At 46.5% G+C, this 49,857-nt stretch carries 36 protein-coding genes and 1 pseudogene; 10 read left to right on the forward strand and 27 right to left on the reverse strand.

All coding sequences use genetic code 11. The annotated features are described in order from the left end of the window. Nucleotides 1-118 precede the first annotated feature (118 nt). From ugd to galF, 21 genes are all read right to left on the reverse strand, one after another. Nucleotides 119-1,285, reverse strand: a complete 1,167-nt coding sequence (gene ugd / locus ABLV17_RS12165; RefSeq protein ID WP_087860458.1) for a UDP-glucose 6-dehydrogenase — start codon at nucleotides 1,283-1,285, stop codon at nucleotides 119-121. A 199-nt stretch (nucleotides 1,286-1,484) separates the two neighbouring features. Further along, nucleotides 1,485-2,891 (reverse strand): NADP-dependent phosphogluconate dehydrogenase, encoded by a 1,407-nt coding sequence (gene gndA, locus ABLV17_RS12170; protein ID WP_087860457.1) that lies wholly within the window; start codon nucleotides 2,889-2,891, stop codon nucleotides 1,485-1,487. Between the two features lie 154 nt (nucleotides 2,892-3,045). After that, nucleotides 3,046-4,050, reverse strand: a complete 1,005-nt coding sequence (locus tag ABLV17_RS12175) for a hypothetical protein (RefSeq protein ID WP_348854303.1) — start codon at nucleotides 4,048-4,050, stop codon at nucleotides 3,046-3,048. Nucleotides 4,051-4,064: 14 nt separating this feature from the next. Continuing rightward, nucleotides 4,065-4,571: an acyltransferase gene (locus ABLV17_RS12180; RefSeq protein ID WP_087860455.1), complete on the reverse strand. Its 507-nt coding sequence runs from the start codon at nucleotides 4,569-4,571 to the stop codon at nucleotides 4,065-4,067. Continuing rightward, entirely contained in the window at nucleotides 4,561-5,811 is a 1,251-nt protein-coding gene (locus ABLV17_RS12185; RefSeq protein ID WP_213316825.1) for an oligosaccharide flippase family protein, read from the reverse strand. The genes ABLV17_RS12180 and ABLV17_RS12185 overlap by 11 nt, the downstream gene beginning before the upstream one ends. Next, complete coding sequence (locus ABLV17_RS12190; protein WP_213316824.1) at nucleotides 5,811-8,051, reverse strand: N-acetylneuraminate synthase family protein; 2,241 nt, start codon at nucleotides 8,049-8,051, stop codon at nucleotides 5,811-5,813. The genes ABLV17_RS12185 and ABLV17_RS12190 overlap by 1 nt, the downstream gene beginning before the upstream one ends. Nucleotides 8,052-8,061: 10 nt before the next feature. Continuing rightward, on the reverse strand, nucleotides 8,062-8,745 hold the full coding sequence (locus tag ABLV17_RS12195) for an acylneuraminate cytidylyltransferase family protein (RefSeq protein WP_213316823.1): 684 nt from the start codon (nucleotides 8,743-8,745) through the stop codon (nucleotides 8,062-8,064). A gap of 42 nt (nucleotides 8,746-8,787) precedes the next feature. Continuing rightward, nucleotides 8,788-9,942 carry a glycosyltransferase family 4 protein gene (locus tag ABLV17_RS12200; RefSeq protein ID WP_087860452.1) on the reverse strand — a complete coding sequence of 385 codons (1,155 nt, stop codon included), beginning with the start codon at nucleotides 9,940-9,942 and terminating at the stop codon, nucleotides 8,788-8,790. Nucleotides 9,943-10,013: 71 nt separating this feature from the next. Continuing rightward, nucleotides 10,014-11,390 carry a phosphomannomutase CpsG gene (gene cpsG / locus ABLV17_RS12205; RefSeq protein WP_213316822.1) on the reverse strand — a complete coding sequence of 459 codons (1,377 nt, stop codon included), beginning with the start codon at nucleotides 11,388-11,390 and terminating at the stop codon, nucleotides 10,014-10,016. A gap of 16 nt (nucleotides 11,391-11,406) precedes the next feature. Continuing rightward, nucleotides 11,407-12,828, reverse strand: coding sequence for a mannose-1-phosphate guanylyltransferase/mannose-6-phosphate isomerase (locus tag ABLV17_RS12210; protein ID WP_213794944.1), 1,422 nt, complete (start codon nucleotides 12,826-12,828; stop codon nucleotides 11,407-11,409). Between the two features lie 29 nt (nucleotides 12,829-12,857). Further along, entirely contained in the window at nucleotides 12,858-13,919 is a 1,062-nt protein-coding gene (locus ABLV17_RS12215) for a glycosyltransferase family 1 protein (protein ID WP_213794945.1), read from the reverse strand. Between the two features lie 39 nt (nucleotides 13,920-13,958). Further along, a complete protein-coding gene (locus tag ABLV17_RS12220) occupies nucleotides 13,959-15,074 on the reverse strand; it encodes a cellulase family glycosylhydrolase (RefSeq protein ID WP_213794946.1) in 1,116 nt (371 codons plus the stop codon). A 22-nt stretch (nucleotides 15,075-15,096) separates the two neighbouring features. Further along, nucleotides 15,097-16,266 carry a glycosyltransferase family 4 protein gene (locus tag ABLV17_RS12225; protein WP_213794947.1) on the reverse strand — a complete coding sequence of 390 codons (1,170 nt, stop codon included), beginning with the start codon at nucleotides 16,264-16,266 and terminating at the stop codon, nucleotides 15,097-15,099. 42 nt (nucleotides 16,267-16,308) lie between these two features. After that, nucleotides 16,309-17,571: a hypothetical protein gene (locus ABLV17_RS12230; protein WP_087860446.1), complete on the reverse strand. Its 1,263-nt coding sequence runs from the start codon at nucleotides 17,569-17,571 to the stop codon at nucleotides 16,309-16,311. A 45-nt stretch (nucleotides 17,572-17,616) separates the two neighbouring features. Next, complete coding sequence (wbaP, locus tag ABLV17_RS12235; protein WP_213794948.1) at nucleotides 17,617-19,044, reverse strand: undecaprenyl-phosphate galactose phosphotransferase WbaP; 1,428 nt, start codon at nucleotides 19,042-19,044, stop codon at nucleotides 17,617-17,619. A gap of 67 nt (nucleotides 19,045-19,111) precedes the next feature. Continuing rightward, on the reverse strand, nucleotides 19,112-21,274 hold the full coding sequence (locus ABLV17_RS12240) for a polysaccharide biosynthesis tyrosine autokinase (protein WP_042895960.1): 2,163 nt from the start codon (nucleotides 21,272-21,274) through the stop codon (nucleotides 19,112-19,114). Nucleotides 21,275-21,290: 16 nt separating this feature from the next. After that, the gene (locus ABLV17_RS12245) at nucleotides 21,291-21,725 is read right to left on the reverse strand and encodes a protein-tyrosine-phosphatase (RefSeq protein ID WP_042895957.1); all 435 of its coding nucleotides are present in this window, start codon (nucleotides 21,723-21,725) and stop codon (nucleotides 21,291-21,293) included. Nucleotides 21,726-21,727: 2 nt separating this feature from the next. Next, complete coding sequence (locus ABLV17_RS12250) at nucleotides 21,728-22,864, reverse strand: polysaccharide export protein (RefSeq protein ID WP_042895953.1); 1,137 nt, start codon at nucleotides 22,862-22,864, stop codon at nucleotides 21,728-21,730. A gap of 112 nt (nucleotides 22,865-22,976) precedes the next feature. Continuing rightward, entirely contained in the window at nucleotides 22,977-24,416 is a 1,440-nt protein-coding gene (locus ABLV17_RS12255) for a capsule assembly Wzi family protein (RefSeq protein ID WP_213794949.1), read from the reverse strand. A gap of 919 nt (nucleotides 24,417-25,335) precedes the next feature. Next, the gene (locus ABLV17_RS12260) at nucleotides 25,336-25,965 is read right to left on the reverse strand and encodes a phosphatase PAP2 family protein (protein WP_113373489.1); all 630 of its coding nucleotides are present in this window, start codon (nucleotides 25,963-25,965) and stop codon (nucleotides 25,336-25,338) included. 448 nt (nucleotides 25,966-26,413) lie between these two features. Next, a complete protein-coding gene (gene galF / locus ABLV17_RS12265) occupies nucleotides 26,414-27,304 on the reverse strand; it encodes a UTP--glucose-1-phosphate uridylyltransferase GalF (RefSeq protein WP_015706060.1) in 891 nt (296 codons plus the stop codon). Nucleotides 27,305-28,158: 854 nt separating this feature from the next. Here galF and ABLV17_RS12270 point away from each other — a divergent pair. Beyond that, a complete protein-coding gene (locus ABLV17_RS12270; RefSeq protein ID WP_271031455.1) occupies nucleotides 28,159-29,745 on the forward strand; it encodes a TerC family protein in 1,587 nt (528 codons plus the stop codon). 48 nt (nucleotides 29,746-29,793) lie between these two features. Here the strand turns inward: ABLV17_RS12270 and asmA are convergent, their stop codons facing one another. The 4 genes from asmA to alkA form a co-directional block, all read right to left on the reverse strand. Further along, complete coding sequence (gene asmA / locus ABLV17_RS12275) at nucleotides 29,794-31,641, reverse strand: outer membrane assembly protein AsmA (protein ID WP_271031454.1); 1,848 nt, start codon at nucleotides 31,639-31,641, stop codon at nucleotides 29,794-29,796. Between the two features lie 27 nt (nucleotides 31,642-31,668). Further along, a complete protein-coding gene (gene dcd, locus ABLV17_RS12280) occupies nucleotides 31,669-32,250 on the reverse strand; it encodes a dCTP deaminase (protein ID WP_015365790.1) in 582 nt (193 codons plus the stop codon). Between the two features lie 90 nt (nucleotides 32,251-32,340). Next, complete coding sequence (udk, locus tag ABLV17_RS12285) at nucleotides 32,341-32,982, reverse strand: uridine kinase (RefSeq protein WP_271031453.1); 642 nt, start codon at nucleotides 32,980-32,982, stop codon at nucleotides 32,341-32,343. 114 nt (nucleotides 32,983-33,096) lie between these two features. Then, complete coding sequence (alkA, locus tag ABLV17_RS12290; RefSeq protein WP_271031452.1) at nucleotides 33,097-33,945, reverse strand: DNA-3-methyladenine glycosylase 2; 849 nt, start codon at nucleotides 33,943-33,945, stop codon at nucleotides 33,097-33,099. Nucleotides 33,946-34,081: 136 nt separating this feature from the next. Here alkA and yegD point away from each other — a divergent pair, with 136 nt between their 5' ends. Then, on the forward strand, nucleotides 34,082-35,434 hold the full coding sequence (yegD, locus tag ABLV17_RS12295; RefSeq protein WP_087860657.1) for a molecular chaperone: 1,353 nt from the start codon (nucleotides 34,082-34,084) through the stop codon (nucleotides 35,432-35,434). A gap of 102 nt (nucleotides 35,435-35,536) precedes the next feature. Here yegD and ABLV17_RS12300 read toward each other — a convergent pair whose 3' ends face one another. Beyond that, complete coding sequence (locus ABLV17_RS12300; protein WP_113373696.1) at nucleotides 35,537-35,596, reverse strand: type I toxin-antitoxin system Ibs family toxin; 60 nt, start codon at nucleotides 35,594-35,596, stop codon at nucleotides 35,537-35,539. 253 nt (nucleotides 35,597-35,849) lie between these two features. Between ABLV17_RS12300 and ABLV17_RS12305 the strand changes: the two genes are divergently transcribed. The 8 genes from ABLV17_RS12305 to yegS all read left to right on the forward strand — a co-directional run bounded on the left by ABLV17_RS12305 (nucleotide 35,850) and on the right by yegS (nucleotide 49,539). Beyond that, nucleotides 35,850-37,094 carry an MdtA/MuxA family multidrug efflux RND transporter periplasmic adaptor subunit gene (locus ABLV17_RS12305; RefSeq protein WP_271031451.1) on the forward strand — a complete coding sequence of 415 codons (1,245 nt, stop codon included), beginning with the start codon at nucleotides 35,850-35,852 and terminating at the stop codon, nucleotides 37,092-37,094. Then, complete coding sequence (locus ABLV17_RS12310; RefSeq protein WP_348854304.1) at nucleotides 37,094-40,216, forward strand: MdtB/MuxB family multidrug efflux RND transporter permease subunit; 3,123 nt, start codon at nucleotides 37,094-37,096, stop codon at nucleotides 40,214-40,216. The genes ABLV17_RS12305 and ABLV17_RS12310 overlap by 1 nt, the downstream gene beginning before the upstream one ends. Further along, nucleotides 40,217-43,294, forward strand: a complete 3,078-nt coding sequence (gene mdtC, locus ABLV17_RS12315) for a multidrug efflux RND transporter permease subunit MdtC (protein ID WP_271031449.1) — start codon at nucleotides 40,217-40,219, stop codon at nucleotides 43,292-43,294. A 1-nt stretch (nucleotide 43,295) separates the two neighbouring features. After that, complete coding sequence (locus ABLV17_RS12320; protein ID WP_113373482.1) at nucleotides 43,296-44,711, forward strand: MFS transporter; 1,416 nt, start codon at nucleotides 43,296-43,298, stop codon at nucleotides 44,709-44,711. Beyond that, nucleotides 44,708-46,162: a two-component system sensor histidine kinase BaeS gene (gene baeS, locus ABLV17_RS12325; RefSeq protein ID WP_348854305.1), complete on the forward strand. Its 1,455-nt coding sequence runs from the start codon at nucleotides 44,708-44,710 to the stop codon at nucleotides 46,160-46,162. Before ABLV17_RS12320 ends, baeS begins: the two co-directional genes overlap by 4 nt. Further along, on the forward strand, nucleotides 46,159-46,881 hold the full coding sequence (baeR, locus tag ABLV17_RS12330) for a two-component system response regulator BaeR (RefSeq protein WP_087860434.1): 723 nt from the start codon (nucleotides 46,159-46,161) through the stop codon (nucleotides 46,879-46,881). The genes baeS and baeR overlap by 4 nt, the downstream gene beginning before the upstream one ends. A gap of 145 nt (nucleotides 46,882-47,026) precedes the next feature. Next, a complete protein-coding gene (gene yegQ, locus ABLV17_RS12335) occupies nucleotides 47,027-48,388 on the forward strand; it encodes a tRNA 5-hydroxyuridine modification protein YegQ (protein ID WP_032714942.1) in 1,362 nt (453 codons plus the stop codon). Nucleotides 48,389-48,645: 257 nt separating this feature from the next. Next, complete coding sequence (yegS, locus tag ABLV17_RS12340) at nucleotides 48,646-49,539, forward strand: lipid kinase YegS (RefSeq protein ID WP_047078109.1); 894 nt, start codon at nucleotides 48,646-48,648, stop codon at nucleotides 49,537-49,539. A 34-nt stretch (nucleotides 49,540-49,573) separates the two neighbouring features. Here the strand turns inward: yegS and ABLV17_RS12345 are convergent. Continuing rightward, a pseudogene (locus ABLV17_RS12345) lies at nucleotides 49,574-49,857 on the reverse strand (cytochrome C biogenesis protein CcdA); the annotation flags it as partial.

Raw genomic sequence — 49,857 nt, forward strand, 5'->3', positions numbered from 1 at the left:
GCGGTCAGGCGGTCAGGCGGTCAGGCGGTCAGGCGGTCAGGCGGTCAGGCGGTCAACTGATGAATAGTATATACAAAAAGAAGTACCGGTAAGCGTTTACCGGTACTCCCATTAATAATTAGTCATTTCCAAATAAATCACGAGTGTAAACCTTATCACTAACGTCACTTAATTCATCAGCCATTCTATTAGAAATGATCACATCAGATTCACGTTTAAACTCTTCAAGATCAGACACGACTTTTGAATTAAAGAACTCAGTTTCTTTCATGACTGGCTCATAAATTATTACTGGAATCCCCTTAGCTTTTATGCGCTTCATTATACCTTGTATCGAAGAAGCACGGAAATTATCAGACCCACTTTTCATTATCAAACGATAGACACCAACAACCTTTGGTTTGCGTGCAAGTATTGAATCTGCAATAAAATCTTTACGAGTTCTATTGGCATCAACGATAGCACCAATTATATTATTTGGAACCGAGGCATAATTCGCAAGAAGTTGTTTAGTATCCTTAGGAAGGCAATATCCGCCATAACCGAATGAAGGATTGTTGTAATGGTTTCCTATACGTGGATCAAGACAAACTCCCTCAATAATTTGTTTACTATTAAGGCCTTGGCTCTCTGCGTAGCTATCCAACTCATTAAAATACGCAACTCTAAGTGCGAGGTAAGTATTAGCGAACAACTTTATTGCTTCAGCTTCTGTAGAATCAGTAAACAAGGTAGGAATGTCCTGCTTGACAGCACCTTGTTTTAATAAGTTAGCAAAACTCTCCGCACGAGCTGAGCGCTCTCCTACAACAATGCGTGATGGGTGTAGGTTATCATACAGAGCGCGTCCCTCACGCAAAAACTCAGGTGAAAAAATTATGTTATCGATCCCAAAACGTTTTTTAATACTATTAGTAAAGCCTACAGGTATAGTAGACTTAATAACCATTACAGCACTTGGGTTAATATCAATAACATCCTGGATGACGGCTTCAACACTTGAAGTATTAAAATAATTAGTTTTGGGATCGTAGTCAGTAGGAGTCGCGATTATGACAAAATCTGCATCCTGATAAGCTTTTTGCTTATCAGTAGTGGCACTAAAATTCAATTTTTTATTAGATAAAAAATCTTGAATTTCATTATCCACAATAGGAGAGATCTTTTCATTTAGCATGTCAACTTTAGACTGAACAATATCTAATGCAACTACCTCATGGTTTTGAGCAATTAAAATCCCGTTCGAAAGACCAACATACCCTGTACCGGCGATAGTAATTTTCATTCGATTACACTTTTAAATAGTTAGGTGGACAGTAAGATTAGATTAAACTAGTTAATTAAAGTATAAGTATCTGAACCTTATATTTAAACGACAATGGTTATCATTGTCTATAAAATAAATTGAGGAAACGCTTTGATTAAAATCAAAGAAAAGCCTCGACTGTTTAGAATCGAGGCTTTAAGTCACCCTGGCAAGTGGATTACTCTAGCCATTCTGTATGAAACACACCTTCTTTATCAATACGCTTATAAGTATGAGCACCAAAATAGTCTCGTTGCGCTTGAATAAGGTTTGCAGGAAGTACTGCAGAACGGTAACTATCATAATATGAAATAGCCGCTGAGAATGTCGGAACAGGTATGCCATTCTGTACTGCATAAGCAACTACATCTCGCAACGCTTGCTGGTATTCAGCAGCAATTTGCTTGAAATATGGGGCTAATAATAAATTCGCAATACCGTCATCGTGCTCATATGCGTCAGTAATTTTTTGCAAGAACTGAGCACGGATGATACATCCAGCACGGAAAATTCTAGCAATCTCACCGTAGTTAAGGTTCCAATTATTTTCATCAGATGCTGCTCGCAGTTGTGAGAAGCCTTGTGCATACGATACAATTTTACCAAGATAAAGAGCTCTACGCACTTTCTCGATAAACTCTTTTTTATCAGCAGCTAATTGAAGCTTAGGCCCAGTTAAAACTTTTGAGGCAGCAATTCTCTGCTCTTTGAGAGATGAAATATAGCGAGCAAAAACAGATTCTGTAATCAGAGAAAGGGGTTCACCAAGATCTAATGCACTTTGGCTAGTCCATTTTCCAGTACCTTTATTAGCGGCCTCATCAAGAATCACATCTACAAGATAATTACCCTCATTATCTTTTTTAGTGAAAATATCTTTCGTGATATCAATAAGGTAACTATTTAACTCACCTTTATTCCACTCAGTGAAAGTAGATGCAAGTTCTTCATTAGTGAGAGCAAGGCCCGATTTAAGTAAGGCATAAGCTTCAGCAATGAGTTGCATATCACCATACTCGATACCATTATGCACCATCTTCACATAATGGCCTGCACCATCAGTACCTATATATGTGACGCAAGGCTCACCGTCTTCAGCTAGAGCGGCGATTTGTTTGAGAATAGGAGCAACTAACTCATACGCCTCTTTCTGCCCGCCAGGCATAATCGAAGGCCCTTTGAGGGCCCCCTCCTCACCACCAGAAACCCCAGTGCCGATAAAATTAAATCCTTCGGCAGAAAGTTCACGGTTGCGGCGGATCGTATCCTGGTAGAATGTGTTGCCGCCATCAATTATGATATCGCCCTTATCAAGGTAAGGCTTAAGAGAGTCGATTGCACTGTCAGTACCAGCGCCAGCTTTTACCATCAACAAAATACGTCGAGGCGTCTCTAATGAATCGACGAACTCTTTGACCGTAAAGTATGGAACTAGCTTTTTGCCTGGATTTTCAGCAATCACTTCTTCAGTCTTTTCACGGGAGCGGTTAAACACGGAGACGGTATAACCGCGGCTTTCAATGTTAAGCGCTAAGTTACGCCCCATGACAGCCATACCGACAACCCCGATTTGTTGCTTGGACATTACATACTCCTGTCTTGATAAGTCACTGCGACGATGGTCACAGTTTAGATGTGATTCTTATGTTAGCTCAAACATTCAAGAGCGTATAGCATTAAGTGCCTTATTAAATTGTGCATTATTAATGCAATATACCGAATAGTCAAAGAAGCATCTATTACAAATTATTTAGCTTAAATGTCTGCGAATCGTATTTTTCATAATTATTATAAAGATTCTTAACGAAATCAATCCAATCAGGGGTCACAACGGCGGATGGCACATAATAGCTATCAACAACTAGCTGTTCAGCATAAATTGAGACCATATTATCGAAAAGTGATGAATAAAATCCTGCAATATGTTTTACATTATTTCCACTGACTAGCGGCAGTAATTCGAATGGATACTCCAGATATTTAACATTAACTTTCCGCCCAATGATATCAATTTTATCCTTGCGCTCGCGCCTGTGCGGAATGTAAACTAAATTTTTACAGTCGTTTTTATATTTAGATTCTAAATCAACTATAAGAGATAGCGTTAGTGCAATATCATCACCCGTAATTACACCGGCTTCAAGCAAAGGAACCCCAATGATATAAATCGTATTCTCTTCGTTGGAAAAACTATTTGTAAGATGCCTAAAATAATTATATTGATGGGTCACAACACTATCATTTAATGATATTTTATCTGCTATAGGATAAACGGAAATGAAGTTTATAGGTTCAACAAAATTATCGACACAACCAAGAAAACCATATATCTTATCACGAATCAAGTGCTTGAATGACCTGGTACGCCGATTTAACCGTAAGGTTGCAGTCCCATCATCAAGAATAAATAACTTCCTTTTTTTATACTGTCCTGCAATAAACCAAAAAATAAGCGATCTGTACTCCCCCCCAATTAACGACACAGGTTCACTCCCAAGGGATGGAATTGATTTCGCAAACTCTTTAATTTTAGCTATATTATGGCGATTTGACTCTATATCTGTAGAGATAACTTCTCGATATTTGAAATATTTAAGGACATAACATATTTGAGAATAATTTAGGTTTGACACTGCACTTTTCTTGTTAATTACCAATAAATCAACTGTTATGTCATTATTATTTACATACTCCATTAAATTAAATGCTTGAAGCGGAGATTCAATATATGCTAAATATTTCAACGCAAGACCTCATGTTAGTGGAATTGTTTATTATCTTTAAGCTGGAAGTAATGTTCCGCATCTCGATGCGAAAAAACTTTCGCTGGATGGCCACCAACAATAGATAAAGGGGGGACATCGTTTACCACAACACTCCCTGCTTGAACTATGACGCCCTCTCCTATTGTAACACCGGGTAAAATAGTTACATTTATACCCAGCCAAACATTATCACCAATGACAGTATCTTTTACAATATATGTCGAATCATAAGGTATTTTTTCGCCTTTATGATTATGATTTTCTGTAATTATATAACAACCTAAGCCACAATGAAAATTATCACCTATAGAAACCTTTCCTCGACCTATTATGATCAAACCATTTGAGTTGAAATTATTTCCGAGAGTAGTATTTTTATTAACAACAGTCTTAAAATTAACTTTAATTCCAACCCCAGTTTTTGCCGCGCTCTTTATTACTTTTTTAGTGTAAAAGGAACGTGCGATTTTTCTAATAGCTAATCTCAGTCTATGCAACATACTTATTATTGGCTACCTCTTTGAGTTGTTTATTACAAAATAAAATTGTTGCGCCACAAGCAAATCCACTTGAAATCGCATATACAACACAAAAATACTCTACAGAGATATTTGTATTGACTACGATTAAGATCCCTAATAGATGTACTATCATAGAACTCGCGGTGATCAATGATATTTTTTTATTCCTTTTATAAAAAAACAACGCATGTGTATAAATATAATATATACACATAAAAACTGTTCCCGGCATTAAATAAGTAAAATATTTTAATGCATCATTGAACTTTGAGTTGAACAGCCAAGGAAATACAATTGGCAAAATAATAGAATAAGCCATCGCCGAAAACAATACTATAATTGCGTAACCCAATTGAACCTTTCTGACCTTTTTAAACTCACCCGAATTGAGATAGCGATAAATAAATGGCTGGCAGGCTTGATTAATGACAGTAAAAAACAACATAAGAATAGAAGATAGCTGTAACGCTAACCCGTAGACACCGACAATTGATACACTAAGGTAATGGGCAATGAAAAATCTATCTATAGTCGATTTAATCCAATAACTACCATGATGCGGCCATAAAGATACTCCATACAAGAAGATCTCCTTATACCTACAGACTAATGACAAAGTAGTTTTCGAATTGTCAATCTTTAGCTTTGAATAGATGAAAAATGAATATAATAACTGTACAAATAAAAAAGAGAATGATACAGCAATCAATCGGTTAATCGCAGAACCGGTCAAGACAGTAAAGAGTATAACTGTAAATACCACGTTCATAACTGAGAGAGCAAATTGCCCAATTGTTGCAATTCTATATGTCTGACTAATCCTTAAATGAGATAAATTGATAACATTGACTGCCTGCACTAATGCTGCAAATATAATCCAAAAAAGATCATATGCTGAAATAGAGAAATGGAGGAAAGGTTTTATCAGTAACGAAATTAAGAATAAGAAGATCGATATGACAATGCCTAAATTTATGTTATCGCGTCTAAAAATCAACCCAGCAGTTTCGCTTTCCTGTATGAACTTAACAGGAAGTAACCCCTGACCGCTAAATGATATTAGAATAATGAGTATTTGAATAAATGAAAGATAGAGGGTAAGTATACCATATTCGACAGTACCCATTCTGGACGTTAAATATGGAAGGATGAGGAAGCCAATCAGCTTCCCCAAAATGTCCCCTACCGACAGCAACGCTGCGCCAGCAAGTTTCTTCATTAGAGATATTTTTCCAGGAAATCAAGTGCGTGCCAGAAACCTTCTCCACTATTTTTGTGGCCCTGCCATACTTCGGGAATAAACTGAATACCCGCGGCTGTTTGATTTAAATCACGAGCAAGAATTTCAAAATCAACATCGCCTTTACCAATCTGGACACCTTCACCATCTACACCCAGAGCATCAACAATATGCATGTGTGCAGTATATTTACCAACCTCTAAAGTAAAGTCATGAAGATCCCAGCCATAATAGTTGCAAGCCATCATAGAGTGCGATGTATCGAGACAAATACGATACCCATTTTCGCCACAGAATTTTGCAATCTCGGAACCATCAACAAAAAGGTTATGATAGCTCTGACCGCCAAAGTGCCATGGGAACGGAGGCATTGTCTGAATGATAATTTCTACACCATCCTGATCAACCTGTTTAAGCGCATCAGCTACACGCTCATAGAGCGCAGCACGTGATTCGCGAGGTAAAAAACCAGTGGTATTAAAGCCGCCGGCGTTGACAACGATAACGGGTTTTTCCGTTTTAGGGAAAAAGGCTTTTAAACTACGAGTAATGTCACACACACGGTTTAAATAGTTAATAGACTTTTCTCTGTATGCTGCATCTGCTGATGCCAAGTCTAAAATATGGTCATTTACAAATAGTTCGGGGCTGTGAACTGCAAAGCCAATATTCTCTTCACCGGAGAAAAAGTCATTCAAATCGAGCTCAAGATCCTGGTAGCTCAAATGAAATTCAACAAAGTCCAGGTTTGACTTGTTCTTCAATTTTGCATAGTCATGATAGCGAACAGGTATACCAAATGGCCTGTTAAAGTGATAATTCCGAGCTTCAATTGGTGCATCATTAAGATCGGACTCATAGAAAAAATCACCTTTGTCAAAATCACGGATTGCACTACGTCCAATTAACTGATCAATATAAAGAGGTTGTAGACCTTGTCCCGGGCTCTTAATTTCAATCATTTCACGCGTGATAATTTGGCCACGCTTTAACGATTGGTTAATAATTAAACTCTTAGCCAAGTTCTCACGATTTATCATTTCACCTTGGGTGATCATCCTTTCACCGCCATTGCCCATAGCCTCTTCAACTTCGCGAATTTTACTTACCATATCAGCAAATTCATTAGGTAACAGGGATACTTTATGGTCGTTCCCTTCCATACCCTTATCAATGGTAAAGTGTTTTTCGATAACTTTCGCTCCAAGAGCAACAGCAGCAATGGGAACAGAAATACCTCGTTCATGTCCGGAATATCCAATAATCCCATTTGTTATATTTTGTAATCTTTTTAGGTACGAAAGGTTTACATCTTTGAATGGTGTTGGGTAGGTTGAATTACAATGCAGAATAACAAACTCAGCACCTAGTGATTTCAATAAATCCACTGATTTTTTAATCTCACTCTCAGTGCACATACCAGTGGAGCAAATAAGTGGCTTACCTGTAGCAGCTAAAGCTTCAAGCATTTCATGATTGGTAAAATCTGCGGATGCAACTTTATATGCTTCCATGCCATACTCTTCAAGAATTGCAAGGCTGTTGAGATCCCATGGCGTACACATCGGTGTGAGCCCTTTTGACTTGCAGTAATCAAAGACTTCGATTAACTCATCATTACGTAACTGGAAGCGGCTTAATAAATCATGGGTATACTGGGCTCCAAGATCAGCAGATTTATCTTTCTCTTCCCCGCCCTTATATAGCTGACCAAGATCTCTCATTTGGAATTTTACACAATCAGCATTAGCCTCTACTGCCAAATCAACAAGATGCTTAGCTAGTTTAATATCGCCATTATGATTGTTACCAATCTCAGCAATGAGATATGAGGGAGTATTGTCAGAGATAATATGTTTGCCTATTACAATCCCTTTTTCGCCTTGTATAGCAACAGCAACAAAGCGACGATATTCGTCGGTTAAAGGGATGACATTTACGCCATTATGGAATAGAGATTCAATATCTTTGCGTGGACTATCTACACGTTTAGACACAAAATCTTTATTCATTACTTCTGCAATTTCGATACTAAAATCAAATACCCCATTAGTTATCCAGCGACGAAAATCACCATCCGAAAAAGAACCACATAACTTACCGTTTTCATTCACGATAAAAACAATACGATTTTTGTTCTGATTTATCTTTTCTAATGCTTTCAGGACCGATTCAGTTTCGAAGACGAGAAAATCAGAAATTTTATTTTGAATTAACATTCTAGCACCCTCAAATATATTTTTTTAAAATAAGTTCAACAATATCCCAATCCATTTGGGTATCAATCTCAAAACTTTCCTCTTCGCTCATGATCAAAGAGGAAACTTTTCCACCTAGTCTATTCCCTGTCTTCAGTAATACGCTAGTGTCAGTTATATATATGGATCCGTTTTCTTTTAACTTTATACTCTCGGGCTTAATGTCTTGTCTGCGAGGACGATTGAGAAAATCATAATATGCCTTCGGATTTTCGTTATTCTCCCAAAGGAAGTGCCAAAACTCACATACTGTGAGTAATGAGTCTGCCTGCTTCTCTTTTAAGCGAGCAAATGCTCGGTCAATTGTATCAGCATAACGAACTGGCGAAGTAGCCTGTAATAATACTGTATATTCAGGCGTATAATTTTCGTTCTCAGCCAACCAGTTGATGCAGTGTATTAAGCTAGGCTCCGTTGCTGCTGTATCATTCGCAAGTTCAGCTGGTCTTAAAAAAGGGACTTCTGCACCATATTTTAAAGCTATCTCAGCGATATCCTCAGCATCGGTACTTACAATAACACGGTCTATCGCATCAGAATTAAGAGCATGTTCAATACTCCAGGCAATAAGAGGTTTTCCAGCTATATTTTTTATATTTTTTCCCGGAATCCCCTTCGAACCACCTCGAGCCGGAATTATTGCTAAGTTACTCATAATAATACCTTTAAGTTATTTACAACCATGAGACATACTATCTTAGTACAATACTTTTTTGGCGTCATTAAACAACTGCCATTTATCTGAAATATAACTTTCAATCTCAGATTTAAACCGTTCAGCCGAAAACATCTCAGCTCTCAATCGGCAATTCTGTGGTGAGAATTGATCATAATTATTTTCGAATAATTTCACCGCCTCAATCACTGAGGGGACGGTTTGCTCATTGAAGAAAACTCCTGTCGGCTGTTCATATCCGAGAGGAACAACCGACTCAGTCACTCCACCTTTGCCAAAAGCAATAACTGGTGTTCCACAAGCCATTGCTTCAACTGGTGCAATACCGAAATCTTCTTCTGCAGCAAATACAAATGCTTTGGCACCTTGCATCATTTCGCATAGCTTACTAAATTCAGTATAACCAAGGAGTTCAATATTCCCTTTAGCTTTTGATTTTATTTTTTCCATCTCGGGACCATCACCGATAACAATTAATTGTTTATCTGGCATTTGACTAAAAGACTCAACTATAAGATCAATTCTTTTATAAGGTACAAGCCGAGATGCTGTTATGTAATAATCTTTTTTATTTTCAGATAAAGTAAAATTATGTACATCAACAGGGGGATATATTACATCAGCATTGCGTCCGTATACTTTTTTAATGCGTCGTGCGATAAAATGTGAATTTGCAATGAAATGATCAACACCATTTGATGTTCGATAATCCCATAATCTCATTTTATGTAACAACCAGCGAGCTAATAAGCTTTTAAAACCTTTATCTAACCCAGCCCCTAGTAAATATTGATGTTGGAGGTCCCAAGCATAGCGAATCGGTGAGTGGACATAACTTATATGTAATTGATCAGGCCCAGTTAATATACCCTTAGCAACTGCATGACTACTTGAGATAATAATATTATGTTTTGAAACATCTAATTGCTCAATTGCTAAAGGCATAAAAGGCAAGTATTTCTGATAGTTTTTTTTTGCTCGAGGTAACTTTTGAATAAATGTTGTTTTTATTTCCTTATTATTAAATAGTGATTTGTTTTCAGCTGAAAGAAAATCAACCACTGCATATAAACTCGCATCTTGATAAATTTTTAGTAATTCTGCAACAACTTTCTCTGAACCTGCATAGGTAACAAACCAGTCACCAACAATGCCAACATCAAAATCTTTAGACATTAGGATACCCGTAGTATATAGCAATGCATTAATAGTTTCAAAGAGGGCATGTACCCTCTTTATTTGTACTATTACGCTCGTAGCAGTTTTAATATTTCAGCAGTCTTATCTTCCATAAGCTTAATATTATTACGAGACTCAACATTTAAGCGTACAACAGGTTCTGTATTTGAACTCCGTAAATTAAAGCGCCAATCAGAAAATTCAAGACTAATACCATCTGTGTAATCGATCTTTAAAGCTTTTGGCTCGAATACTTTGAGTACTCTCTCAATTGCAGCTGATGCATTTTCAAGTTTACTATTTATTTCTCCGGATGCAGGATATGCAATAACTCGATCATTAACCAGATCTCCTAGAGACTGATTTTTTACGCAAACTAACTCAGCGACAAGCAGCCACGGTATCATACCACTGTCACAATATGCAAAATCACGGAAGTAATGGTGAGCACTCATTTCGCCACCATAAATTGCATCCTCAGAGCGCATTCGTTCTTTGATGAATGCGTGTCCAGTTTTGGACATTATTGGAATACCGCCGGATTTTTCGACAATATCTATAGTATTCCAACTTAGTCTAGGATCATGAATAATTTTCGCCCCAGGGTTTTTCTCAAGGAATGCATCTGCTAATAAGCCGACAATATAGTATCCTTCGACAAAATTACCTTTCTCATCAAATAAGAAACAACGGTCGAAATCACCATCGAAAGCAATCCCCATGTCAGCTTTATGCTTAATAACTGCCTCAGTAGTATCTTTTCTACATTCAGGAAGTAATGGGTTTGGAATCCCATGCGGAAATGAGCCATCAGGCTCATGGTGAATCTTAATAATTTCAATTGGGAGTTGCAGTCTCTTAAAGCGCTCTTCAAGAGCATCAATAACATGACCTGCGGCACCATTTCCAGAGTTGATGGCTAACTTCAGTGGTTTATTAAAGTTTTCTGGATTTACAAAGCTCAATAGCTTTTCTGTGTATTCATTAATCGTCGAAACTTTACGATAACTACCTCGGTTTTTTAAGTCAACCTCAGTAAATTCATTTTTCTCTGCCAGGCGTTGAATATCTTTAAGCCCTGTATCACCACTAATAGGCTTTGACTGCTCGCGAACCAGTTTCATACCGTTATAATCGATAGGATTATGGCTTGCTGTAACTTCTATTCCCCCATCAACCTGTAAATACGACGTCGCAAAGTAGATCTCTTCCGTTCCAGCCAGACCGATATCTAAGACATTAGTTCCTGCATCTTGCAATCCTCTGGCCAATGCTAGTTTTAATGACTCGCTGGTCAACCGAACGTCACCACCCAAGACCATATCTTTAGGTTTTAGATATTCACCATAAGCGCGTCCAATTCGATACGCGATATCTTCATTGAGCTCATCACCTAATTTACCCCGAATATCGTACGCTTTAAAACATTTTAAATTAGTAGCCATAGGTTAAATACTCTGTCTATTGTCCGTAATGATCTTTGATGCGAATAATATCATCTTCGCCTAAATAGGAACCTGATTGAATCTCAAGTAACTCCAATGGAATTTTCCCTGGATTTTCCAGCATATGCTGCGATCCAATAGGGATAAATGTCGATTGGTTTTCAGTTAGCAAATAGATTTTTTCATTTAATGTAACTTGTGCAGTTCCGGCCAGCACGACCCAATGTTCAGCACGATGGTGATGCATTTGTAAGGAAAATTTTCCACCAGGTTTAACTGTAACCTTGTTGATTTGATAACGAGGGGCGCTTACTACTTGATCACTTTTGCCCCAGGGACTATACGATTCACGGTGTAAACGATATTCCCTTCTACTACATTTCTTAAGATATTCAACGACTTTTTTGACATCTTGAACTTTTGATTTATTAATGACAAGAACTGCATCTTTCGTACTTACAATAACTAAATCCTCGACCCCTACAGCAGCGACCAGTTGTTCTTCAGTGTTAATATAGCAATTAGAAGTATTATGAGCATATACGTCGCCATTAATAACATTGCCAGTCGTGTCTTTATTATTCACATCCCACAATGCGGACCAGGAACCAACATCATTCCAGCCAGCATCAAGAGGGACGACTACTGCCGCAGTTGTTCGCTCCATTACAGCATAGTCTACTGACTCATCCGGGCAAGCGGTGAAGGCTTCCTCATCAACACGGATAAAATCTTGTTGTGAGTCAGGTTCAAGACCAGCCATTGCACTCTTACATGCTTCATAAATATCAGGACGATATTGAGCTAACTCATCCAGATAACTTTTAGCACGGAATAAGAACATACCACTATTCCAATAATATTCCCCGCTGTCTAAGTATTCGGTAGCAGTCTTTAGATCAGGTTTCTCCACAAAACCTTTGACTCCATAAGCTGGCTCGTCAAGTTCAGCAACAACTTCGCCACGCTTTATGTAACCATAACCGGTCTCCGGCCCAGTTGGTACAATCCCAAAAGTAACTAACTTACCTTGGTTAGCATGTGGAATCGCAACTTTAATTGCATCATGGAAGGCAACTTTATTATTGATCACATGATCGGCAGCAAGAACTAAAAGTAAAGGATCATCATTATTTTTCGTAGCTGCACTCAAAGCAGCCAAGGCAATAGCTGGAGCAGTATTTCTGCCCACAGGCTCTAATATAATATTATTTGAGAGCTGATTGATCTGTCGCAACTGCTCAGCGACCAGGAATCGATGTTGTTCATTACAGATAACCAGAGGTTCACTTACATTTAATCCCTCAAGACGAGAGACCGTTTCTTGAAGCATAGAATTTTCTCCATGCAAACGGAGAAACTGTTTCGGATAGCGTTCTCTGGACATTGGCCACAAACGACTTCCAGTACCACCTGCCATAACCACAGGGAGAATCATATTTACCTCGAATCTTCTAAACTAAGTAATCAACGATTATCTTCAACAATTTTTAATAAAATGCTTGCAGAATTTTCCCAAGAAAATCTTTTGACGTTATTAAATCCTCGCTCAATCAAATCTTTCTGTAAATCAGTATCATTTAAAACAGTCGTCATGGCATTACAAATATCAGCGCAGTTTTCAGGATCAAAGAATATTGCGCTATCCCTTAAAACTTCCTTCATTGAAGCTGATTTAGATGATATTACAGGGCAACCGCAGGCTTGAGCCTCTAACGGAGGTATTCCAAAACCTTCATATAATGAAGGAAAGATAAATGCTGATGCATTTCTATAAAGATCAATTAATTCTTCATCGGAAACTCGTCCAAGATACTCTATACGCTGATTTTCTTTTGTTAAATCCACTGATGCAAATGCCTTTGCCTTATGCCCAATAATTTTTAAATTATAGTCAAGTGCAGCATGTTCAAATGCCTCAATCAAGCCATGGAAGTTCTTATGATAATTCTGAGATGATACAGCAAGAATATATTTATTTTTCTGCGTTATTTTTGACGAAGAGGTATCTATAATAAAATCTTCTTTAACTGCGTTATAAACAACCTCAATCTTCGACTTATTGATTTTATATACTTCAGCTATTTCACTTTTAGAAAATTCGCTAACTGTAATTATTTTCTTAGCGTTGTTAAAGAAAAGTGGCGTTAATGTCTTATATAGTAATCTGAAACGCAACGGATAGCTATCCGGATATCTGACATAGGTGACATCATGGTGCGTGACAACTTGATTTTTGTAAAATGCAGGGGCAGTATTTGTCAAGTTAATCAACAATGGACTTCCGTTTTTTTTCAAAAATAAGGGTAGCGTTATTTGCTCCCAAAAATGTCCATCTCCACCTTTGGCCTCTACAATGTTAAACTTTTTATGCATTGTAAGGTCAATAATCTTTTGAAGATCTGGCACAACAATAAATATATTGTCTTGCTTAGCAACTAACTGCTTCGCTATTTCTACGGCAAAACGTTGAACCCCTGTCATATGCTGCGTGAGGAATCGTCCATTAATAAATATCTTTTCAGCCATCACATCCTCAATTCTATTCAAAAAAACACAAGATAATTATTACTTAGAGGAAAAAGTTTCCAGAGTATGGCTATTTCCTTTATTGTTAATAATAACCTCTTTTTGAGAATTTAGTTCGACCGTAGCTCCATTACTCATAAGTTGCGGAGCAAACTTGCGCATCAGCGTTGCAGAACTCTTAGGCGTCAGATCCTGTTTAAACATTCCAAAATTATGTTCCTTATTATTAGGATTCAAACCATCATCAATCAGATCATACCACCAAACACCTTTGATATATCCTCGTTGTTTAGCCAATGCGGTATATTCGTAAATGTACTTAGCAGCTTGTTCCTGCGTCACTCCACCTGGTATAGCGGAGGTTGTCGGATAACCCATTTCCGTAATATAAATTGGTATTGCCCGACCTGCAGAAGCACTGATACGTTTTTCAAATGCATCAATTACGTCCATATCTGCACTTGGTTCCATAAGCAACGGTCGCTTTCTTTCATAGTATGTATAAGGGTGTATCGAAATTCCGTCTATATTCTTTGCAAATCCTCGTTGAACTAATTTAGTGATCCAATTAACTTGTCCTGCATAAATAGGATTAAGAGAACCAGCAATTACAATTGCATTAGGGTCTACTTTTTTTATTGCTTTAGCAGATTGTTCTACCAGATAGAGATATATGTCATCATCTGGAATCGTATCCCCTTTTTTAACACCAGTATGAACTAACCATTCATTCCATATTTCGTAATACTTCACACGCCCTTTATATCGCTGTGCAACCCATGTTGCGTAATCAACAAATTTATCCACTTGTTGTTTTGTTTTTGGACGCCCGTTGTCAGTATAATTTTTATTGCCATAAGCCAAAATAAACATAGCATTCTTTGTTACAGTAGAATCATCTTTAAGATAAATATCATCTAACGGGACGTTTTTGGCAGGGATAGACATTTCTCCCTTCTTTGCTTCTACTGAATTCCAGGATATACCATCCCTAAATGATGTAAAACCATATTCGTTCATCAAATGTATATATTTCTCTGTATCTCCTGGATAATGAGAAATATGTGTTCCAACCCCGATCTCAAACGAATAGGCGGATGAAAAAGTTAATGATAATAGGGTTATACATGTAATCATTTTTTTATAGATCTTCATACTCACCACCTTATCTTTTACTCTACCTTATTCTTGCTAATTCATATGCGCTTGTGTATTGATCTACAATTAGCCCAGAATCAAATTGATGGCTATAATTCCATGCATTTTTTGCCATAGTGAAATAATCATCTTTACTTTTGTCATTGATTTTTTTCAATACATCAATGAGCTGGCTTTCACTATTAAAAATATATCCAGTTTGGCAGTCTTTTATTATCTCCGGAATTCCACCTTTAGCACTTCCTATCGATGGAATACCGAAAGATGCCGCTTCTAAAACAACTCTCCCTAAAGGTTCATTCCACATTGAAGGTACTATAAGGTAATCAATTTGTGGGAAAAAGTCGTTAGCATTAACAACACCTAAAAAACTCATTTCGGTATTAATATATTTTTCATTTAAATACTTAATGTAATCTTCTGAACCTTTCCCAGCAATTTTAATCTCCATCCCTTTAAATTTACTCAGTGCATTAAGCAGAACTTCTACACCCTTTTCCTCTTCGATTCGACCTAAATAACCCAGTACTATTTTGTCTCTTCCGTGTCTTTTTATACATTGATTTGCTGTAACACTATTATAAATAACTGTTTTTTCAGACTTTTTAAAAAAACCAGTTGCTACATGTAGCTTTTTTATATAATCACTAATTCCAACATAAACACTGACATTATTAGATATTCGTTTTTTTATAAAAGAGTATATTCTGGACTCCAGACACAATGGATCCATATTTTTCCCTTTTTTAAATAATGTTCCATTTGGATGTATTAGTGAATAATCTCTTGACGTATGAACTATCGGTATTTCTCTATTCTTCGCCCATGTCCATATTGCAACAGAAAAACCTGTTAAGTTATTTGTGTGAACAACATCGAATTCTTTTTTAGCAAAATATCTAGCTACCAAACAAAGCATTTTTCTATTATATATGTCGTTGATATGCCAGACACAACGCCTTATAAAGGAGTGTTTTCCGGCGTACGGCCAATAAATATTTTTCAGAGGAAACCGTACAACACTGACTCCATTCATATGAATATTTTCGACTTCCACATTCTCGTGCAAGGTCGCGACAGTAACCTCATGACCTTTTGCGGCAAGCTCTTCAGCAAGTAACTGGACTGACTTCTCAGCACCACCTATTTTATACGGTGCATAAAGTGTGTTCACCATTAATATCTTCATTTATTTACCGTATTGTTAGTTCAATTTTCTACACAATTGTTATCACACTAATTGTTCTTTACTCTGTAATACGCCACCTCGTGATATACCGGCATATAAAAACACCCACATAAATGCCAATGTATATTCTGGATTCCCGGCGAAGGAACCAATTAGTGCCACAAAAAATAAAACAATAGCGATATTACTTGTGATATCTTTGTCAGTTTTAATCATTTTATATATGTGGTATATAAAAATAAATAAAATAACAAACCCCAAGTTATTTATTAATGCGATAATTAAGGATGAAGCCCTCTCACTTCCTACACCAATACCGAACCCATATGAGTTAATGATATTTTCTATCGCGTTACTATTGGCAGCACCACGCATTAGACCTGAATCACTTGCTGATTTTTGTGCAGCATAGCTAGATAATATCTCAGAAATTGGCATTGCTCCAACTGCTAATATCATAGAGAGGAATGAGATATACATATAGTTACGTATCGTCTTCCTCACCATAATTATAAATATCACAGGTATAGAAATTAATATTGTAAAGAGTCCAGTTGTTGATAAGTTCAATAAAAATATTCCAAGTGTACATATTCCAATGAGTTTATATACCCAGTTCTTAGTACACAGAAGTGGTACAGCTAGCGAACCTATATATAACCCTGCTAAAGATGGTTCAGAAAATGTTCCAGCCGCACGAGCTTCATAAATCGCGGTAATTGAATAAGATGTATTATTAAATATCAACGGGGAAATTACGCTATATATTCCAGGGGTGAATTTCCATATCAAGCAGAAAGAGATAAACACAACTAATGTAAAGACTATACACTTCATAAAATACGCTCTGTCTATTTCATTTCTTCTATAATAGACAAAACCTAGCGTTAATATATGAAGTGATAGAATAATTAATTGGTTAATATTCGCGCCACTCCACCGTAATGGCACACCATGAGTGATAAAGTTAAGTTCAAAAGATTGCAATGATGAATATACACGGATGCCCGAGAAAAGATTTGCGGCCAAAAATGTATAACCCCAAACAATACCTATTAATAAAAATGACATCAAAACTGTTTTGTTTCTGAAACTTACAAAGCCTTTTCCTCCAAGTGGTAAAAACAGTCTTAATATAAAAAGTATTTCGATAAATGGGGCCAATGGCATATTCAATGGCCCGAATGCAAATGCTGAACTCGCCTGAAATATTGATGACAGAACAAGTAATAAAAGAAGCGGTTTATAGCCAAATGGGAAGAATACAATAGCTAAAACAATCCATATACCACCCCATATATCCATATTTCCACCTTTAATTATATAATATTTTTTTACAAGAGCAGTCTTTTAATATGCACCATCTTTTTTTAGCACAACACCGACCGTTTTAAATAGTATCGCTAAATCATTCCACATAGACCAGTTTTTTACATACCATGCATCAAGATATACTCTTGTATCATAATCAATATCACTACGACCACTTACTTGCCATAATCCTGTCATACCAGGTTTACTTAATAAATAATAATCTACCTCTTCATTATAGCGCTCAAGCTCAGCAGTAATAATTGGTCGCGGTCCCACTAAGCTCATCTCTCCCTTTAACACATTAAATAACTGTGGCAATTCATCCAGACTAGTTCGACGTAAAAATTGGCCAATCGGTGTTATACGAGGATCATTTTTTAATTTAAATGTTGCGTCCCATTCCTTTCTGGCTTCTGGATCAGATTGCAGCACCTGTTCTAAAACTTCTTTTGAATTAATAACCATTGAACGAAACTTTAGACATTTAAAAGCTTTTCCATTTTTACCAACGCGTTCATGCCCATATATCGCAGGACCACCATCTTTTTTTACCTTTAATGATATATACAATAATAGGGGCGAAAGCAGCACAATTATTCCAATTGATGCCAATATATCAAATGTTCTTTTAATAAATCTAGACGACCATTTTGCAAGGTTATGTTGCACGCGAAATATCATTACTTCATGGCTGAAAATAAATGACATATCGGTGCTATCCAGGGGCACACCTCGTAATGTCGGGATCACTGATACATATCTATATCCCTTTATCATCAATTGTCTTAGCCAATAATTACGAATATCCCCTTGATCAGATTCAACAGCCACAATAAATTGCATTTTCTTATTAATTGACGTTAGCCATTCTTCATTATGATACTCTACTGGGATACCATAAATTTTTTTGTCTAGTTCTGGTTTATTCTCGATTGATAAGAAACCGACAACTTTCAAACCCAGGTTATGTTCACTATTGATTGCTAAATATGCATCTTTCGCATTTTTTCCACAACCAATAATCCATGTTTCGCGTTGCCAGAAGCCCAAGCGATCCATTAACCATTTTGTACCAATTCTCGCAAACGGTACTGCGATAGCTGTAATCATCCAGGTAAGAAGCCATACATATCTCGAGAAATACCATTTCGCAAACGCCATTACTGCTAATTCAATTATTGCAAAAATGAGTAATGTTCTGAGGATTTCTTTAAGTTCAAACCAAAAGGTTTTTCTGTAAAAATAGTGTCGTAAACGTATTCCATACCATACGACACAACACAGACCTAATAACCAGTGTAAATACAGCCAACTTTCTAATTCTCTTGTTGGTACTCTAACATCGAAATCAGTCAGTACAAAAGATAATACAGCTAGTGATATATATAATGAGATAATAAAACTAATAAAATCGGATAATGCTAGCGATACACTAGAAACAATATTCCTCATGAAATACGTCATAATTCCCTCATATACTCATCATTTATGATATGAGTTATAGGGCCCTGTGGGAACAGGGCCAGTTTGATTATTTATTTTTTTGTTCTGAATATGAATATCCATAGTGGTTATAGCCATAACCATAATAGCTACTAGCTTTTCTGACTATGCCATTCAGAATACAACCTTTGACATTAATACCCGCCTGCTCGAAGCGCTTAACACTAACTGTAACCTCTTTCACTGAATCTTCTTCAAATCGAGTAACAAGTAAAGTTGTTCCAACATAATGTCCGATTATAGCGGCATCAGTCACAGCCAATATCGGCGGAGTATCGACAATCACAAGATCATATTTTTTTGATACTTCTTCCAGCAAGTGCTCCAATCGAGGATGCATTAATAACTCGGCCGGATTTGGAGGCACTTCACCACGTCCGATATAGTTGAATTCTTCGCCTGGAACCTTGCAAATCAGAGATTCTATGTCATTTTTCCCAGACAGGTAATCTGATAAGCCCTTTGTTTGCGATGAATTAAATAATTTATGAACATATCCTTTACGCATATCGGCATCAATAAACAAAACCTTCTGGCCAGTTTGCGAAATAATTGCTGCCAAGTTACTGCCAATAAATGTTTTCCCTGCATTTGGACTCGCACCGGAAATCATAAGAATATTGTTCTTAGCCTCCATCATTGCAAAATGCAAGCTTGTGCGTAAACCTCGAATTGCTTCTATGGCTAAATCTGCAGGATTTTCAGTTGCCAGTAACGTTCTGGTTTCTTGCTTACTACGAACACCAGTTTTCCTGTTTTTCTCTTTTAACGTTTCAGAGATCGGCACACTTGCATAAACGTTTATGCCAACCTCTTCTAATTGTTCTGGAGACTCTATACCACGACGTAAAAATACTCTCAGTAATATAATGCCCATCGAAGCAAAGAGGCCAATCACTACTCCAAGTATAACAACAATTAATTTTTTAGGCTTAACTTGTTTAGGTTGAGTAATGGCATTGTCAATTATTCTGACATTACCTATTGCACTCGATTTTGCGATATTCAGCTCTTGCTGTCGATTAAGTAATTGTAGATATACTGCACGGCCTGATTCAACGTCACGACTTAAACGTAATACTTCTTGTTGCGTTGAAGGCATCGTATTTACACGTTTATTAAGTTTTGCTTTCTCTTGTTGTAGTGTTTGTCTTTTCTCCATTAAGGCCTTATACGTCGGATGTTCATGCGTATAAAGCTGAGAGATTTCCGCTTCGCGGAATGTAAGTTGGTTTAATTGATTATCAACGTTAACAATCTGATCCAGAACTGACTTAGCTTCCATTGTCAAGTCTACAGAATCTTTTTGCCGACGATAATCGTTTAACTTATCTTCTGCGACATCTAACTCACCACGTACTTTCGGGAGTTGTTGATTTAGAAAATCCAGACTTTTTGCATCCTGCGCAGCTTGACGTTCAACGTTTTGGGCTAAATAATTCTGACTTATGCTATCCAGGATAGTTGATACTAATTCTTTATCCGTCCCGGTAAGTGTTAGGTTCAGAATTCCTGTATTTTTCCCTTGGTCCTCAACACTAAACGAATCTAATAAACTATTAATAGCCTGTAACCTGGACAAGTATGTAATAGTGAAATTAGTATCAGGTTTAGCCTCAATACCAGTCACTAACAGTGATATATCTTTATTTTCTAGAGGAACTCCTACCTTACCCTCGTAATGAAAGGTCTCAGACTCAACTATAAAGTGTTGTTGATCTTTAACTTGTAATGTTAATTCATTACCTGACTCTTCCACGGATGGCAGAATAAGATGTGCTATCTCAATTTTGCCAGGTTTTTCCCCTAATAGGCGTGCTAAACCGCTACCTATAACCGGAAAATAATCCTGTTCAACTCTTGACTGTAGGTTTAGATCATCAACTGTCTTTCCTAAAATCATTCGTGATTGCAGCAAAGCCATTTCCGGTGCTGATTGTGGTTGACTATCAGGCAACATCTGACTCAAGCTGTTCAAAATTGCATTTCCTTGCCTTTGCTCAACTTGAATCAAAGCATTTGCTTGATAGATTGGAGTGGCAAGTAATGCGTAGAGAAGAGCTAACAAGGTGAATATTGCTGTTACCGCAATAATTAGCTTGCGATAGTCTATTAATTCGCCTATCAACCGACCCAAATCAATTTCATCACCTTCGGCAGTGGGCGTTTTACCGTTAAGTTTCAAAGTCATGCAAAATATCCTGATTTTATCTTGTAAGTTTTTCAACCCAAAGCGCGCAGGCTTTTTCAATTAATCGATAGACGGATTCAAAAGCTTCGTCACTTTTTCTGTAAGGATCAGGAACCTCGCGCCCTCCAAGCCAATGACCAAGGAGCATGGTTTTTCCTCTGGCTTCAGGCGCAATATTACTTATTTGTTCTATATGTTGTTGTTCCATCACTAGTATTAACTGATACTTTCTTCCTAATGAACTGGTAAATTGAGTACCCAAATGGCCTTCTAAAGAAACCCCATACTTTTCAGCGATCCTTATAGCCGAAGCATCTGCAGGTTTATCAACTAACGCTCCGACACCAGCAGAGTCAACTTGCTTATCTGGCAGAGCGTTACGCAGTATCCGTTCAGCAATTGGTGAACGACATATGTTACCGGTACAAATTACGAGAATTGAGTCAAACATATTTATGGCCATGTTTTGATATAACGAGTAGTTTCGGTTATGTCATGCACACCAGAAATGGTTGGTACCAATTGAGATATTACACGGTTCCAGCGAACAAGCGGAGCGGTTGTAACATAGACAATATCATATGGTTGAAGTTGGAATTCAGTACCGAGAACCATTGCCGACGCATCTTGAGCATTAAGTTGATATATATTGGCGATCTTGCCTTCTTTATCACCTTTCAATTGACGAATAACAAATACACCTGTTGCATCACTTAATGCCTGAGACATCCCCTCAGCATTCCCGATTGCTTCAGCTAAGGTCATACCACTACGATCCATTTTCATGGTGCTCTGCTTTCCAACTTCGCCCATGACAAACACTTTCAAATCATCATTTCTTGGCACAAACAAGATATCACCAGGATATAGTAAATAGTTTTGTGTCAAGTCACCTTTTTGCATCAGTGCATATAGTGATATTTTTGTATCTTTACCATTATGGGTTAATACGACATTACGCCAATCAGCATCTGGAGCAAGTCCTCCTGCAGCATTAATCGCATCCATTACTGTTAATGGAATATTAGTGATCGGCTGTTGCCCTGACTTTAAAACTTCACCCGTTACGTACGCCTTTTGTGAACGAAATGCTGCGATACTGATGTCAACTTGTGGGCTTTCGATATACGTTGTCAAGCGAGATGATATGTCCTGGCGTACTTGGCTTAATGTTTTTCCTGCAACCTGGACTTTCCCTATATAAGGATAAAAAATGCTTCCATCAGCGTTGACCCAGTTACCCGTGTCGCTTGCGCTTCGATATTGACCTGCCGGGGTTGTCAATTCGGGATGATCCCATACTGTCACCATTAGTACATCACCCACGCCAATACGATATTCATAACTTTTTAATAGCGTATCGAGTTGTGGGTTTGAACGCGCGATAACAGGCGCCGGACGCAACTGATCAACTAAACCTGGAGTCATTGGATAAACATTTACCAACTTATCCAGATCATAATCACTGTCTGGTAACTCTACCACGTTCTTTCGAAGGCTATTCAACCCCTGACCTGGTAGTATCGTACAACCGGATAGAAACCCTATTGCCAACGCTAAAGCGGAAAACCTAATAATTTTTTTCTTCATAATGTCACATCATCAGTAAATCAAAAATGGCCACTTTTGCACAACTGACATAGCGATATGGTTTTAGTGGAATTATCAATTACTTAACACCATGCCGCTACCAATTGCTTGCTTATAAACTAAATGGAATCTCTATACCCGCACTAGCACCTACATCGTCGCTATCACTATTATCGGCATTGGTGTACCAAAGATTAGTACTTAACCGAACAGACCTATAAACATCTCCACTCCAGCCTAACTGAATTCCTTTTAATGTGTCTGAATGCGGGAACGCTTTATTAATTGACTGATCCTTTGGATTGACCTTCGCGTAAACAAGACGAGAGCTCCAGCGCTGATTATCTTCAGTCACCAACTCAACTTTGCCTGCAAACAACTGGCCATCTCCCCCCATCGCGTCACCAAGTGGATAGCCTTGCTGATAATAACCATCTTTATAGATGTGATGGGTATAACTGTAATTGGTGCGACTCATATTCGTACGGGTATCATGCGCTTCTACATACCAGTTAATCGCATCTTTACCCCAGCCGTGGTGGCCTTCAATACCACCAAGATACATATTCGCGGAAGGTAAGAATCCTGACTCATCTTCGCCAATCATTTGGCCATAGAAACTCACCGGCCAGCCCAGTGTAGGTTCGAGCTTAAACTTAAAATCAAAGCCGGCAAGTTGGTTGCCCGGTTCATTTGGATCGTTGGCTGAGGAGTTGTCTTTGCCCGTAAATCCATCCCAAAAACTGCTAAAGGATTCAGGTCGCCCTTCTCCCCCCCACTGCATTATACGTGAAGCGCCAAGCTCAAGTGATTGGAAAGGTGAGAAAGTAAGACGACCACCGAGGATCTTAGCGTGAGGCACGGCCGTATATTGATTCATCTGACTAGCGGAAATCTGATACTGCCACGGACCAATCCAGCGCAGCCACCATGTCTCAGGAGCAGCTTGCTCAGCACGTTGCATTAAAAAACCGGTCATCGGTCTGGCCGCATCGCCACGAATCAGGCTACCTTCATAACCAGGGCCCCACCACTGAGGCACCTGCCCGAATGATAACCACTGGTTCCAGAACTTGACTGCGCCATAAGCGCCGTTGGCATTAAAACGTGATCCATTGCTAATTCGCTCCCCGCCTTCGACATTCCCCTGTAGATGTACATCCCACCACTCACCGCTGTTGTTGAAGGCAAGAGACAAGGAGTTATCCGCTGGTTGACTTTGGCCAAATCCCTGCGGTGTTCCTGGTTGGTCAGTCGACGTATAGCCGCTTACGCGAAAATCCGCCTTCAAATTAGAAAGACGTTGATTGATGCGCGCAAGGACAACTTGTTCAGAGGAATATGAAGGTTTTGCTTTTTTCAGCGCTCGGGTAATTTCTTCCTGGCTGAGCGGCCAGGTGGAGAGACTTAGATGAATGACTCCGCGATCGGATAACCATGCCAGGTCGTTGCGAAGTTCATTATCATTTTGCACCAATCCTGCTGCATATACCTGCGAGCTAACTGATGCAACCAGACCCAAAGCAAGTGCGATACGAGCAATTTTTATCATTGTTCAAGTTCCATTTACGAGTCCCTTCCCACCAGGTGGGTACGGCAATGGGGATTTTTAAGAATCAGGAGCTTATGAGTTCGACAAGCCTTTTTTTACAACAGCGATCCATTGCCTCGATGGACAACTCCTCAAGCACGAGCGGTTTGCTGCAAACGGATGTGAACTTAACGCATTCATAATGTAAGCGATATTGGTTGCTAAGGCTACTTTCATGGCCTCAATAATGTGCACATGATCAGAAGTCTGACAACGTCGCTAAGCGTAGGATGAGTATTCAAAACGCTGGGTACCGTGAGTGTCAGGATACGCTACCGCCCTTGGCTTAACAGCTACCAACGCACTGTACTTCTAACCCAGCAATTTTCTTTACATTGACTGTTGGTGAATTAACCACAGCAATTATTTTTTACCGCCTCGAGTTTACGAGATTCTTCTCTTAATTGGGAGTATAAATTCAACCCTACAAAGCGGATAAAGCGATATTTTTCATTTTTACCGGCAAGGATTCATCTGTTAATAAGATTATTTAATGGAATCTCTCAGCAACCGGCCAGATTATTACCACTCAAAGCGCAACGCCTTGTAACCACATGATTTTAAAGGGATAAAAATAAAACCTTTGTTTAAGAAAAAAAATAACCATGCAGTAGTCAACTACAAAATATGATAGCTATCATTACCCACTTCTTTTTTGGGTTCCAGAACGACAACTCTGATTTCCGTTATTCTCTTTTCATTTAAGAATCATCTTACTCGTAATAACATGCTGAACCGTGCTTTCAGATAGTCTGTTACCATTATTATGTTTCACCATTATGAAAGTCACGATTCTAAAATCCCCTGTTATCGATGGACAAGCTATTTATCATACTAATCACTACAGCAGTTAATTTGTAAACTTATCGAACCAGTATGATTAATATATATGCTTATGTAGATCGGCTCTGGTGAATGGCTTCTCAAATGGTCCGATCATGGTTGCAACCTCGCCTAACAACGACTGCGTCGGCGCTTTAACCCCAGTGTTTAATAATATGAGCGGGATGATGACCACGCTCAACGCCCCCATCCATGAAATCTGCGCAGAGCGTGAGGCCGGCGTACGCCATTGCAACAGCAGAAAAGTCAAACTTCCGCAAGCGCCCAGGATAAATCCACTCACTACTTCAGATACCGAATGTGCATGAATCATCAAACGGGAATAACCAACAATGCCCGCAAGAACAAAGCCCAAAAGTACGGCCCCCCCGCGAAGGGATGATGAAGCACGGGAAGTTAACAGCCATATGAGTATTGGCCAAAATGCGGTAGAGAGCGCGGTATGTCCGCTGAAACCAGTAAAATCGATTTCACGTATGCCAATTCCCCAGCCCATAAAAGCCAGCTTTGAAATGCACACGACAGTTCCCGTAATCCCAAATAGCAACGCCCATTGCCAGGCCAGCGTCCGGGATGTTTTACGAAGTACCAGCACCGCGAACAGCACCACCGCGCTGGGCAGTAACACGGTACTATCGCCAAAAAAAGAGACAAATTGCCAGTTCATTTACGCTTCATCCTCTGACGATACATCCCTTTTCCCTGTACCTTATCCATGAATTCCTTATGGGCATATTCATCCATTAACATCACGTTTATATGCATACATCACCGTTGTTTAATGGCTAAACATGATCTCAGTCAAGTTTTATTTCGCATCTCTAACTGTGCTGCAGTGCGCTTGTTTAAGAAAGAGCGCACTAAACAACTATCAGTTAAGCAATTTTTTGACTCATCTGACCAAATGACAGCCCCACGCGCGACAATCACCGATAAGCCGTTACATCTACGTACTCAATAAGATTCAACTGAGATGAAAATTCTTCATTGCAATTAATGAACCGAATAAATAAGAATCTCGGTTTCATTTCAGTTGGATCTTATAATGCTGGCGTGGCTCTCAACATTGTGATGTCACCTGCACGCCAGCTCTCGCTCGTATTAACCGTTTAGTTTCACGCCAGCAGCTTTTTGATGCTCTCGCGGAATTTGGTTCCTTCTTTATGGTTACGTAAGCCGTAGCTTACAAACGCCTGCATGTAACCCATTTTTTTGCCGCAATCGTAGCTCTCGCCGGTCATCAACATGGCATCGACAGACTGTTTCTTCGCCAGGGCAGCAATAGCGTCCGTCAGTTGAATACGACCCCATGCGCCAGGTTCAGTACGCTCAAGTTCTTCCCAGATATCAGCGGATAGTACATAACGGCCAACGGCCATCAGGTCGGAGTCGAGCGTTTGCGGTTCGTCTGGTTTTTCAATAAATTCAACAATACGGCCAATCTCCCCTTCCACTTTCAAGCCATCTTTGGTTTGAATGACGGAATACTCGGAGAGATCGCCTGGCATACGTTTGGCCAGAACCTGGCTGCGCCCGGTTTCATTAAACCGCGCTACCATTGCCGCGAGGTTATAACGCAGTGGATCCGCGCTTGCGCCATCAAGAATGATATCCGGTAACACCACAACAAATGGATTATTGCCAACCGCCGGACGCGCACAGAGGATAGAGTGACCCAGGCCCAGTTGCTGACCTTGTCGAACGTTCATTATTGTTACACCTGGCGGACAAATCGCCTGCACTTCGGCTAATAGTTGGCGCTTAACACGTTGCTCCAGCAGCGCTTCCAGCTCATAAGAGGTATCGAAATGGTTTTCTACAGCATTCTTAGATGAATGGGTGACCAGCACAATTTCTTTGATTCCGGCGGCGACAATCTCATCGACGATATACTGAACCATCGGCTTATCAACGATCGGCAGCATCTCTTTCGGTATCGCTTTGGTCGCAGGCAACATATGCATCCCTAACCCTGCTACCGGAATAATTGCTTTCAAACTCACCATTATTTCATCCACCTATATGGTTATAAACTTTCGAATTTTTGTCAGAACGTTGATGTCACTGGCATTTGTTTGTGATGGTACAGCATCGTACCGTGCACGACTTTAACCAAAATCCTAAATTACTCTCTTAGTCCAAGAATACACGCAAAAAATGCTAGCTGACAGGTAGCTTTAAGAAAATTCTCACACTTTTGTCCTGGCCAATCGCCGCTTGAGGAAATAGAGCAAAAACAACGTTTAATACATTGTTATTTAACAATAATAATTGACAAACTCTCCTGATGATAAGCTACTGTCTTTGCGGATTTAACACCATCATTCTTAAAAATGACAGTGATGAGCCACTTCAGGAAAAGTCAAATCCCACGCGAAATAGCAATTTGCCGATAGTAATCAGTAAAATCGTCTAAACTTTGGACAAAAGCTTCTCTGACTAACCTTCTTACCCGCGGATTAACCCGTTGACCATCGCTGATACTGCTGCTTTTATGCAACAATGAGCCATCTTAAGGGTCTTATTAAACCCGAGTCCTGACAAGCTACGGAATTCAGTAGGAATATTCCCCTTAATACCATTTTGGTGAAAAATACGGCAATATTTTGGCATTGCCCGTAGTTAATAACTCTTCCTTATCCTTGCTATTACCGCACAGTAATTGCATGGATTTCTAATTAATTCCGAAACAGCCCAGATAGATCTTAAACGCCCGATATTTAACCATCGTTTATTACGTTATAACTTTCGTTTGTATCCCAACCCACTGCCCATTGCTACGATAAAACGTTGCATTTTACTTGGCGCTTATCCATGATCGGTAGATGATTCGATTAGGTTGTAAAGGTTCTTAGTGATTATGGAATGGATTGCCGATCCCTCAATCTGGGCTGGTCTCATTACGCTTGTGGTTATCGAACTGGTTCTGGGAATAGATAACCTGGTATTTATTGCGATCCTTGCCGAAAAGCTCCCCCCTGCTCAGCGCGATCGTGCACGCGTTACCGGTCTGTTGTTGGCAATGGTGATGCGTCTGGTTCTGCTGGCGTCAATTTCCTGGTTAGTCACCCTCACCACACCGCTCTTCAACTGGCATGACTTAAGCTTCAGCGCCCGTGATTTAATTATGTTATTCGGCGGGTTGTTCCTGTTGTTTAAAGCCACCGTAGAGCTTAACGAGCGGCTGGAAGGAAAAGACAGCAATAACCCCACCCAGCGTAAAGGCGCGAAGTTCTGGGGCGTGGTGACGCAAATAGTCGTGCTTGATGCCATTTTCTCGCTGGATTCGGTCATTACCGCAGTGGGTATGGTTGATCACCTGGCGGTGATGATGGCTGCGGTCATCATTGCCATTACGCTGATGCTAATGGCCAGCAAAGCTCTCACTCGCTTTGTCAACAGCCACCCCACGATCGTCATTCTGTGCCTGAGCTTTTTGCTGATGATCGGTTTTAGCCTGATTGCCGAAGGATTTGGCTTCCCAATCCCGAAAGGCTATCTGTATGCCGCCATCGGTTTCTCGGTAATGATCGAATCGTTCAACCAGTTAGCCATCTTCAATCGCCGACGCTTCCTCACAGCCAACCTCACCATGCGGCAGCGGACGACTGAGGCGGTGATGAATCTACTAAGCGGGCGTAAAGAGAACGCTGAGCTTGATGCTGAGACGGCAACCATGGTCGCCGACCAGGGAGAAAACCCGCTGTTTAATCCGCAGGAACGCTTAATGATTGAGCGCGTCCTGAATCTGAATCAACGCACCGTCAGCAGCATTATGACTTCACGTCATGATATCGAGCACATCGACTTAAGTGCGCCCGAAGAGGAAGTTCGCGCACTGCTGGAGAAAAACCAGCATACCCGAATTGTCGTCACCGGCGGCAACGACAATGAAGATCTTTTAGGAGTTGTTCATGTTATCGACTTGCTACAGCAGTCGTTACGAAATGAGCCGCTCGATTTACACATTTTGCTGCGCCAACCACTTATTTTCCCGGAGACCCTGCTGTTGCTCCCGGCGCTGGAGCAGTTCCGCCTGGCACGGACGCACTTTGCTTTTGTGGTCGACGAATTTGGCTCCGTTGAAGGGCTTGTAACCATCAGCGATGTTATGGAAACCATTGCGGGTAATCTGCCTAATGAAGTGGAAGAGATCGATGCTCGTCATGATATTCACAAAAACGCCGATGGTAGTTGGACTGCTAACGGCCATATGCCGCTGGAAGATCTGGTGCAGTACGTTCCGCTGCCGTTGGATGATAAGCGCGAGTACCACACGATTGCCGGGCTACTGATGGAGTATTTGCAGCATATTCCTGCCGCTGGCGAGGAAGTGAAAATCGGCGGTTATACCCTGCGTACACTGGAAGTTGAAAGCCATAGGGTGCAGAAAGTACAGATTATCCCGCCGGTTGAAGTAGAAGATGAATTAGATTATGAAGTGTGAATGAAGTTGAGGGCTCAGCCGCCGCGAGCAACTCGCGGCGGCTGATGATTACAGCTTATCGAGTAGTTTCTTCACGTCTTTGCCGTTCTGGCTATTACTATTGCGTTCCGCCCACTCATTCAAACGCTGTCTCGCTTCATCCTGCAACTGCTTGCGCAGGATCTGATCTACCTGCAGGCTATAGCTTAACGACTGCCACTTACCATAAATGCGCAGCGGAATTGCCGTCTGCTTGAGGCGATCAATAAGCTTGCTTTCGCCTTTCCAGCCACCTAACACCCGCACGTTGAAATGCATGTCGCAATCCTCTGCGAGCAGATTCAGATTGCCTTGTCCATTCAACGCCATCATTGCCGACTGTCCCTGCAAGTCGTTAAGCGTTATCTGGCCATTGTTCAGGGTTAAATCACTGCTTAGTGCGTCAAGCTGAGTTGCGTTATCGAAGTTTTCCTGCGCCTGAACATTGGTGCTCCTCGCTACAGCCTGCTGTACTAGCTGCTGGAAGTTGAGCCCTTCGGTACGCGTATCCTTCATTTGCAGCTGCGCCTGTCCACGCCAGTTGCGACGGAAGTCATCTGCATCAATGCGCGGCCCGGAGAAATCCCCATTCAGGGATAATTTCCCCGTCAGGCTAATCGGGTAGTTAAACGCCTGCAAGATGGTACCGATTTCTACATTATCCAGTTGCGGTTGGAAAGCAGCATGCGCAGTGTTGCCTCTTACATCCAGCACCCCAGGTAACGAGAGACGCCCTTCCCCCAGACTACCCTGCAGTTGTTTCACCGTCAGCAGCCCCTGCTGGTTAGTGATATCACTCTTCACCTGGCTGAATCGCATACCACGCCACTGCACCTGGTCCGCCGAAATCGCCAGCTGGCCGTTAAAGCCAAGCAGACTATGATAATCCTGCTGGATATCGCTATCGGCAATCACAGGGCGCAACTGTCTCGGCTGGCTTTGTCCACGCTGATCGGCATTGCCTTCATTAGCCGCCGCGCTTTGCGCAAGCAAACTATCCAGATTCAGAGTGGTTGCCTTCAGATTTAGCAGCCAGTCAGGTTTATCCCCCAGCACAACGCTACCGCTACCGGTAATTGCGCTGCCATTAGCAGTGAGATTGAGATTGTCGAAATTGAGTTTTTTCGCCTCTTCAATCCAGCTGGCTTGCAAACTTCCTTGCCCGCTCAGGCCGTCCGGCGGCAACTCCGCACCACGTACCTGCCAGTTGAGCTGCGAAAAATCCGCTTTCAGAGAGTGAGGATAATCGCCGCCCTGGACCTGGGCTGTAAACGACAACGCTAAGTCACGTTGATCGCGATTGACCCTGCCAGAGAAATCAACCGTCGCCAGATGGTTGTCATCCTGCTCCATTTGTAAGCGTATATCGCGCACGGTGACCTGTTCGCCATTTTCATGCTGGAAGAACAGGACACTATCGGCTACCTGCAGTTTACGGACATCGTATGACCATCCGCGATCTTGCGGCGCCTGCGGCAACGTATTGTCATGCGGCACCACCGGCGCGTTCTGGTTTCGCACCGCTTCCGTTTTGGCGGTAAGCTGAATGACCGCGCCTTTCAACATCACCTGCTTCACCTGCAGTTGGTGAGAAAGTAGCGGCATCAGCGCAACATCCAGCCGCATGTTATCGGCACGCACCACCGGTTCGGAAGCGCCTGGCGCCGTCAGCGCCATACGGCCGGAGAGAATACTCAGCTGCGGCCAAACATGCCAACGCAGCGGCCCATCAAGCTTCAGTTGATAGCCGCTACGCTCCGCCACTTCCTGCACCATATAGTTGCGGAAGTCATTAGGGTTGACCAGCAGCACCAGCGCAGCGAGCCCCGCGACAATGACGGTCAACAAGATCATCAGCGTGGTCAGAATTCGTCTCATGGCATCCTCGATAAGCCGCTAACTTTATCAATCCTTGTCGATTCGACTCGCTACCGCGCCCTGCTGGTCGCGATATTTGGCATCTTCACGGCGGTTATATGGCCGCGCCGCCGGGCCCGAAAGCGGCTCGAAGCTTAGCGCGCCGATGGGCATTCCCGGGCGCAACGCCAATGGCAGCTTGCCGGAATTATAGAATTCCAGCACGATGCAGCCAGACCAGCCAGGATCAATACGGTGCGCAGTGACGTGAACCATGAGTCCGAGACGCGCCAGCGACGAACGGCCATCAAGCCAGCCGACGAGGTCTGCCGGAAGCGTTACAGACTCATAAGTCACTGCCAGCGCTAATTCTCCAGGATGAAGATAGAAAGCCTCGCCTTCCGGCAATACGATCTCTTCGCTCATGACCCGGTCCAGCGCCGCGCTCACTTCCGCCTTCGGGCCGCTCAGGTCAATAAATGGCGCCGTATGACCGCGGAAAGTACGGAATTTATTGCCTAAGCGAACGTCAACGGTCGCACCGTTAATTCGATCCACCGGCGGACGTGGGCTGATTGCCAGGCGCCCTTCATCCAACCAGGCTTCTATATCTCGGTCACACAGACGCATGAGCTTTCTCCTTTAAGGCATCTAGCCCTTACGCTTTCCGGGAATAAGGGCAATTGGGATTCTCTTTGCACGTTACACAATTAGTACGTGTTATTCAAAGAACTGACTGATTTTGGCCTTCAGAATATCGATGGCAATACGGTTTTTACCGCCGCGCGGGACAATAATGTCAGCATATTGCTTGGAAGGTTCAATAAATTGCAGGAACATTGGCCGCACCGTCTTCTGATACTGCGCCATCACCGAGTCCATGGAACGGCCACGCTCGTTAACATCACGCTTGATGCGGCGCATCAGACAGATATCCAGCGGGGTATCGACGAAAATAGAGAAGTTTAATTCATTGCGCAGTCTGGCATCCGTCAACAGCAGGATCCCTTCGAGAATGATCACTTTCTTCGGTTGAATATGAATAGTTTCCGGCATACGCGTATGTTCAACGTAGCTATACACGGGTAATTCAATTGGCTGGCCGCTTTTCAGCGTCTGCAAATGCTGGAACAGCAAGCTATGGTCCATCGAGCTCGGATGGTCATAGTTGGTTTTTACACGCTCTTCCATCGACAGATGGCTTTGATCTTTGTAATAGCTGTCTTCTGGAATAACGCCAATATGCTCATCGCCAACTTGTTCACGTAATTCACGATAAAGTGTGCTGGCGATAAGGCTTTTGCCCGAAGCCGATGCGCCGGCGATGCCTATAATGACGCACTGATGAGACGTATCAGTCATAAATTTTTGCGACCTGATTAACCTGGATGTAGATGGAGGGTGACGGTTGACCGTCAAACGCGGCAATTATAGGGATTTCAGGGCGGCGATACCAGTGATATGCGCCCTGTACGCCTATTCCTCGTCCGGTGTCCAGCCTTCGGTATACCAGATATGCAATAAAGCATAGGAGCGCCAGGGCTGCCAGCGGCTGGCATAGCGGGCAATACGCGCAGGCGTCATTCCAGGAAAACGCTGTTTAATCAGATAGTCATCGGGCAGAAAAATATCTTTTGCCTGCCAACCGCGCAGCGCGTAGTAATTTGCCGTCCAACGACCAATGCCAGGCAGGCTCTGCAATTGTTTCATGCCGGTTGCCATATCAGCAGGCGCCGTCAACGGCAATTCTCCGCTCAATGCCGCTTTGCCGAGGTGAATTAACGCTTCCGCGCGGCGAAGCGGCATCCCCAACGCCTTGAGCGCCAAAGGGTCGGCTTGCGCTAGTTTCTGTGGCTCAGGGAAGACAACATAGCCTGGCGCTTCACTTAACGCTTCTCCATAGACCGCGGCCACTTTTGCCGTCAGCTTCGCTGCCATCGCTACACTCACCAGTTGACCGAGCACCGCACGCACCGCCTGTTCGAACGCATCCAGCGCCCCCGGCAAGCGAAGTCCTGGTCGCGGCTGCGCCAGTTTGCCTAAGGTTTGCGAAACCTCCTGCGGGTCGCAGGCCAAATCCAACAGTTGCGTTACGCGCGCCAGACACTGGTCTGCTACCGGTAATAGTCCGCGAGAGAGCGTCACCCGGAAACCCTGGCCGCATTCATCCGCTTTAACCGAGATCAATCCACGATGTCCATCGATACTAAAGCTGCGGGTATATTCATCTTCATGGAAGGTTTCAATTCCCGCCACCGCACGCGCGCTAAGAAACGCGAACATCCATCGCCAGTCATAGGGGGGTTGCCAGGGTAATAATGTCATGCACTCTCCTTATTAATCGCAACAAGCATAGATGCTCTGCGCCAGATGCGCCTTGCTTTTAAATTCCAGTTGTCGGCATGGCGGCAATCCGCTAAAGTCGCCCCCCTTCTTCACTGGCATGGGGATTTTTCCGGTTATGTTTATTGGTTTTGACTATGGTACCGCCAACTGTTCGGTCGCCGTTATGCAGGGTGGCAGCCCACGGCTTTTAACGCTGGAAAACGGTAGCCCATTGCTGCCGTCGATGCTTTGCGCCCCGACGCGCGAAGCGGTCAGCGAATGGCTTTACCGCCATCACAATGTCCCGGCCGACGGCGCGGAAAACCAGGCGCTGCTACGACGCGCCATTAATTATAACCGTGATGAAGATATCGAAGTCCTCAGCAACAGCGTTCAGTTCGGACTCGCCTCTCTGCATCAATACGTTGACGATCCGGAAGAGGTCTACTTCGTTAAGTCGCCAAAGTCGTTTCTTGGCGCTAATGGTCTTAAACCCCAGCAGGTCGCTTTATTTGAAGATCTGGTCTGCGCGATGATGCTGCATATTAAACAGCAGGCGCAGTCTCAGCTTAGCGAGCAGATTACCCAGGCGGTCATTGGTCGACCGATTAACTTTCAGGGTCTTGGCGGCGATGACGCTAACGCGCAAGCCCAAGGAATCCTTGAGCGGGCAGCGAAACGCGCTGGCTTCAACGATGTCGTGTTTCAGTTTGAACCCGTTGCAGCGGGGTTAGATTTTGAAGCCACGCTCGACGACGAAAAACGCGTGCTGGTCGTCGATATCGGCGGCGGTACCACCGACTGCTCGCTGCTGTTGATGGGGCCACAGTGGCGGCAGAAAGCCGAACGTCAGGATAGCCTGCTCGGCCACAGCGGCTGCCGTATCGGCGGTAACGATCTCGATATCGCCCTGGCCTTCAAATGCCTGATGCCGTTACTCGGCATGGGCGGCGAAACGGAAAAAGGCATCGCGCTGCCTGTACTGCCCTGGTGGAATGCGGTGGCGATTAACGACGTCCCGGCGCAGAGCGATTTTTACAGCGCCGCCAACGGTCGTATGCTTAATGACCTGCTGCGCGACGCTCGTGATGCCGACAAGGTCGCACTGCTGCTTAAAGTCTGGCGACAGCGTCTGAGCTATCGCCTGGTGCGCAGCGCGGAAGAGAGCAAAATCGCCCTTTCCGCTCAGCCGGATTTCAACGCCGAACTGCCGTTTATCAGCGATGAGCTGGCAACCGCTATCAGCCAGCAGGGGCTGGAAGAGGCGCTCAATCAACCGCTGGCTCGCATTATGGAGCAGGTAAAGTTAGCGCTGGAAAGCAGTCAAGAAACCCCGGACGTTATCTATCTCACCGGCGGTAGCGCACGATCGCCGTTAATTAAGAAGGCGCTGGCCGCGCAGCTGCCGGGGATACCGATCGCCGGCGGCGATGATTTTGGTTCCGTTACCGCCGGGCTTGCCCGCTGGGCGCAGGTGGTTTTCGCCTGAAACGCGAGCGCCATTCGGTAACCTGAGTTGACTTTGCCGCTTTTTCGTCCTAATTTGCAGGATGAAGGGTAAGGGAGGATTTCTCCTCCCCCTGATACACTGTTAGTAAGTCGGGAAACTTATCAGTAACAGCACTATCAGTATGATGACCAGATTCATCATAACCCTTTCCTTATTTAAGGCCCCTCCCTCAGGAGGGGCTTTCCTGTATTTAGCCTCCGCTAAATCAAGCTGACGTTACCATGCCGCGTCTGACACATTTCTTTTCAGCGTTCGGCTTTGCGATCCTCCTCGTGAAAGCCCGCCAATTCAGACCTTTCCATACGCTCTTTTCATAATTCCTCCATTTTTGCGGGGCGTTCCGTTACTAAACTAGTATCATTCAGCGAAAGCTTCAGGATGAGATAGCAAAACAATGAAAAGCAGTAACACACTTCGTTGGGGAATAGTCCTGACGGTAATTTTGGTGGCGGGAGCCGCCTATTGGTTCTGGCACGATCGTTCCGAAGAGACAACCGCAGGTGCCGCTGGCGCAAGTCAGCAAGGAGCAAAAGCGCCTGCCGGGGCGCGTCACGGGCGTTTTGGGGCAACGCTGGCCCCGGTGCAGGCGGCAACCGCCACCAGCGAAGCCGTCCCCCGCTACCTTACTGGTCTTGGGACCATCACCGCGGCGAATACCGTGACCGTGCGCAGTCGGGTTGACGGCCAGTTACTGAGTATTCATTTCCAGGAAGGTCAGCAGGTCAAAGCTGGCGATCTGCTGGCGCAAATCGATCCCAGCCAGTTCAAGGTCGCGCTGGCCCAGGCGCAGGGGCAGCTTGCCAAAGATAACGCTACCCTCGCAAACGCGCGCCGCGATCTCGCTCGCTATCAACAACTGGTGAAAACCAATCTTATCTCCCGTCAGGAGCTGGATACCCAGCAGTCGCTGGTGGTCGAATCCGCCGGTACGGTTAAAGCCGATCAGGCCGCCGTCGCCAGTGCGCAACTGCAGCTGGACTGGACCCGCATCACCGCACCGATTGACGGGCGCGTGGGCCTGAAGCAGGTCGATATCGGCAACCAAATTTCCAGTGGCGACACCACCGGCATTGTCGTTCTCACGCAAACCCACCCTATCGATTTGGTCTTTACCCTGCCGGAAAGCGATATCGCCACCGTGGTACAGGCGCAGAAAGCCGGTAAAACGCTGAGCGTCGAGGCCTGGGACCGAACCAATAAACAGAAGATCAGTACAGGCAGCCTGCTGAGCCTCGATAACCAAATCGATGCCACTACCGGCACTATTAAGCTTAAGGCCCGCTTTAATAACCTCGATGACGCATTGTTCCCGAATCAGTTCATCAACGCCAGAATGCTGGTGGATACCGAGCAGGATGCGGTCGTGATCCCCACCGCCGCGCTACAAATGGGCAATGAGGGGCACTTCGTATGGGTGCTGAACAGTGAGAATAAAGTCAGCAAACATACGGTTACGCCGGGTATTCAGGATAGCCAAAAAGTGGTGATTAACGCCGGACTGTCAGCGGGCGACCGGGTGGTGACCGATGGTATCGACCGCCTGACCGAAGGCGCTAAGGTCGAAGTCGTCGAAGCTCACAGCGCCGCGCCGGAACAACCTGCCGCCCGCCAGAGTGGTAAAAACGGAGCGGGCGCCTGATGCAAGTCTTACCCCCGAGCAGTACGGGCGGCCCCTCCCGGCTGTTTATTATGCGTCCGGTGGCGACAACGCTATTGATGGTCGCCATTATGCTGGCCGGGATCATCGGCTATCGCTTCCTGCCGGTCTCCGCGCTGCCGGAAGTTGACTACCCGACCATTCAGGTGGTGACACTCTACCCCGGCGCCAGCCCGGATGTGGTGACGTCATCGATTACCGCGCCGCTGGAACGCCAGTTTGGCCAGATGTCCGGCCTTAAGCAGATGTCCTCGCAAAGTTCGGGCGGCGCGTCGGTCATCACCCTGCAGTTCCAGCTGACCCTGGCGCTGGATGTCGCCGAACAGGAAGTGCAGGCGGCCATCAACGCCGCGACCAATCTGCTGCCGTCTGATTTACCCAACCCGCCGGTTTACAGCAAAGTGAATCCGGCGGATCCGCCGATCATGACCCTGGCCGTTACCTCCAGCGCGATGCCGATGACGCAGGTCGAAGATATGGTGGAAACTCGGGTGGCGCAGAAGATATCTCAGGTTTCCGGCGTCGGTCTGGTGACGCTTGCCGGCGGCCAGCGTCCTGCGGTACGCGTTAAGCTCAATGCCCAGGCGATCGCCGCGTTAGGTTTGACCAGCGAAACCGTGCGTACCGCTATTACCAGCGCCAACGTGAATTCAGCGAAAGGTAGCCTTGACGGCCCGGCCCGCGCGGTCACCCTTTCCGCCAACGATCAGATGCAGTCGGCAGAAGATTACCGTCGTCTGATTATCGCCTATCAGAACGGCGCGCCGATCCGTCTTGGCGATGTCGCGACCATCGAACAGGGCGCCGAGAACGCCTGGCTTGGGGCGTGGGCCAATAAGCAGCGGGCGATCGTGATGAACGTCCAACGCCAGCCGGGAGCGAACATCATCGCCACCGCCGACAGCATCCGCCAGATGCTACCGCAACTGACCGAGAGCCTGCCTAAATCCGTTAAGGTACAGGTGCTTTCTGACCGCACCACCAATATTCGCGCGTCGGTCAGCGATACCCAGTTCGAATTGCTGCTGGCCATCGCGCTGGTGGTGATGATCATTTATCTCTTCTTACGCAATGTCCCGGCGACAATCATCCCCGGCGTCGCCGTGCCGCTGTCGCTGGTCGGCACCTTCGCGGTCATGGTGTTCCTCGATTTTTCGATTAACAATCTGACGCTAATGGCATTGACCATCGCCACTGGTTTCGTGGTCGATGACGCCATCGTAGTCATCGAAAACATCTCCCGCTACATTGAAAAAGGTGAGAAACCGCTTGCCGCCGCGCTGAAGGGCGCGGGGGAAATCGGCTTCACGATTATTTCATTAACCTTCTCGCTGATTGCCGTACTGATCCCGCTGCTGTTTATGGGTGATATCGTCGGGCGATTGTTCCGCGAATTCGCCATTACCCTCGCGGTGGCGATTCTGATTTCGGCGGTGGTCTCGCTGACCCTGACGCCGATGATGTGCGCGCGGATGTTAAGCCACGAATCGCTGCGCAAACAAAACCGCTTTTCGCGGGCCAGCGAGCGTTTCTTCGAGCGGGTGATTGCCGTTTATGGCCGCTGGCTAAGCCGGGTACTGAACCACCCATGGCTAACGTTGAGCGTAGCGTTAAGTACCCTGGCGTTATCGATTCTGCTGTGGGTCTTTATCCCGAAAGGCTTCTTCCCAATCCAGGATAACGGCATTATTCAAGGCACCTTACAGGCCCCGCAGTCGGTGTCGTTCGCCAGTATGGCGCAACGCCAGCAGCAGGTATCCGATCTGATTCTGAAAGATCCGGCGGTTGAAAGCCTGACGTCGTTCGTCGGCGTTGATGGCACCAATCCGGCGCTGAACAGCGCGCGTCTGCAGATTAACCTTAAACCACTGGATGAACGCGACGATCGCGTGCAAACGGTCATCAGTCGTCTACAGCAATCGGTGGCAAGCGTCCCTGGTATTGAGCTCTATCTCCAGCCAACGCAGGATCTGACTATCGATACCACCGTCAGCCGAACTCAGTATCAGTTTACCCTGCAGGCTAACTCGCTTGATGCGCTGAGCAACTGGGTGCCGCAATTGCTGTCGCGCCTGCAATCCTTACCCCAGCTTGCCGACGTCAGCAGCGACTGGCAGGATAAAGGGCTCGCGGCTTATATTAATGTCGATCGCGATAGCGCCAGCCGGCTGGGTATTTCCATGGCGGATGTCGATAACGCGCTGTATAACGCCTTTGGCCAACGGCTGATCTCGACAATTTATACCCAGGCCAACCAATATCGCGTGGTACTGGAGCACGACACCCAGGCGACGCCGGGGCTGGCGGCGCTGGATAATATCCGCCTCACCAGCAGCGACGGCGGCATCGTGCCGCTGAAATCCATCGCCAGCGTCGAGCAACGCTTTACCCCGCTGTCGGTTAACCATCTCGATCAGTTCCCGGTGACCACCATTTCATTCAACGTGCCGGATAACTACTCCCTCGGCGAAGCGGTAGAGGCTATTTTGTCCGCCGAGCAGTCGCTGGATTTCCCAACCGACATCCGCACCCAGTTCCAGGGCAGTTCCCTCGCGTTCCAGTCGGCGCTCGGTAGCACCGTCTGGCTGGTCGTCGCGGCGGTCGTCGCCATGTATATCGTCCTCGGCGTACTGTACGAAAGCTTCATTCATCCCATCACCATTCTTTCAACCCTGCCGACCGCGGGCGTCGGGGCGCTGCTGGCGCTATGGCTGGCCGGTAGCGAGCTGGACGTGATTGCCATCATCGGCATCATTCTGCTGATTGGTATCGTGAAGAAAAACGCCATCATGATGATTGACTTTGCCCTCGCCGCCGAGCGCGAGCAGGGGATGCCGCCGCGCGAAGCCATTTACCAGGCCTGCCTGCTGCGTTTCCGGCCAATCCTGATGACCACCCTCGCCGCCCTGCTTGGCGCGCTACCGTTGATGCTTAGTACCGGCGTCGGCGCCGAATTGCGCCGCCCACTGGGCATCGGTATGGTCGGTGGCCTGATGCTCAGCCAGGTACTAACGTTATTCACCACGCCGGTCATTTATCTGCTGTTCGACCGGTTATCGCTGTATATGAAGAGCCGCTTCCCGCGCCGTGAAGAGGAGGCGTAAGTGAAGTTCTTCGCTCTCTTCATTTATCGGCCGGTGGCGACGATTCTTATTTCGCTGGCGATTACCCTATGCGGAGTCCTCGGATTCCGCCTGCTGCCGGTCGCGCCGCTGCCGCAGGTGGATTTCCCGGTGATCATGATTAGCGCCTCGCTGCCCGGCGCCTCGCCGGAAACCATGGCCTCATCGGTGGCAACACCGCTGGAACGCTCGCTGGGGCGCATTGCCGGGGTCAATGAAATGACCTCGTCGAGCTCGCTTGGCAGTACCCGCATCATCATGGAGTTTAATTTCGATCGCGATATTAACGGCGCCGCCCGCGACGTGCAGGCGGCGATTAATGCCGCGCAAAGCCTGCTGCCGAGCGGGATGCCCAGCCGCCCCACGTATCGCAAAGCTAACCCGTCCGATGCGCCGATCATGATCCTGACGCTCACCTCGGATACCTATTCGCAGGGCGAGTTGTACGATTTCGCGTCAACCCAGCTGGCGCAAACCATCGCGCAGATTGACGGCGTCGGCGATGTCGACGTCGGCGGCAGCTCACTGCCGGCGGTGCGCGTCGATCTTAACCCGCAGGCGCTATTTAACCAGGGCGTCTCACTGGATGCCGTGCGCAGCGCCATTGATAACGCCAACGTGCGTCGCCCGCAGGGCGCTCTGGAAGATGAAACCCATCGCTGGCAGGTGCAGACCAATGATGAACTGAAAACCGCGGCGGAATATTTGCCGGTGATCGTCCACTACAATAACGGCGCGGCGGTACGCCTTGGCGACGTGGCAAAAGTGACGGATTCAGTGCAGGATGTGCGTAACGCCGGGATGACCAACGCCAAACCAGCGATCCTGTTAATGATTCGCAAGCTGCCGGAAGCCAACATTATTCAGACGGTCGACAGCATCCGCGCCCGCCTTCCTGAGCTACAGCGTACTATCCCGGCCGCCATTGATTTGCAAATCGCCCAGGATCGTTCGCCCACTATCCGCGCTTCGCTGGAAGAGGTCGAACAAACGCTGGTGATCTCGGTCGCGCTGGTGATTCTGGTGGTCTTCCTGTTTTTGCGCTCCGGGCGCGCAACGCTTATCCCGGCCGTCGCCGTACCGGTATCGTTAATCGGTACCTTCGCCGCCATGTATTTATGCGGTTTCAGCCTCAATAATCTGTCGCTAATGGCGCTGACCATCGCCACCGGTTTCGTTGTCGATGACGCCATCGTGGTGCTGGAGAATATTTCCCGCCATCTTGAGGCGGGAATGAAGCCGCTGCAGGCCGCGTTACAAGGCAGCCGTGAAGTCGGCTTTACCGTGCTGTCGATGAGCCTGTCGCTGGTGGCGGTGTTCTTACCGCTGCTGCTGATGGGTGGCCTGCCGGGGCGCCTGCTGCGCGAGTTCGCCGTCACGCTATCGGTAGCGATCGGTATTTCGCTCGCCGTGTCGCTCACGCTGACGCCAATGATGTGCGGCTGGCTGCTGAAAAGCGGCAAACCTCATGAACCAACGCGGAATCGCGGCTTTGGCCGTCTGCTGGTCACTATTCAGGGTGGCTATGGCAAATCGTTAAAATGGGTGCTGAAGCATAGTCGCCTGACTGGCCTGGTACTGCTCGGTACGATGGCGCTCAGCGTGTGGCTGTATATCGCCATTCCGAAAACCTTCTTCCCGGAGCAGGACACCGGGGTGCTGATGGGCGGAATTCAGGCGGATCAGAGTATTTCCTTCCAGGCGATGCGCGGCAAACTGCAGGACTTTATGAAGATCATCCGCGAGGATCCGGCTGTCGATAACGTGACCGGCTTTACCGGCGGCTCGCGGGTGAATAGCGGTATGATGTTTATCACCCTGAAACCACGCGACCAGCGCCACGAAACGGCGCAGCAAATCATCGACCGGCTGCGAAAAAAGCTGGCGAAAGAGCCCGGCGCGAATCTGTTCCTGATGGCGGTGCAGGATATCCGCGTTGGCGGGCGTCAGTCGAACGCCAGCTACCAGTACACCCTGTTATCGGACGATCTGTCGGCGCTGCGTGAATGGGAGCCGAAAATCCGCAAGGCGCTGGCGGCGCTGCCGGAACTGGCTGACGTTAACTCGGACCAACAGGATAACGGCGCGGAGATGGATCTGGTCTACGACCGCGACACCATGTCACGCCTGGGCGTCAGCGTGCAGGATGCCAACAGCCTGTTAAACAACGCTTTCGGCCAACGGCAAATCTCGACCATCTACCAGCCGCTCAACCAGTACAAAGTGGTAATGGAAGTCGATCCGCTTTATACCCAGGACGTTAGCGCGCTGGAGCATATGTTTGTCATCAGTAAAGACGGGAAACCCATTCCGCTGTCGTATTTCGCCAAGTGGCAACCGGCGAACGCGCCGCTTTCGGTCAACCACCAGGGGCTATCGGCCGCCTCGACCATCTCCTTCAACCTGCCGACCGGCAAATCGCTGTCGGAAGCCAGCGACGCCATTGACCGGGCGATGACCCAGCTTGGCGTGCCGTCGAGCGTCCGTGGATCCTTTGCCGGCACCGCGCAGGTATTCCAGCAGACGATGAACTCACAGGTGATCCTGATTATCGCCGCCATCGCTACGGTGTATATCGTGCTGGGGATCCTCTACGAAAGCTACGTGCATCCGTTAACGATCCTCTCTACCCTTCCGTCAGCGGGGGTTGGCGCGCTGCTGGCGCTGGAATTATTTGGCGCCCCATTCAGCCTAATCGCCCTGATAGGGATCATGCTATTAATTGGCATCGTGAAGAAAAACGCCATCATGATGGTCGATTTCGCCCTTGAAGCGCAGCGTACCGGCAATCTTCCGCCGGAAGAAGCCATCTTCCAGGCCTGCCTGCTACGTTTTCGCCCGATCATGATGACCACCCTGGCGGCGCTGTTCGGCGCGCTACCGCTGGTGCTGTCTGGCGGGGATGGTTCAGAGCTGCGGCAGCCGTTGGGGATCACCATCGTCGGCGGTCTGGTCATGAGCCAGCTGCTGACGCTGTACACTACCCCGGTGGTCTATTTGTTCTTTGATCGTCTGCGGCTGCGTTTTACGCGCAAGTCTTCTCAACCGGTAAGCGAATAAGATGACAGATCTGCCCGCCAGCGTACGCTGGCAGTTATGGATTGTGGCCTTCGGCTTCTTTATGCAGTCGCTGGATACCACCATCGTCAACACCGCCCTCCCCTCGATGGCCAAAAGCCTTGGGGAGAGCCCGCTGCACATGCATATGGTGGTGGTCTCGTATGTGCTAACGGTGGCAGTCATGCTACCGGCCAGCGGCTGGCTGGCGGACCGGGTTGGCGTGCGCAATATTTTTTTCAGCGCCATTGTGTTGTTTACCGTCGGCTCGCTGTTCTGCGCCCAGGCAACCACCCTCGATCAGTTGGTGATGTCCCGCGTGCTGCAAGGCGTCGGCGGCGCGATGATGGTACCGGTCGGGCGGCTAACGGTGATGAAAATCGTTCCTCGCGATCAGTATATGGCGGCGATGACCTTCGTCACCCTGCCCGGCCAGGTTGGCCCCCTGCTCGGCCCGGCGCTTGGCGGGGTACTGGTCGAATATGCTTCCTGGCACTGGATTTTCTTGATCAACATCCCGGTTGGCATCATCGGCGCTATCGCCACATTATGCCTGATGCCGAACTACACCCTGCAGACCCGGCGCTTTGATATCCTTGGTTTTATTCTGCTGGCGGTGGGAATGGCCACCCTGACGCTGGCGCTCGACGGTAAAAAAGGGCTCGGTATCTCGCCGCTGCTGCTCGCCGCGCTGGTCGCCGGTGGCCTGATGGCCATAATTTTTTATTTGTGGCACGCCCGCGGCAACGTTAACGCATTGTTCAGCCTCAATCTGTTTCGCAATAAAACCTTCTCGCTCGGTCTTGGCGGCAGCTTTGCCGGGCGTATCGGTAGCGGGATGTTACCGTTTATGACTCCGGTATTCCTGCAAATTGGCCTCGGCTTCTCGCCGTTCCACGCCGGGCTGATGATGATCCCGATGGTGCTGGGCAGCATGGGGATGAAACGCATCGTGGTGCAGGTAGTAAACCGCTTTGGCTATCGCCGCGTACTGGTTTTCGCAACCCTCGGCCTGGCGCTGGTGAGTTTATTGTTCATGGCCGTCGCTCTGGCCGGCTGGTACTGGCTGCTGCCGCTGGTGCTGTTTCTGCAGGGTATGATTAACTCCAGCCGTTTCTCATCAATGAATACCCTGACGCTAAAAGACCTGCCTGATGAGTTGGCCAGCAGCGGCAACAGCCTGCTCTCAATGGTTATGCAGCTCTCGATGAGTATCGGCGTGACCATCGCCGGGCTTTTGCTGGGTATGTACGGCCAGCAGCATATCAGCGCCGATGCGCCAGCCGTTCATCAGGTTTTCCTCTACACCTATCTGAGCATGGCGGTGATTATCGCCCTCCCGGCGCTCATCTTTTCCCGTGTACCGAACGATGTCGGCAGCAACACCGTCATCCGCCGACGCAAAAGGAGTGAATCGTGAAACTTTGGCGCCCGGGTATCACCGGTAAGCTGTTCCTGGCTATTTTCGCCACCTGTATCGTGCTGCTGATTAGCATGCACTGGGCGGTGCGCATCAGCTTTGAGCGCGGCTTTATCGACTATATAAAACGCGGTAATGAACAGCGATTAACGATGCTCGGCGATGCGCTCAGTGAACAGTACGAGCAGCACGGCGACTGGAAGTTTTTGCGCAATAACGATCGTTTTATCTTCCAGTTACTGCGCACCTTCGAGCGCGATAACGACGAACGCCCACCGGGTGGTCCGGGCCCGCATGGCGAGCCAGGGCCAATGCCCGGGCCTGGCCCGCGGCCCGATATGCCGCCGCACGGCTGGCGCACGCAATTTTGGGTTGTCGATCAACAAGGGCGCGTGCTGGTAGGCCCGCGGGCGCCGGTCCCGCAGGACGGCACCCGGCGCAACATTGTCGTCGACGGCGTGACCGTTGGGGCGGTGATCGCCTCGCCGGTCGAGCGGCTCACGCGCAACACGGATATCAATTTCGACCGCCAGCAAAAACGCACCAGTTGGCTGATCGTCGCCCTCGCCACCATCCTCGCCGCGCTGGCTACTTTCCCGCTGGCCCGCGGGCTGCTGGCACCGGTCAAACGGCTGGTGGAAGGCACCCATAAGCTGGCGGCGGGAGATTTCTCTACCCGCGTCACGGTCACCGGCGGGGATGAACTGGGTCGTCTGGCGCAGGATTTCAACCAGCTTGCCAGTACGCTTGAGCGTAACCAACAGATGCGCCGCGATTTAATGGCCGATATTTCGCATGAACTCCGCACGCCGTTAGCGGTCCTGCGCGGCGAACTGGAGGCCATTCAGGACGGAGTGCGAAAATTCACCCCGGATTCGATCTCTTCGCTGCAGGCGGAAGTCGGCACGCTCACCAAGCTGGTGGACGATCTGCATCAGTTGTCGATGTCCGATGAAGGCGCGTTAGCCTACCAGAAAGAGTCGGTGGATTTAATTGCGCTGCTGGAGGTCGCCGCAGGGGCGTTCCGCGAACGTTTCGCCAGCCGCGGGTTGACCATCGGCGTCTCGCTGCCGGATAACGCTGTCGTGTTCGGCGATCGCGATCGGCTGATGCAGTTGTTCAATAACCTGCTGGAAAACAGCCTGCGCTATACCGACCACGGCGGACGCCTGCTGATTAGCGCCAAACAAAACGGCCGCAGATTAATACTCGATTTCGCCGATAGCGGCCCCGGCGTTAGCGACGAGCAGCTGGCGCGGCTGTGCGAGCGTTTTTACCGCACCGAAGGTTCGCGTAACCGCGCCAGCGGTGGATCCGGCCTTGGGCTGGCAATCTGTATGAACATTGTCGCGGCCCACAGCGGCAGCCTGAACGCCAGCCATTCGCCTTTTGGCGGGGTTAGCATTAAAGTAGAATTACCTCTGGAACAGGATTTATCGAGGGACGTATGAGCGAATTACCCATTGATGAAAACACGCCGCGTATTTTAATCGTGGAAGACGAGCCTAAGCTCGGTCAGTTGTTAATCGACTATTTGCAGGCCGCGAGCTATGCGCCAACGCTCATTGCGCATGGCGATCGCGTACTGCCCTATGTCCGCCAGACGCCCCCGCATTTAATCCTGCTGGATTTAATGCTGCCCGGCACCGACGGCCTGACCTTGTGCCGTGAGATCCGCCGTTTTTCCGATGTGCCAATCGTGATGGTCACCGCCAAAATCGAGGAGATCGATCGCCTGCTAGGGTTGGAGATCGGCGCCGACGACTATATCTGCAAACCGTATAGTCCGCGTGAAGTCGTGGCTCGCGTGAAAACGATCCTGCGTCGCTGCAAGCCACAGCGCGTTCTGCAGGCGCTGGATGCGCAAAGCCCGCTTATCGTTGATGAGAGCCGCTTCCAGGCCTCGTGGCGCGAAAAATTGCTGGACCTGACTCCCGCCGAGTTTCGGCTATTAAAAACGCTGTCGCAGGAGCCGGGTAAAGTCTTCTCCCGCGAACAACTGCTCAATCATCTGTACGACGATTATCGCGTGGTGACCGACCGCACCATAGATAGCCATATTAAAAACCTGCGCCGTAAGCTGGAATCGCTGGATGCCGAGCAGTCGTTTATTCGCGCCGTCTACGGCGTCGGCTATCGCTGGGAAGCCGACGCCTGTCGAATGGCTTGATCACCGCGCCTCTTAGCGCAGAGAGGCGCAAAGGTTTACTCCCTCTTTCCACGGCGCTACAATGCCCGCCCTTAATGTGGGGACACTCCCCCGAATCGCCGTACCTGGTGCGGCGAGTCTGACCTGTCATCAGAACGAGAACATCATGTTTAAACCGGAACTCCTTTCCCCGGCGGGAACGCTGAAAAATATGCGTTACGCTTTCGCTTACGGCGCCGATGCGGTCTACGCCGGCCAGCCGCGTTACTCACTGCGCGTGCGCAACAATGAATTTAACCACGAAAACCTGCAGCTCGGCATCAATGAGGCCCACGAGCTGGGGAAAAAATTCTACGTGGTGGTTAACATCGCGCCGCATAACGCCAAGTTGAAAACGTTCATTCGCGATCTCAAACCGGTAGTGGAGATGGGCCCGGACGCGCTGATTATGTCCGATCCTGGTTTAATCATGCTGGTGCGCGAGAACTTCCCTGATATGCCGATACACCTTTCGGTACAGGCTAACGCCGTCAACTGGGCGACGGTGAAATTCTGGCAGCAAATGGGACTAACCCGCGTGATCCTGTCCCGCGAGCTGTCGCTGGACGAGATCGCCGAAATTCGCAGCCAGGTGCCGGAAATGGAAATCGAGATTTTCGTCCATGGCGCGCTGTGCATGGCCTACTCCGGCCGCTGCCTGCTCTCCGGCTATATCAACAAACGTGACCCTAACCAGGGTACCTGCACCAACGCCTGCCGCTGGGAGTACAACGTCCAGGAAGGCAAAGAAGATGATGTGGGTAATATCGTCCACAAGCATGAGCCTATCCCGGTGCAGAACGTTGAACCCACTCTCGGTATCGGCGCGCCAACCGACCAGGTATTTATGATTGAGGAAGCCAAACGTCCGGGCGAGTACATGACCGCCTTCGAAGACGAACACGGCACCTACATCATGAACTCTAAAGATCTCCGCGCAATCGCCCACGTGGAGCGCCTGACCCAGATGGGCGTGCACTCGCTGAAAATTGAAGGCCGCACCAAATCCTTCTACTACTGCGCGCGCACCGCCCAGGTGTACCGTAAAGCGATTGACGACGCCGCCGCCGGTAAACCGTTCGACACCAGTCTGCTGGAGACGCTGGAAGGTCTGGCCCACCGCGGCTATACCGAAGGCTTCCTGCGTCGCCACACCCACGACGACTATCAGAATTATGAATACGGCTATTCGGTTTCCGAACGCCAGCAGTTTGTCGGCGAATTCACCGGCAAGCGTAACGGTAATTTGGCCGAAGTGGCGGTGAAAAATAAGTTCTCGGTCGGCGACAGCCTGGAGGTCATGACTCCGCAAGGCAACGTCAACTTTACGCTCGAACATATGGAGAACGCCAAAGGCGAAGCAATGCCGGTCGCGCCGGGAGACGGTTATATCGTCTGGCTGCCGCTGCCGGAGGATATGGCGCTGGAGTATGGTTTGCTGATGCGTAATTTCAACGGCGAGTCGACGCGCAATCCGCATAAAAATTAGTTTATTGGCGTTATTTTTTCACTATGTATGGATATTAGAATCGGATCACATACCGTTACGTTCGAAGCAGGTATCATCCATTTCGCTGAAAAACATAACCCATAAATGCTAGCTGTACCAGGAACCACCTCCTTAGCCTGCGTAATCTCCCTTACGCGGGCTTATTTTTTATGCATCCCATTTTCCCGACTTTCTTATTCCATGACGCCATTCATGCGATACACTGAGGATGACGACTAAGAATGAGGCGATAAAGGATGACCCAATTTCCAGCCAGCTTATTAATTCTCAACGGTAAAGGCGCAAATGAACCCCAACTGCGCGAAGCCGTTAACCTCCTGCGCGAAGAAGGTATCGAGATACACGTCCGCGTGACCTGGGAGAAAGGCGATGCGATTCGTTTTGTCGAGGAAGCCGAAACGCTCAAGGTGGCGACGGTAATTGCCGGCGGCGGCGATGGCACAATTAATGAAGTCGCCACCGCGCTGGTCCAGCGCGGCAGCAATATGGCGCTGGGAATACTCCCCCTCGGCACAGCCAATGATTTCGCCACCAGCGTCGGCATCCCGCAGGATTTAGCCAGCGCGCTGAAGCTGGCGATAGCCGGGCGCGATGTCCCTATTGATGTGGTACGCGTTAACAACGAGGCCGGGTTTATCAATATGGCCACTGGCGGCTTTGGTACCCGCATCACCACCGAAACGCCGGAAAAACTAAAAGCCGCGCTCGGTGGCGTCTCCTATCTGATTCATGGCCTGACGCGCATGGATACCCTGAAGCCGGACCGCTGCGAAATTCGCGGCGAGAACTTTCACTGGCAGGGCGATGCGCTGGTTATCGGCATCGGCAATGGCCGTCAGGCCGGCGGCGGTCAGCAACTGTGCCCTGAAGCATTAATTAACGACGGGCTACTGCATCTGCGTATTTTTACCGGCGAAGAGCTGTTACCGGCATTGTTCAGTACTCTCGCTAATCCCGATAATTCGCCAAACCTGATCGACGGCGTATCGCCGTGGTTTGAAGTCACCGCCGCCCATGAAATGACCTTCAACCTTGATGGCGAACCGCTAAGCGGCAAATCTTTCCGGATGGAAATCCTCGGCGAGGCGCTACGCTGCCGTCTGCCGCCGGACTGTATGCTACTGCGTTAAAACATCAGGGCGGGATATACCCGCCCTGACAACGTTATGAATATTCTACCCCTTCCCTGACGCCGCTTGCCTTACGGGCAAAGCCCGGCTGTTCAACGCGAATAAACGGGCACAGACAAAACGCCAGCAGATAGAGCGCGGTATAGGCCACCACCACGCCAATGGTGCTGAAGTGCGGCAGCAGCACCACCGCAATTGCCGGCGCGAGGAAGTTCGACAGCCCGGCAGACAGGTTGTAGACCGAAATCGCCGCCCCTTTATGCTTTGGCTCCAGCGCCGGGAATACCGCCGCCATCGGCACAAACGCCGCGACGAAAA

Source organism: Klebsiella sp. CN_Kp091 (assembly GCF_040065095.1).
Taxonomy (GTDB): Bacteria; Pseudomonadota; Gammaproteobacteria; order Enterobacterales; family Enterobacteriaceae; genus Klebsiella; species Klebsiella aerogenes.

What these genes read in the sequence shown, in the direction of transcription:
- ugd (WP_087860458.1), bottom strand. Translation starts at nt 1,285, where the DNA reads ATGAAAATTACTATCGCCGGTACAGGGTATGTTGGTCTTTCGAACGGG.
- gndA (WP_087860457.1), bottom strand. Translation starts at nt 2,891, where the DNA reads ATGTCCAAGCAACAAATCGGGGTTGTCGGTATGGCTGTCATGGGGCGT.
- ABLV17_RS12180 (WP_087860455.1), bottom strand. Translation starts at nt 4,571, where the DNA reads ATGTTGCATAGACTGAGATTAGCTATTAGAAAAATCGCACGTTCCTTT.
- ABLV17_RS12185 (WP_213316825.1), bottom strand. Translation starts at nt 5,811, where the DNA reads ATGAAGAAACTTGCTGGCGCAGCGTTGCTGTCGGTAGGGGACATTTTG.
- ABLV17_RS12190 (WP_213316824.1), bottom strand. Translation starts at nt 8,051, where the DNA reads ATGTTAATTCAAAATAAAATTTCTGATTTTCTCGTCTTCGAAACTGAA.
- ABLV17_RS12195 (WP_213316823.1), bottom strand. Translation starts at nt 8,745, where the DNA reads ATGAGTAACTTAGCAATAATTCCGGCTCGAGGTGGTTCGAAGGGGATT.
- ABLV17_RS12200 (WP_087860452.1), bottom strand. Translation starts at nt 9,942, where the DNA reads ATGTCTAAAGATTTTGATGTTGGCATTGTTGGTGACTGGTTTGTTACC.
- cpsG (WP_213316822.1), bottom strand. Translation starts at nt 11,390, where the DNA reads ATGGCTACTAATTTAAAATGTTTTAAAGCGTACGATATTCGGGGTAAA.
- ABLV17_RS12210 (WP_213794944.1), bottom strand. Translation starts at nt 12,828, where the DNA reads ATGATTCTCCCTGTGGTTATGGCAGGTGGTACTGGAAGTCGTTTGTGG.
- ABLV17_RS12215 (WP_213794945.1), bottom strand. Translation starts at nt 13,919, where the DNA reads ATGGCTGAAAAGATATTTATTAATGGACGATTCCTCACGCAGCATATG.
- ABLV17_RS12220 (WP_213794946.1), bottom strand. Translation starts at nt 15,074, where the DNA reads ATGAAGATCTATAAAAAAATGATTACATGTATAACCCTATTATCATTA.
- ABLV17_RS12225 (WP_213794947.1), bottom strand. Translation starts at nt 16,266, where the DNA reads ATGAAGATATTAATGGTGAACACACTTTATGCACCGTATAAAATAGGT.
- ABLV17_RS12230 (WP_087860446.1), bottom strand. Translation starts at nt 17,571, where the DNA reads ATGGATATATGGGGTGGTATATGGATTGTTTTAGCTATTGTATTCTTC.
- wbaP (WP_213794948.1), bottom strand. Translation starts at nt 19,044, where the DNA reads ATGACGTATTTCATGAGGAATATTGTTTCTAGTGTATCGCTAGCATTA.
- ABLV17_RS12240 (WP_042895960.1), bottom strand. Translation starts at nt 21,274, where the DNA reads ATGACTTTGAAACTTAACGGTAAAACGCCCACTGCCGAAGGTGATGAA.
- ABLV17_RS12245 (WP_042895957.1), bottom strand. Translation starts at nt 21,725, where the DNA reads ATGTTTGACTCAATTCTCGTAATTTGTACCGGTAACATATGTCGTTCA.
- ABLV17_RS12250 (WP_042895953.1), bottom strand. Translation starts at nt 22,864, where the DNA reads ATGAAGAAAAAAATTATTAGGTTTTCCGCTTTAGCGTTGGCAATAGGG.
- ABLV17_RS12255 (WP_213794949.1), bottom strand. Translation starts at nt 24,416, where the DNA reads ATGATAAAAATTGCTCGTATCGCACTTGCTTTGGGTCTGGTTGCATCA.
- ABLV17_RS12260 (WP_113373489.1), bottom strand. Translation starts at nt 25,965, where the DNA reads ATGAACTGGCAATTTGTCTCTTTTTTTGGCGATAGTACCGTGTTACTG.
- galF (WP_015706060.1), bottom strand. Translation starts at nt 27,304, where the DNA reads ATGGTGAGTTTGAAAGCAATTATTCCGGTAGCAGGGTTAGGGATGCAT.
- ABLV17_RS12270 (WP_271031455.1), top strand. Translation starts at nt 28,159, where the DNA reads ATGGAATGGATTGCCGATCCCTCAATCTGGGCTGGTCTCATTACGCTT.
- asmA (WP_271031454.1), bottom strand. Translation starts at nt 31,641, where the DNA reads ATGAGACGAATTCTGACCACGCTGATGATCTTGTTGACCGTCATTGTC.
- dcd (WP_015365790.1), bottom strand. Translation starts at nt 32,250, where the DNA reads ATGCGTCTGTGTGACCGAGATATAGAAGCCTGGTTGGATGAAGGGCGC.
- udk (WP_271031453.1), bottom strand. Translation starts at nt 32,982, where the DNA reads ATGACTGATACGTCTCATCAGTGCGTCATTATAGGCATCGCCGGCGCA.
- alkA (WP_271031452.1), bottom strand. Translation starts at nt 33,945, where the DNA reads ATGACATTATTACCCTGGCAACCCCCCTATGACTGGCGATGGATGTTC.
- yegD (WP_087860657.1), top strand. Translation starts at nt 34,082, where the DNA reads ATGTTTATTGGTTTTGACTATGGTACCGCCAACTGTTCGGTCGCCGTT.
- ABLV17_RS12305 (WP_271031451.1), top strand. Translation starts at nt 35,850, where the DNA reads ATGAAAAGCAGTAACACACTTCGTTGGGGAATAGTCCTGACGGTAATT.
- ABLV17_RS12310 (WP_348854304.1), top strand. Translation starts at nt 37,094, where the DNA reads ATGCAAGTCTTACCCCCGAGCAGTACGGGCGGCCCCTCCCGGCTGTTT.
- ABLV17_RS12320 (WP_113373482.1), top strand. Translation starts at nt 43,296, where the DNA reads ATGACAGATCTGCCCGCCAGCGTACGCTGGCAGTTATGGATTGTGGCC.
- baeR (WP_087860434.1), top strand. Translation starts at nt 46,159, where the DNA reads ATGAGCGAATTACCCATTGATGAAAACACGCCGCGTATTTTAATCGTG.
- yegQ (WP_032714942.1), top strand. Translation starts at nt 47,027, where the DNA reads ATGTTTAAACCGGAACTCCTTTCCCCGGCGGGAACGCTGAAAAATATG.
- yegS (WP_047078109.1), top strand. Translation starts at nt 48,646, where the DNA reads ATGACCCAATTTCCAGCCAGCTTATTAATTCTCAACGGTAAAGGCGCA.